This window comes from Saccharopolyspora taberi (assembly GCF_039534165.1).
Classification (GTDB): Bacteria; Actinomycetota; Actinomycetes; order Mycobacteriales; family Pseudonocardiaceae; genus Saccharopolyspora_D; species Saccharopolyspora_D taberi.
Window position 1 is genome coordinate 221,398 of record NZ_BAAAUX010000016.1, and the last position, 54,837, is coordinate 276,234.

Here is a 54,837-nt window from a genome sequence, read left to right on the forward strand (position 1 = left end):
CCGATGCGCGGGGTCTGCTCGCGCAGAACCGCGTCGAGCTGCTGCACGGCCCAGTGGTCGTAGGCGTTCTTGCCCCGCCCGGCCTCGCGCTCGGCGACCGCCTCCGGGGTGGGGGCGAGGACCACGACCAGCAGCGGCCGGTTGCGGATCTGCGCGACCGTCTCGGCCAGGTGCTCGCCGAGGAGCACGTCCTGGACGACCGCGGTGAACCCCGCGTCGAAGTAGGCGTCGGCGGTCCGCGCGGTCAGCTGGAGGCGCAGGCGCAGTTGCCGCACCGCCTCCTGCGACGGCTCGGCGGACATCTCCTCCCGGCCACCGATCACCATTCGGCGGAACACGTCACCGCGGACGTGCACCGATCGGGGCAGCCGCTCGGCCAGAGCCTGGGCGACGGTCGACTTGCCCGCGGCCTGGATGCCGGTGAGCAGCACGATCGCCGGACCGGGTGCGTTCATGGATCCTCGCTGTCGGTGGTCTCGGAGGCGCTGAGCATCGCACCCGAAGATCGTCGGTGTCATCCGGATTTCGCATTCGGTCACGCATAGCTATGTGTGCATGCTGCCTGGTCAGCGAACCGGAGGAAGGTGCTTCGCTCGCCCGGCGGTGTTTGAGTTCGACCGTTCGCGAGGACTATCGCTACCGCTGGTATTCGTCTTTGACGGGGAGGCACCATGGATCGCACCGAAGTTCCGGCCCAGGCCGGTGGATGCAGCTGCTGCGGAAGCTGCTCCGGGCCGTCCTGCGGCTGTTGTTCGAGCTGCCGCTGAGCGGCGGGGTCGCCTGTCCGGGGTGCTGCGGGATCACCCCGGGCAGGCCATGCCCTCGGCGGGTGCGACCCCGTCGACCAGGAACCTGCTGACCGCCGCGGTGGCGCAGCCGGAGCGGCCGACCGCGCCGTGGCCGGCGCCCAGCCAGCGCACCACAAGCCCGGACGGCAGCTGCTCGGCCATGTGCTCGCTGCCCAGCGCGGGCACCAGCACGTCGTGCGCGGTGCTGATCACCGGGATCGGCGGCAGGCCCGGGGTCGCGGGCACCGGCAGCTTCTGCTGCGGCACCGGCCACAGCCCGCACCAGACCAACCGCTGCGCGAACACACCGCCGAACAGCGGGAACTTGCCGCCCCAGTCCGCCGCGACCTCCGCGCTGCGCTGCGGCGGCACCCGCGTCGTCGTGTCGTTGCAGCTGGTGATCATGTCGCCGTCGAGCCGCGCCGGGGTGAGCGGATCCCCGCTGACCAGCGGGGCGACCCTGGCGGCCAGCGCGGTCCCGTCGCCCCGGACCGCGTCGGCCAGGTCCTGGGCCAGCCGCGGCCAGTCGGACCGGTCCTGCAGGCCCAGCAGCAGCGCGTGCACGACCTTGCCCGCCGGGACCGAGGTTCCGGCGGCGGGCAGCGGGGTCGTGCGGGTGCGCTCGACCAGGTCGGAGACCGCGCGCCGGGGATCCGGGCCCAGCGGGCAGCCGCGGCTGGCGCAGTCGGCGGCGAAGACGTCGAAGACCTGCTCGGCGCCCTGCGCCTGGGCCTCCTCGCCGCGGGTGGACTCCAGCTGCGGGTCGAGCGCGCCGTCGAGCACCATCCGGCCCACCGACTCGGGGTAGCGCTCGGCGAAGGTGGTCAGCAGCCGCGCGGCCTCGCCCCGGCCGATCGCGTGCAGCTTCGGCACTCCCAGCTCGATGCGCAGTTCCTCCAGGTCGGCGGCGGTGCGCCAGGTGTCGTAGGCCTGCAACCGCTCGTCCAGGTTGAGCAGGCACTGCTGGCTGGCGTCGCGGACCGAGTCGGTGAGCCGGTCCAGCACCGCGCGGTCGGTGGCGCGGGGGTCGAACCCGACGATCGCCTCCCGCTGCTCGGGCGGGATGCAGTCGGCGGGCTCGGACTCGCCGGTGCCGCGCCGGTCCAGCCCGATCACGTGGAAGGTGCGCAGCACCTCGGGCGGCAGCGTCAGCGCCATCCGGGCGGCGAAGGTCGTGCCGGGCTCACCGCCGACGTCCCCGACGACGACCAGCGGCACCGGGCCGGAACCGGCCTTGAGCAGCGCGGTGCGGGTGCTGCCGCGCATCGGGGCTTCCGGCGAGTCGAGCGTCGTGAGCAGCCGGCTGCAGGAGAACCTGACGTCGGCCGGGATCGGGGTGCCGAGCTCGGAGCCGGTCTGCTCGGTGCAGTCCTCCCAGGACAGCGCGTCCTGCGCGGGCGGGCCCAGCGGGGGCACCGGAGCGGGGCCCGGCGGCAGCGGCGCCGGGGCGACCTGCTGCTCGGCGTCGCGGTAGGCGACCGCCGGGCGCTGCGAGGGGCCGACCGAGCAGGCGGCGAGCAGCAGCACCAGCGGGAGCAGGAGAATCCCGGCCCGGTGGAGACGAGGCGGCACGGGGACTCCTTGTCGTGGACGCGCGGACGTGGGTCAGGATCGCATGATCGGCGTATGACCCCGGTGAGGGGTAAATCGGTTCTACCAATCCGCTCGCGCCCGGTAGCGTGCCGGGCATGGTGATGGCGCACATGGACGGGGCCGAGTCGCGCCGGCAACCGCTGGCCGGGCTGGAGCGGACCGCGTCCCGGGCGTTCGGAGCGGTCCCGCCGCCGGTGCTGGTGCTGCTGGGGATGGCCAGCCTCCAGGTCGGCGCGGCGTTCGCCAAGCAGATGTTCGCCGTCGCGGGCTCGCCCGGAGTGGTGACGCTGCGGCTGGCGTTCGCGGCACTGGTGCTGCTGGTGCTCTGGCGCCCGTCGCTGCGCATGGACCGCCGGACGCTGGCGGTGGTCCTCGGCTACGGCGTGGTCCTGGCCGGGATGAACATCAGCATCTACGCGGCGTTCGAGCGGATCCCGCTGGGCATCGCGGTCACCATCGAGTTCCTGGGGCCGCTGGCCGTGGCGCTGTTCGGCTCCCGGCGCAAGCTGGACGTGCTGTGGGCGCTGCTGGCCGGGACCGGGGTGCTGCTGCTGTCCCGCGCCGAAGGCGGGCTGGACTGGGTCGGCGTGGCCTGCGCGCTGCTGGCCGCGGTGCTGTGGGCGAGCTACATCCTGCTCGGCGCCAAGCTCGGCGAGCACACCTCCGGCGGGTCCGGGCTCGCGCTGGGCATGGCGTTCGGTGCGGTGGTGGCGCTGCCGTTCGGGGTGGCGGGAGCGGGCTCGGCGCTGCTCGACCCGGCAGTGCTCGCCGTCGGGTTGCTGGTCGCGCTGATGTCGTCGGTGATCCCGTACTCGCTCGACGTGGAGGCGCTGCGGCGGATCCCACCGCGCGTGTTCGGGGTGTTGATGAGCCTCGGGCCGGCCATCGCCGCGCTGGCCGGGCTGGTCGTGCTCGGCGAGGCGCTCGGGATCGCTCAGTGGGTCGCCGTCGGTTGCGTCGTGCTCGCTTCCGTCGGGGCTACCCGGGGGACGCGGTGACCCGGTCGCGGGGGGCGACCTCTGGACCGACGAGCACGGTCAACAACGCTCGTGATCAATGCACCTGGCTCGGCCGGATCGCGCGCAGGAGCGTGAGCAGCGTCTGGTTCTGCGGCGTGGGGATGCCGTGCCGCGCGGCGGCGCGCACCAACGCGCCGGTGATGTGCTCGTGCTCGGTCGGCAGGCCCGCGAGGCGGTCGTAGAGCATCGACGTGCCGTTCTCCGGGTCGCCGCCGCTGTTGTAGGCGTTGATCAGCTTGTCCGCATCGGCCTGCGTCAGCGTCGTGCCCTCGGCGCGGGCGACCTCGACCGCCTCGCCGAGCACGGCCGCGGCCAGCTCCGGCACGCCCGGCTCGTGCAGGACGTCCAGGCGGCGCAGGGTGAGCGCGGTGATCGGGTTCGCGGCGAGGTTCATCAGCATCTTGCGCCACGCCTCGGTGCGGAAATCCGCTGTCCGCGACACCTTGATCTCCGCCAGCAGTTCCGGGAACCGCTCACCGGGGCCCTCGGCCGGGACGATCATGGCGGCGGGGCTCCGGCGGACCACCTGCCCCGGCCGCACCCGCTCCGCGCTGACGTAGATCAGCGCAGGCAGCAGCGGCCCGCGCAGGTCCAGCCCGGACACCGACTCCTCGTGCTCGACGCCGTTCTGCACGAGCACGATCGGCGCCCGCCCGTTGTCGAGTCCGCGCAACCAGGGCGCCGCCGACGCGACGTCCTGCACCTTGGTGGTCAGCAGAATCCAGTCCACCTCCGGCGCGTCCTGTGGGTCGGTGACGATCGCGGCCGGTACCTCCGCACCGTCCACGACCAGCCGCTCGAACGGGGTCCGCACGCACACGCTGACCTCGTGACCCGCGGAATGCGCTGCCGCGGCCAGGATTCCGCCGATCGCTCCGCCGCCGATCACTGCGATTCGCTGCTTGTCCACGTCCGCGACAGTAGTGCGCGATCCGCCCGCTGTGGAGCGCTACCGGACCTCTCCGCTGAAGATCGAATCCAGGTCGTAGCGGGCCGGTTCGTCGAGCTGGTCGTACCGGCAGGACGAGGGCTCGCGGTCCGGCCGCCACCGGACGAACTGCGTGGTGTGGCGGAACCGCGAGGGCATCGCGCCCTCGGTGTGGTCGTAGGCGACCTCCACGACCAGCTCCGGCCGCAGCGGCTCCCACACCAGCTCACCGCTGCGCCACCGGGTCACGCCGCCGGGCAGCCGCCTGCCCTCGCCGGCGTCCGGGTCCAGCCACGGATGTCCCTCGGCGTCGAGCAGATCGGCCAGCGTCGTGGCCAGCTCGCGCCGCTTGGCCGCCGGGAACGCGCCGACCACGCCGACGTGGTGCAGCACGTCGTTGTCGTCGTAGAGCCCCAGCAGCAGCGAGCCGACGGCGGTGCCGGGTTCGGTGTTGGCGTGCCAGCGCAGTCCGGCGACCACGCAGTCGGCGGTCCGCGAGTGCTTGACCTTGAGCATGGTCCGCTTGCCCGGCTGGTAGGCGCCGCTGGTCGGTTTGCCGATCACGCCGTCGAGTCCGGCGCCCTCGAACACCCGCAGCCACTCCCGCGCGGTCGCCGGGTCGTCGGTGACCGGAGTGGTGTGCAGACCCTCGTGGTGCAGCGCCAGACCGGCGAGCAGTTCCCGCCGCACCGACAGCGGTTCGGCCGTCAGGTCGCGGTCGTCGAGCGCGAGCAGGTCGAAGGCGACGAACGTCGCCGGGGTCTGCTCGGCGAGCAGCCGCACCCGGCTCGCGGCGGGGTGGATGCGCTCGGTCAGCACGTCCCAGTCGAGCTTCTCGCCGTGCCCGTCGCGGCTGATGATCACCAGTTCGCCGTCCAGGACCAGCGGCCGGTCGATCGCGGCGGTGAGGTTGGCCAGGACCTCCGGGAAGTAGCGGTTGAGCGACTTGCCGGTCCGCGACTGGAGGAACCCCGGCTCGGCCGCGCCCGGATCGGCGAACACCAGGCAGCGGAAACCGTCCCACTTCGGCTCGAACAGCAGGTCGGAGCGGTCCGGGACGCCGTCGACCGGGCTGGCCAGCATCGGCTTCACCGGCGGGGTCAGCGGTAGCGCCATCGGCGTCCTCCTCGGTCACCGCACCCGCTGGCGGGGTGCGCGGTCGAGCTCCAGCCGGATCGCCGTCGGCAGGACCTCGGTCTCCAGCGCCGCTCGCGCGCGGGAGAGCACCTTGTCGTCGAGCTCCTCCCACACGTGACGCACATTAGTGCCTTCGTGCAGCGACAGCGTGAGCCTCAGGTTCGGGTTCTCCGCGTTCCCGGCCATCCGCGCCCGCGCCCGCTTGACCCCGGTCACCGTTTCGGCGTCCGCGCGGACCGCGTCGACCAGCGCCGACGACGCCACCGTCAGGTTCCCGTCCGGGCCGCTCTCCAACCGCATGTCCGGCCGGGACTCGGGGCGCAGCGCCCGGGCGGTCCACCACAGGCCGACGATCACCAGCACCAGCCCCAGCACGATCGCGATCACCATCGCGAGCTGCCGGTTCGCCTGCCACCACTGCACCAGCAGCGGATCCAGCACCGGCCGCCGCGCGCGGTAGACGCCCAGCCGGCCCGCGCCGACGACCAGCGCCAGCGCCCCGGCCAGCACGGCGGCGAAGCCGACGACGATGACGACGGCGCGTTCGAACCCCAGCCCGCGCCCGATCGAGGTGCTGCTCGGCCGGATCTCCGCCTTGCCGTTCAACGAGGTGGTCAACGCCGCTCCTTGGCCGCTCCCAGGGACACCGACACCTTCGGCGGTCGCTGCACCGGCAGCTCCCCGACGGTCTCCCGCACCGTGCTCGTGACCCGGTCCAGCAGGTCACCGGTCTGCCGGAACCGCGCGGTCGCCCGGACCCGCACCTTCCGGCGGTCGGCGGTGACGGTCGCACCCGCGACGCCGTCCTCGGCGCGCACGTGGTGGCCGACCAGCCGGGCCAGCGACCGCGGATCCGTGGTGACGGTGACCTCCGGCGCCGGGTCGTGCAACCGGATCTCCTTGCGCCCGGCGGAGAACCCGACCAGCAGCAGCACCAGCCCGACCACCCCAACGCCCGCCGCGGTCACCATGACCGCGGGCTGGTTCCACGCCAGCGAGTCGAGCGCCGACCGGACCGCGCCCCAGGGAACGAGCAGCCGGTCGCCGCGCGCCCAGGCCCACGCGGTCTCCACGGCCAGCAGCCCACCGGCCGCCGCGAGGGCCAGCCCGAGTACCGCGGTGATCAGCCGCACCAGCGCGCGCATCGGCTCACCCCACCCGCCGCGGCCGGGCCGCGGGCACCATCGCGGCCACCGTCACGTCCACGGTCCGGACCTGGCAGCCCGCGAGGCGGTCCAGCTCCGAGCCGACGCGCTCGCGCATCTCGCGCACCGTCGTCCGCACCGGGGAGGGGTAGTGCAGCACCACCTCCAGCCGGACCCGCAGCTCCTGGTCCGGTCCGGACAGCTGCGCGCTCGCGCCGTGCTCGCCCAGCCCGACCCCCGCGATCCGGCGGCGCACCCGGGCCCCGGCCGCGACCTCGTCGGCCGCGTGCTCGGCGATCTTGCGCAGCACGACGCGGCTGATGTCGAGCCCGCCGCGCTCGGCGGGATCGGGCAGCCGGCCGCCGTTCGCGTCCGCCTGGCTCACTTGTCGCGCCCCCGGCCGAAGATGTCGCCGATCTCCAGCTCGCCGTCGAGCACCCGCCCGACCACCAGCCCCAGCGCCCCCACCGCCAGTGCGATGAGGAATCCGGCGAAGCCGCCGACCGCGGCGGCTGTGCCGAGGATCAGACCCCCCAACAACCCAGTCTGCGTCGCAGTCATTTGTTCTTACCTTCCTGTGGTCGTTATGCGTGGGTGGTTGCTTGGCGGAACCTCAGACGCCGCCTCGCTGCGGGATCTTTTTCCCACGTATGTCCAATACGAGGGAAAAAGCTGTCCTCGCGAGGCGACGCCTGAGAACCCGCGGGTGGTTCTGTTGCGTTGGTGGGCTAAGCGGCTTCGCCGCTTGAGGGCGATGGTTGGTTTGGGCCATAACGCCTCCTGGGCTTCATCGAACCCTGGGGTGGCGGCGGAGGCGGTTGGCCAGGAGGCAGAGGCGGTTGGTCAGGCGGCGGAGGCGGGGGCGCTGCACGACGACGACCGGGGCGTCGTAGCGGGGGTCGTCCCGTTGCTCGTCCCGTTTCCGCTGGCGGGCGCGCAGGGCGGCGAGGCCGGTGGCGAAGACCTCCGGATCTCCGCCGCGGTCCGGGTGGTTGGCCCGCGCGAAGGCGCGGATCTCCGCCCTCGCCGCCGCGTCCCGCGCGGTCATCGGGCACCCGCCTGCTCGACGTCGACCACGGTGATGTCGACCGGTCCGGGAGCGCCCGCCCGCTCCGCCGCGGCCCGCAGCTCGGCGACGATCTCCGGCAGCGGCCGGTCCAGCCCCAGCACCACGCCGATCTCGGTGCCCTCGTCGCGGATCCGCACGCCGGTGACCCGCCTGCCGGGCAGGGGGGTCGCGATCACGCCGTGGGCGCCGCCGTCCAGCCGGAGCACGCTCGGGTGCCCCAGCGCGGCCGCGGCCACCCGGTCGGCCGCCTGCTGCTCGGTCATCGAACAGGTCACTCCACCCTGGACGTGGCGGTGCCGTTGCCGCCGCCCTCCTCGCCGTCCTCGGAGGGCAGGTGGATGTCGTTGACCGAGATGTTGACCTCGATGACCTCCAGCCCGGTCATCCGCTCCACCGCGGTGATCACGTTGCGCCGCACCGCGCGGGCGAGGTCCACGATGGACGCGCCGTACTCCACGACGATGTCCAGGTCGACCGCGGCCTGCTTCTCGCCGACCTCCACCTGCACGCCCGAGGTGGAGGAAGTGCCGCTGCCGCCGGGGATCCGCTCGCGGATCGCGCCGAAGGCCCGCGAGACCCCGCCGCCCATCGCGTGCACACCGGAGATCTCGCGCGCGGCGATCCCGGCGATCTTCTGCACCACCGAGGCCGCGATCGTGGTCTTGCCCTGCGAGGTCTCGTCGGCCAGACGGGCGGGCGAACCGCCCGCGCGGGACTCGGGAACCCGCTTGGACTCGGCGTTCTCGGACTGCGTCGAACCGGTTTGCGCTTGCGTCATGGGAAAATCCTTTCCGCACCTCCCGCCGCCGTGCCCGGCGGGTCTGTCAGAAGATCAGATGCGCACGGAGCCGGAGCTCTGTCGGCGCCGTGACCCAACTCACCTGTTCGAGTGACCCGGGCGTCTGCGCGCCGCGCCAGAACCCTAGGTTCTGCGCCGGTCGCCCGCTCGCCGGTCACCACCGCCTCAGCCCGGCGGCTCGACGTCGGCGATCCGGATCCACACCGCCGGGGCCGCCGCACCGAGCGCCTCGCGCAGCGCCGCGGTCAGCTCCCGCCGGATCCGCTCCGCCTCGACCGGGGCGGGCAGCCGGTAGCGGACCATCAGGTCCACCCGGACCTCGTCCACGTCGCCGGTGCACCCGCGCAGGTGAACGCCGGGGTGGCCGGTCAGGATCTCCAGGCACAGCCGCCGGGTCAGCAGCAGCACCGCCTGCGGCAGGATCCGCAGCGTGCCGCCGTCCTGGGCGAGCTCCACCGGCGTCGAACCCGATCCGGCGCGGATGCCGCGCACCGTCGTCAGCGCCCGCTCGACCAGCCCGTGCGGCGGCTCCACCGGGACCTCCGCCGCCCGCCGCACCGGTGCCCAGGCCGCGTCCAGCTCGGCCAGCTCGGCCTGGCAGTACCGGCATTCGCGGACGTGCGCGGCCAGCTCCGGCGGACCGCCGTCGGACTGGAGGGCCACCAGCTCGACGACGGTGCGACCGCAGGGCAACGTCGGGTCGGCGGAGGAGCGGTCAGTCATCGCGCATCTCCTTCAGCCTGGCCAGCAACGCCGCGCGGGCGCGGTGCAGCCGGGAGCGCAGTGCGGCGGCGTTGGTGTCGAGCACCTCGGCGATCTCGTCGTAACCCATCCCCTCGAACTCGTGCAGCACGAGCGGTACCCGCTGTGAGGGTTCCAGGGTCGCGATCGCCCGGTGCACCATCAGGGCCTCCTCGTTGCGGACCGCTTGGCCCTCCGGGTTGCGGTGGTCGGCGAACATCCCGCCGACGGCCTCGTCGGCGGTGTCGAGCGGCACCGTGGGCCTGCGGCGCCGGATCTGGGCCAGGGCCGCGTTGGTCACCACCCGGTACAGCCAGGTCGAGGGCGCCGCGTCGCCGCGGAACCGGGACAGCGATCGCCAGGCCGACACCCACGCGTCCTGGACCGCGTCCTCGGCCTCGGCGGAGTTGCCGAGGATCCGGACCGCGACCCGGTACATCGTCGTGGTGTGGCGGCGGACGAGTTCGTCGAACGCCGCCGGATCACCGCGCTGGGCGGCGGCGACCAGCGCCTGATCGGTCGCGGCAGTCACCCGGGCATTCTCGCGTAGCGCAGCATCAGCAGCGATTCCGCCCGCAGGACCGAGCGCAGCGCCATCCGCCGCGGGACGGCGGGCCCGGTCGCGGACGCGATCCGGCCCGCGTCGCCCGCGACCAGCAGCGGCGACAGCGTCAGGCACAGCTCGTCGACCAGGTCGGCCTCGACCAGCGAGCCGAACAGCGTCGGCCCGCCCTCGCAGCCGACGCGGCGCAGGCCGCGCGCGTCGAGCGCGTCGAGCGCCGCGCGCAGGTCCACCTGCCCGTCGCCGGTGACCACCACGTCGGCCCCTGCGTCGGCCAGCGCGGCGCGCCGGTCGGCGGGGGCCGCCTCGCAGGTCAGCACGATCGGCGGGACCAGCGTGTCGGTCAGCAGCGGCGAGTCCGGCGGCAGCGCGGCCGACCGGGTGACCAGCGCGATCGGCGGCACCTCGGACATCCCGCGCCGGGTCCGGCGCTCGCCGCGGACCTCGGTCCGCCTGACCCCGCGGTAGCCCTCGGTGATCGCGGTGCCGACGCCGACCAGGATCACGTCCGACAGGTCCCGGATCAGGCCCAGCAGCCGCTGGTCCTCGGGCGCGGACAGCCCGCGCGACCTGCCCTCCAGGGTCACCGCGCCGTCCAGGCTTGAGACGAAGTTCACCCGGACCCACGGGCGTTCCAGCGACTCCGGGTACTCGTAGGTGTCCTCCACCTCGGCGTTGACCTGCGGTGCGCCGTTCACCGGCCAGAGCCTGTCCACGGGGGCATCCCACCACGCCGGTTAGGCTCGGCGCATGAGCACCCCGCGGCTGGCCGACCGCCGTCCCGAACTGACTCCGGACGAGATGGTCGACGCGATGACCCCGCCGCCCCGGTTCGACGAGGTCCGCTTCGACACCTACATCCCGAACCCGGACGAACCCAGCCAGGCCGCGGCGGTCGAGGACTGCCGGGCGTTCGCCGAGCAGGTGACGGCCGCCTCCGACGGCGGCGGCTCGTGGCTGAAGTCGCTGTTCGGCGGGCGCAAGGCCCCGAAGGGCAAGCCCGGCCTGTACCTCGACGGCGGGTTCGGCGTCGGCAAGACGCACCTGCTGGCCTCGCTCTGGCACGCGGTGCCCGGCCCGAAGTCCTACGGCACGTTCGTGGAGCTGACGAACCTGGTCGGCGCGCTCGGCTTCGCCGAGACCGTGCGCAGGCTCTCGGCGCACCGGCTGCTGGCGATCGACGAGTTCGAGCTCGACGACCCCGGCGACACCATGCTGGTGACCCAGCTGATCGCCAAGCTCACCGAAGCCGGGGTGCACATCGCGGCGACCTCGAACACGCTGCCGGACAAGCTGGGGGAGGGCCGCTTCGCCGCCGCGGACTTCCTGCGCGAGATCCACGCGATGTCGTCCCGGTTCGCGGTGACCCGCGTCGACGGCCCGGACTACCGGCACCGCGGGCTGCCGGACCCGCCGGAGCCGATGGGCGAAGCGGAGCTGACCGAGCTGGCCGCGGCGACCGACGGCGCCACCCTCGACGACTTCGAGGAGCTGTGCGGTTTCCTGGCCCGGCTGCACCCGTCGAAGTACGGGCGGCTGGTCGACGGGGTCGGCGCGGTGCACCTGCGCGGGGTCAGCCCGGCGCCGAACCAGGACGTCGCGCTGCGGGTGGTCGCGCTGGCCGACCGGCTCTACGACCGGGCGATCCCGGTCCGGGTCTCCGGCGAGCCGCTGTCGGCGCTGTTCACCGAGGAGATGCTGCAGGGCGGCTACCGCAAGAAGTACCTGCGCGCGACCAGCCGCCTCACCGCGCTCTCCCGCGACCTCGCCAAGTCCTGACTGACCGACCGGTCAGCGATCTGACCGATCGGTTAGTGTCGCCCGAGGTTGATCCGGGAGGGCGGCGGACATGGGAACAACGAGGTGCTGCGTCGTCGGAGGCGGTCCGGCCGGCATGGTGCTCGGCCTGCTGCTGGCGAGGGCGGGGGTCGAGGTCACGGTGCTGGAGAAGCACCGCGACTTCCTCCGGGACTTCCGGGGTGACACGGTCCACCCGTCGACGCTGCGGTTGCTCGACGACCTAGGCCTGGGAGAGCGGTTCGCGGCGATCCCGCACAAGACGCTCGAACAGATGCGGATGCGCATCGGTGACAGCACGGTCGTGGCCGCTGACTTCCGCCGGATTCCCGGGCGGCACAAGCACATCGCGATGGTTCCGCAGTGGGACTTCCTCGACCTGCTGGCTTCGGCCGCGGCCGGCGAACCGTCGTTCACGCTGAAGATGTGCACCGAGGTCACCGGCGTGCGCATCGAGCGGGGGCGCGCGACCGGTGTGCGCTTCGTCGACGAGAACGGCGCGAGCGGTGAGCTGACCGCCGATCTCACCGTCGGCTGCGACGGCCGCGACTCGGTGGTCCGGCGCGCGGCGGGGCTGCGGCAGGACGCGTTCGACATCCCGATGGACGTCTGGCAGGTCCGCGTCCCGGTGGTCCCCGGCGGCGACCACGACGGCCGGGTGTTCGCCCGGTTCGCCGACGGCCAGGTCGCGGTCACGATGGACCGCGGCGAGTACTTCCAGACCTCCTACCTGATCCGCAAGGGCGACGACGCGCGCCTGCGCGGGCACGACGTCGGCTGGCTGCGCGGCAGGCTCGCCGAGCTGTTCGGCTGGGACGACGCGGTGCTCGCGGAGATCGGGTCGTGGGACGACGTGAAGCTGCTGGAGACCTCGATGGGCATGCTGCCCCGCTGGTACGCGGAAGGGTTGCTCTGCATCGGAGACGCCGCGCACACGATGTCGCCGGTCGGCGGGGTCGGGGTGAACCTGGCGGTCCAGGACGCCGCCGCGGCGGCGCGGATCCTGGCCGGGCCGCTGGGGCGCGGTGCCGTGACGACCCGCGAGCTGGCGCGGGTCCAGCGGCGGCGGAAGCTGCCCGCGGTGGTGGCGCAGCGGATGCAGGTCGGCGAGCACGAGATGCTGCTGCGCCCGGCGCTGGACGGCGAGCTCGGTGGCGTGCCGCTGCCGATGCGGATGCTCCAGCGGTTCCCGGTGCTGCGCGGGATCAGCGCGTACCTGGGAGCCGTCGGGGTCAGGCCGGAGCGGGCCCCGGCTTTCGCACGCCGTTGAGCACGAACACCTCCAGCTCGTCGGCCGCCGCGGCCAGGTCCAGGTCCGGATCGGCCAGCCACTGGCTGATCACCCCGTCGATGGCGCCGCCGACGGCCAGCGAGACGGTCTTGGTGTCGAACTCGCGCAGCACGCCCGCCCGCTGCCCGGTGGCCAGCAGCTCGGCGAGGGTCCGCCAGCGGTCGCCCGCGTCGTGCGAGCCGGGCGCCTTGAGCTTCGTGCCGCCCTTGTCGTCGAGCAGGACCTCGGTGATCAGCCGGATGTGGCGGCGGTTCTCGCCGCTGTAGGCGACCATCGCGCGGACGTAGGCCAGCACCGCGGCCAGCGGGTCGGCGGCCCGCTCGACGTGCTCGGTCAGGTACGAACCGAACTGCTCGAAGACGTGCGCGAGGGTGGCTTCGGCCAGCTTCTCCTTGGACCCGAAGTGGTACAGCACCGCGGCCTTGGAGATCCCGGCGGCCTCGGCGATCGCCGACAGCGAGGTGCCCGGGTAGCCGCGGGTGGAGATCAGCTCGATCGTGCGCTCCATGATCTGCTGCCGCCGCGCCTGCTCGGTGAACGTGGCCATGGCCGCTCCTCGCGATTCGGCGCAGATCGTGCTGACCCGCTCGTCCGATCCTATCCGCGCCGATTCCACCGCGAACGCGTGGTTCGTTCGGAGCAGTTCCGGAATCGGCGCGGTTCAGGAATCGACGAAAAGCGGTTCGCCGGAGTTTCCGGATCGGTACGATCTCGGCGTCTGTTGTCTGCGGGAGAGCAGGATCGGATGGACAACGAATACTGGCTTCGGTCTCATCCTGTGCTGAACGTGCTCCGGGCGCGGCGTGAACATCCTGACCTGCCCGGTCAACGGCGAGACGGCCACCGGATCGGTCTCGCGGTCGAAGGCGGCGGGATGCGCGGGGTGGTTTCCGCCGCGATGCTGGCGGCGCTGGAGGATCTGGGTCTGCCGTTCACCGCCTTCGACGCGATCTACGGCACCTCGTCGGGCTCGATCAACTGCGCGTACTACGTCGGCGGCAACACCTGGTATCCGCTGTCGATTTACTTCGACGACCTGAGCACCCGCGAGTTCGTCGACTTCCGGCGCGCGTTCACCGGCAACATCCTCAATCTCGACTACGTGGTCGACAGCGTGATAACCAAGGTGAAACCGCTGGACACCGGGGCCCTGATCGGCTCGGCCGTCCCACTGCACATCGCGGTCACCAACGTCGACGAGCGGCGCACGGAGTCGGTTCACGACTTCGCGTCCGACACCGAAGTGCTGTCCGCGCTGCGGGCCAGCATGTGGCTGCCGGTCGCCATCCGCGGTACGACCCGGTTCCGGGACTTCCGGGCGGTGGACGGAGGCGTGCTGACCCCGCACCCCTTCCAGCTCGCGCTGGACGACGGCTGCACGCACGTCCTGTCGTTGAGCACCCGGCCGATCCGCGAGCCCAGGAAGCGGTACGGCGCGTCGCAGTTCGTCAGCTACCGGCACCTGGAGAAGCTCCAGCCCGGCCTGGGGGACGGCTACCTGGCCGCTGTCCGCCGCTATCGCAGCGATCGGCAGCGCTTGCAGACCAGGATGCGGGAGCCCGGTGCGGCGCCGTACGTCCTCGACCTCGCGCCGCTTCCCCGGATGCCGGAGGTGAAGCGGCACGAGCTGCGGCTCGGCCCGCTGATCGCCGGTGCCCGGGGCGGTTACGAGCTGATGTGCTGCGCGATCGAGGGAATCGACCCCGCGCGGCTCAGGTCCGGCGGGATGCAGGCTGTTCCGCGATTCACCTTTGTGAGAAGGGAATATGGCTCCAGACCGCACAGCCTCCCGCGTCCGGGAACTTCTGCGCGAGTGCAGGCGATTACCCGAACACCGCGGGAAAGCAACGGTTCTGTCGAAGTGGACGGCTGACGACTGGCGGATCGCGTTCGCCGAACTGCCGCTGGACGCCAGCACGTTCCAGGACCGGTTCGAGGTGGATCTCGACGAGCTGATCTCGGAACTGCGCGACTGGCGGCGGAAGGCAGGCGGGCAGGCGGGCAGTCTCGGCGGCGACATCGGGCTGCTGATGCTCACGCTGATCTGCCTGCGCTTCTCCGCGAGCAGCCGGTCGGGTGCCGACCACGAACACGACTGCTCCGAGGACTGCGAACCGCTGGTCGCCGATCCAGACGTGCAGCAAGCCATTTGCCGCCTTTACGCGCCCGGCAACTTCCCGTCCGACCTGCCGAACCTCGGCGATCGGGACCAGCAGGCGATCGCCAAGCACGAATGGGCGATGGTCGACCCCGGCAGCCTCCGCTTCCACCGCCACGGCACCACCTCTTTCATCCTTTCCGGGGATACCGGACTCAGCCACGGGCGCCGGGCGAAGTTCGCCCTGAAATGCCTGATCTACCCGTACCTGCGGATTCCGGCGATCGCCCGTGCCACCGTCGGCTACCGGGCGGCCTACGGCAGGACCGGCGACGCCGAGCACATGGTCGGGGTGTGGGCCAGCGGCGACAGCTGGATCCTGATGGACTTCGTCGACGGCGAGCAGCTGGACGCCTACCTGGAACGCAGGCTGGGGCGGGAGAAACCGGGGCTCGGGCTGAAGCTGGGCGTGCTCGAAGAGCTGGGTTCCGCGTTGCTGTCCGCGCTGGAGGAGCTCGAGCAGCACGGCGTCCAGCACGGGGACCTGTCGATGTCCAACATCCTGGTCGTCACCCGCGGCGACCGGGTGATCTTCCGGCTGATCGACATCGGTCCGAACTACCTGCACACCCAGCCGATTCCCGGCGCGGGCGGTGCCGACCGCCAGTACGTGGCACCGGAGGTCCGTTCCCACGGGGCCGACCTGCAGCGCGCCGACCTGTACTCGCTGGGCCGGCTCCTGATCAACTTCGCCGGCGCGTCCGGCCCGCCGGCCGGAATCGTGCCGGACGACTTCTACTCCGAGGCGCCGCTGCTGGCCAGGTTCGTCGAGGACCTGGTCGACAGCGATCCGGCCCGGCGCCTGGTGCTGTTCGAGGCGCGCGCGGGCGAGCCGATCTACCCCCGGCTCAAGCGGGCCTTCACCAGGGAGGTGGCGGCGGTCCGCGCCATCCGCAAGGCGAGCCTGACGCACTCCCGCTCGCCCTGGTACATGCACCTGCGCGAGCTGGTCCGTCCGCTGTCGGGAGTGCCCGCCCAGCAACGCAGGCTGTGGAAGTTCCGCCAGGAGCACGGTTCCGGTGACGAGCACGCCCGCTCGGAGATGGGCCACCTGCGCAGGCTGCACTTCTGGACGATGACCAACGCGACCCTGTTCTACCTGTCGGCTTCCGTGATCGTCATGTGGTGGCTGCGCGATCTCGGCCTGAGCTGGGACACGCGGGTGATCTCGTTGCTGCAGGTGGTGACCGGCTCCAGCAGGGACCGGCTCCCGCTGGTGGACGACATCCGCGCGGCCGACTACCCGATACCCGACGCCTGGGGCAGCCTGCCCGCCAGGATCGTCGCCCTGAGCTTCGCGTTCGCCGCGGTGAAGTACTACCAGAACATCTTCGCGGGTCTCACCCCGCTGGTCGCCTCCCGCGCCGACCCCGCTGTCCGCCGTCCGGCGGTGATCGCCGAGTTCGCCGTCCGCGCGATGACGGTGATCCCTCCGGTCCTCACCCTGACGCCGACGCTGGTGCAGCGGGACTGGTGGCCGATCTGCACCGCGCTGGGGATCACGGCCACCTTCCTGTGCAACCTCGCGTGCGTCCACTTCACCCGGGCCGCGACGGCGTGCGCGGTCACCGCCGGGCTGACGACAGTGCCCAGGGAGGCGGGAAATCCGGACCGGCCGGACGTCGCCGGTGTCCGGGAACTCGGCGACTGGACCGGCTCGGCGGCCTTCTACGGCGTGGCGTGCTGGACGATCGGCCTGCTGATCTTCACAACGGTCCTGCGCGACACCCTCGTCTACGCGCTGGCGGTGACGGCGATCAACGTCATCCTGTTCTACGTCCTCCGGTGCGGCGTGAACGCGCGGTACATCCGGGCGGGCCTGGTCCGGTCCTGCCTGGCAGCCGAGCGCCTCGGACGGCTCAACGAGCGGCGAACGCAGGGAGAGCAGCAGGCACGCGCGATCGAACCGGCCAGGCCGTAGCCGTGCGGAGCGGTCCGGTGCGGGAGGAACGCACCCGCACCGGACCGGTCCGGGCTCAGCGGCCGAGGACCTCGGCCACGGCGTCGATGCCGGTGTCCAGGTCCTCCCGGCTGATCACCAGCGGCGGAGCGATCCGCAGCGTGGTGTCCTGCGTCTCCTTGCACAGCACCCCGCGCTCGGCCAGCGCGACGCTGGCCTCCCGGCCGCTCGGCCCACCGGGCGCGATCTCCACGCCCGCCCACAGCCCGCGCCCGCGGACCTCGCTCACGCCGTGCCCGACGAGCTCACCCAGCCGCGCGTGCAGGTGCGCGCCCAGCTCGCGGGACCGCTGCTGGAACTCGCCGGTGCGCAGCAGCCGGATCACCGCGCGGGCCACGGCGCAGGCCAGCGGGTTGCCGCCGAAGGTCGACCCGTGCTCGCCGGGCCGCAGCACGCCCAGCACCTCGCGCCTGCCGACCACCGCCGACACCGGCAGGATGCCGCCGCCGAGCGCCTTGCCCAGGGTGTAGAGGTCGGCGCGGACGCCGGTGTGGTCGCTGGCCAGCAGGTCGCCGGTGCGGGCGAGGCCGGACTGGATCTCGTCGGCGATCAGCAGCACGCCGTTGTCGTCGCAGATCCGGCGCAGGCGCGGCAGGTAGTCCGCGGGCGGGACGACGACCCCGGCCTCGCCCTGGATCGGCTCCACCAGCACCGCCGCGGTCCGGTCGGTGACCGCGGCCTCGACCGCGTCGGCGTCGCCGTAGCCGGTGACGGTGAAGCCAGGGGTGAACGGGCCGAACTCGTTGCGGGCGATCGGGTCGGTGGAGAACGACACGATCGTGGTGGTGCGGCCGTGGAAGTTCGACCCGGCCACCACGATCTCCGCCCGGTCCTCGGGCACCCCCTTGACCTGGTAGGCCCACTTGCGCGCGACCTTGATCGCGGACTCGACGGCCTCGGCGCCGGAGTTCATCGGCAGCACCACGTCGGTCCCGGTCAGCTCGGCCAGCTCGGCGCAGAACGGGCCGAACTGGTCGTGGTGGAACGCGCGGCTGGTCAGCGTGATGCGGCCCAGCTGCTCGGTGGCCGCGGCGACCAGCTCGGGGTGGCGGTGGCCGAAGTTCAGCGCCGAGTAGCCGGCCAGGAAGTCGAGGTAGCGGCGACCGTCCACATCGGTCATCCAGGCACCCTCGCCGTCGGCGAGCACGACCGGGAGCGGGTGGTAGTTGTGCGCGCTGTACTGCTCGGCGAGGTCCAGGTACGCCTCGGTGGTGGTGGGGGCTGGGCGGGATGGAGCAGCAGTCATAGCCATAGATTATGTGCCGGATGTCGTCTGATTCAGCCGCAGGACGTTGCTTGTTCACGTGCTTCGTTGCATGGTTGCGGTCAAATCCGAAGAATCGTTGTCTTCTCGGGCTCGGCGCGCACGGTTTTGGAATCCTGGTCGGGACGTGACCGGCTCCGCGAGGACACTGGAGGCTGCGTGAGCGACACTTGCCATCCGCTCGCGGCTGCCGACCGGGTGCGGGTGCCCCGCAAGACACTGGACGCTGCGTGAGCCACACTTGCCATCCGCTCGCGGCTGCCGACCGGGTGCGGGTGCCCCGCAAGACACTGGAGGCTGCATGCCGTTCAACGGCGAGTACCGGATGTACGTCGGCGCCTACACGGGGTCGGAGTCGCGGGCCTACGGGATCAGGCTCGCGGAGGTGACCGCCTCCGGCGCGGTCCGCTGCACCGACTCCGTCGCGGCCACCGCCGACCCGTCGTTCCTCGCGCTGTCGCCCGACGGCGGGACGCTGTTCGCGGTCAACGAGATCGCCGACGGCCGGGTGGTCTCCTTCGCGGTCGGCGCGGACGGGACGCTGGCGGAGGTCAACTCGCAGCCGACGCTGGGCCAGGCGCCCTGCCACCTCAGCGTCCACCCCTCCGGCCGGTTCCTGTTCACCGCGAACTACGTCTCCGGCAACGTCGTGGTGCACCCGATCGCCGAAGGCGGCGTGCTGCGGGCGCCCTGCCACGTCGTCCAGCACAGCGGCAGCGGACCGGACCGGGACCGCCAGGAAGGCCCGCACGCGCACCAGGTGGTAGCCGATCCCGGAGGCAGGCACGTGCTGGCGGTCGACCTGGGCGCGGACTCGGTCCAGGTCTACGACTTCGACCAGGAGACCGGGCACCTCGCGCTGCGGGAAGCGGCGTCCATGCGCGCCGGGTCGGGGCCGCGCCACCTCGCGTTCCACCCGTCGGGCACCCGGTTCTACCTGCTCAACGAGCTGGCCTCGACGATGACCGAGATCGGCTACGACCCGGTGTCGGGCGCGATGGAGCCGGGCCGGACGCTGTCGATGCTGCCGCCGGACTTCGCCGGGCAGAACCTGGCGGCCGAGGTCGTGGTCTCGCCGGACGGCCGGTTCGTCTACGGCTCCAACCGGGGCCACGACAGCATCGCGGTCTTCGGGTGCGAGGACGGTTTCCGGTTGCTGGACGTCCGGCCCGCCGGGGTCGCCGGGCCGCGGCACATCGCGCTGTCGCCGGACGGCCGGATCCTGTTCGCCGCCGGGCAGGACAGCGCCACGGTCCAGGCGTTCGCGGTCGGGGAGTCCGGCGACCTGACCCCGGCAGGCGAACCGGTGCCCACCCCGGAACCGGTGTGCCTGCTGCCGGTCGGCTGACCGTCCGCCGAGGTCAGAGCAGGCTTGTGTCGTAGCGGCCGTGGCCGTACTGGGCCAGGGCCGCGCGGACCCGCTTGGCCTCCTGCCGCCGGGTCCACCAGCCACCGGTCGCGCCGATCGGGAACACCCGGGCACCGCCGTGGTAGCCGCTGGTCCGGTGCCACGCGCTCGACCGGGGCGCGGGGACGCCATCCACCAGCCAGACCGCGACCGCCTGCTTCTTGCCGGAGCCGACCACGGCGACCCGGCGCACGTGCGACCACGGGATCTCCCGGGCCAGGCCCAGCCGCGAGACCCGGATGCCGTCCCCGTTGATCTTGAGCCGCAGCCTGGGCATCAGCACCCGGGCCGCCGACCAGACCGCGCTGATCCCCAGCAGCAGCATGCCCAGCCGGTACACCTGGTACGGGTCGCCGGACAGGGAGGCCTGGCTGGCGAGCTCGTGCGCGCCGAGCATCAGCAGCACGATCACGAGTCCGGACACGAACGCGCCGACCCGGCCGCCGGTGTGGAACACCGGTCCCGGCTGGTCCTTGCGGACCTGGGGCGCGGCGGGGGACTGCGAGGTCTGCCGCGGTCGGGCGGGCACGATCTGGCCGCGCTGCTGCGCGGGCGCAGGGGCCGGGGCGGCCGGTGCAGGAGCGGCGGGTGCTGGAGTGGCTGGCGCAGGAGCGGCCGGTGCTGGCGTGGCCGGGGCTTGGGCCTGGGGAGCGACGGGCGTCGGAGCCGGTGCCTGGGCGACCGGCGGAGCGGGCTGGGCCTGCGTGTAGCCGCGGGTCGCGGGCTTGGGCGCGGGCGGCTCGGCGACCGCGGTCCGCTGGAGCTCGGTGGCCGCCTCTGTGATCACCGCCGTGATCTCCGACGGCAGCCACTGGCTGCCCTCCGGGCTGGCCTCGCCGATCCGGTCCAGCAGCTCCCGCGGACCCGGCCGCGCGGCCGGGTCCTTGGCCAGGCACGCCGCCAGCAGCGGGCGCAGCCCCTGCGGTACGGCCGACAGGTCGGGCTCGTCGTGCACGACGCGGTAGAGCATGGCCGCGGTGTTCTCATTGCCGAACGGCCCGGCGCCGGTCGCGGCGAACACCAGCACCGCGCCGAGGGAGAACACGTCGCTGGGCGGGCCGACCTCCTCGCCCGAGGTCTGCTCGGGGGAGAAGAACCCCGGCGTGCCCATGAACATCCCGGTCGCGGTCAGCGCGCTGCCGGTCATGGCCCGCGAGATGCCGAAGTCGATCACGCGCGGGCCGTCCGGGCCCAGCAGGATGTTGGCCGGTTTCAGGTCGCGGTGCACCAGGCCCGCGCGGTGGATGCCGCCCAGCGCCTCGGCGAGCCCGGCGGCCAGGCCGCGGACCGAGCGCTCGGGCAGCGGGCCGTGCTCGGCGACCGCCTTGTGCAGCGTCGGGCCGGGCACGTACTCGGTCGCCAGCCAGGGCTGCTCGGCCTCGGTGTCGGCGTCGACGACGGTGGCCGTCCAGAACCCGCCGACCGAGCGGACCATCGCCACCTCGCGGCGGAACCGCTCCCGGAACTCGGCGTCGTCGGCCAGGTCGGCCCGGATCACCTTGACCGCGACGACCCGGCCGCCCCGCGAGCGCCCCAGGTAGACCGATCCCATCGCTCCTCTGCCGATCCTGGCGAGCATCCGGTAGTCGCCGATCCGGGTGGGCTCGCTGGTCAGCAGCGGCTGCACGGCTGGTCCTCTCGGTGGCTGCGGGCGGTCGCCCACGAGCTTACGGATGTCGTCCGGGCGGCGTGGGCCGGTCGGGTCAGGTGTTCCCGCCACCGGTGACGGCTTCGATGCGGTCGAGGTTGCTCTCGCCCCATTCGCCGAGCGGGGTCATCGCCTCCACGAGCGAGTGGCCGAACTCGGTCAGCGAGTACTCCACCTTGGGCGGCACCTCGTAGTACATCTCGCGGTGCACCAGGCCCGTGGACTCCATCTCGCGGAGCGAGAGGGTCAGCATCCGCTCGCTGATACCGGGCACCGTCCGCCGGAGTTCGCCGAACCGCAGGGTGTCGAAGTGCAGCGCCCAGAGGATCAGCGCCTTCCACTTGCCGCCCATGAGATCGACGGCGGCGTCCAGCCCGCAGCCGTACTTGCGCTTGTTCACCCGGACTCCCTTGCTGACAAATTGTTCAGTACCCGAGGGAAATGTGGGTACTTGATCAATTGTAGGCGGCGGTACCAGCATGAAAAGGCGCTCGGGGAAACCGGAATCGCGCATTCGAGAAATCGGACTCTGACTGGAGCACGACAATGACAGCCAATCCCGCCGCGGTGACCGTCATCGGTCTCGGCGCCATGGGCACCGCGCTCGCCCGGGCGTTCCTGGACGCCGGCCACCCGACGACGGTGTGGAACCGCAGCGCGGCCAAGGCCGCACCCCTGGTCGCCGGTGGCGCGGCGCACGCGGCGGAGGTCGCGGACGCGGTCGCGGCGAGCCCGCTGGTCGTCGCCTGCCTGACCACCTACGACGCGACGCGCGAAGCGTTGGCACCGGCCTCCTGCGACGGCCGCACCCTGGTCACCCTGAACAGCGGAACCCCCGCAGGCGCCCGCGCGATGGCGGACTGGGCGGCCGAGCGCGGCGCCCGGTTCCTGGACGGCGCGGTCAAGAACGTCCCCGAGGCGGTCGGGAAGCCGGACACCCTGCTCTACTACGCGGGCGACCGGGCCGTCTTCGACGAGCACCGGGCGACGCTGGAGGTGCTCGGCGGCGACACCCAGCACCTCGGCACCGATCCCGACCTCGCCGCGCTGTACGAGTACGCCGTCGGCGGCACCCTGCTGCCCGCCCTCCTCGGCTTCTTCCAGGGCGCCGCGCTGGTCACCGGACGCGGGCTGCCCGCGAGCTCGCTCGTCGGGCACACGGCGAAGTGGCTGGAGATGATCGCCTCCGTCCTGCCGCGGATGGCCGAGGAGATCGACACCGGGAACTACCGCGAGCCGTCCTCGTCGCTGGGGTTGTTCCACGAAGGCATCGCCTACGACCACGAGGTCGGCGCGGAGAGCGGCATCGACGTCTCCTGGCACGCGCCGATGCACGACCTGCTGCGGCGCGCCGTCGCCGAGGGCTACCGCGACCAGAGCATCTCCGCGCTCGTCGAACTGCTCCGGCGGCCCGCGCGCTGACCGGCGGCTGTCGGGGGCCGCGGCCATGCTGGAACGGCCGCGAGACCACCACGAAGTTCGAGGAGCAACCATGTTCAGCACCACCCGGCCCGGTTCGCCGAACTGGATCGACCTGGGCACACCCGACACCGACGCCGCTGCGGAGTTCTACCGGGAGGTGTTCGGCTGGCAGGTGCGGTCGGCGGGCCCCGGCGCGGGCGGCTACGGCTTCTTCCTGCTGGACGGGAAGATGGTCGGCGCGGTCGGTCCGCTCACCGAGGAGGGCGCCACCTCGTCGTGGACGGTGCACTTCCACACCTCCGACGCCGACGCCACCGCGAAGGCGGTCGAGCAGGCGGGCGGTTCGGTCCGGATGGCCCCGGACGACGTGTTCGACCAGGGCAGGCTGGCTGCCTTCACCGACCCGACCGGCGCGGAGTTCGCCGTCTGGCAGCCCGGCGCCCACCGCGGCCTGGAGGTCGTCGGAGCCGAGAACTCGTTGCTGTGGACCGAGCTCTACACACCCGACGCGGCGAAGGCAGGCGACTTCTACCGCGCGGTGTTCGGCTGGAACGTGCAGGACGCCCCGATCCCCGGTGTCAGCTACGGCATCGTCTCGGCGGCCGGGGCCGGTCCCGACGACGGCCACGGCGGGATCATGCAGCTGCCCGAGGAGAACCTGGCCGCGGGCAGCGGACCGGAGTGGCACCCCTACATCGCCGTCGCCGACGTCGACGCGACGCTGGCCACCGCCGCGGGCAGCGGCGCCACCGTGCTGATCCCGGCCGACAGCGCCCCCGGTGTCGGCAGGCTGGCGATGTTCCTCGACCCGTTCGGCGCGCAGGTCGCCGTGATCACGCCCGACCCCAGCTGACCGGAAACCGCCGGGAGACCGCGGTCTCCCGGCGTGCGGGCAACGATCTGGTAATCGGTTACTTGGCTTCGTTCCAACCCTTTCGAGGCCCCGGTGTAGTGGGTATGATCCGGCGGACCGCGAGCCGGAACTACACGATCGACGCCGATCGAGGGGAGCCAGCCGTGACGACCGGAACCGACTCCGCACCGGCGGTGGCGCTGCGCGGCGTGGGCAAGCGATTCCCCGGTGTCGTCGCGGTCTCCGATGTGGACCTCGACGTCGCCGCCGGGGAGGTGCACGTCTTCGCCGGCGAGAACGGCGCGGGCAAGTCGACCCTGATGAAGATCATCGCGCAGGTCGAGCCGCCCAGCTCCGGGCACGTCGAGCTGGCCGGGCGGCCGGTGTCCTACCAGGGGCCGGGATCGGCGCGCAGGCTCGGGATCTCGATGGTGCACCAGGAGTTCGCGCTGGCACCGGACCTGTCGGTGGCCGAGAACCTGTTCATCGGCCACGAACCCGGCGGGTTCGGCTGGATCTCGCGCGGCCGGGAGCGCCGGGACGCCGCCGAGCTGCTGGGCCGGGTCGGGCTGACCGTCGACCCGGGCCGCCGGGTGGGGCTGCTGTCCACTGCGGAGCAGCAGCGGGTGGAGCTGGCCAAGGCGCTGGCGGTGCGCGCGAAGGTGCTCATCCTCGACGAGCCGACCGCGTCGCTGACCGAGCGCGAGACCGAGGAACTGTTCGGCATCGTCCGGGAACTCACCGCGCAGGGCATCGCCGTCCTCTACATCTCGCACCGGCTCGACGAGATCTTCGAGATCGGCGACCGGGTCACGGTGATGCGCGACGGCGCGGTGGTGGCGACCCACCCGGTGTCCGAACTCGACGAAGCCCGGCTGGTGCAGCTGATGGTCGGCCGCGACGTCGGGAACCTCTACCCGCGCACCCACTCGGCGCCCGGCGAGGTGCGGCTGCGCGTCGACGGGATCACCCGCGACGACGTCGTGCGGGACGTGTCCTTCGAGGTGCGGGCGGGCGAGATCGTCGGGCTCGCCGGGCTCGTGGGCGCCGGGCGCACCGAGCTGGCGCGTGCGGTTTTCGGCGCCGAACCACCGGATTCCGGCAGCGTCTGGCTGGACGGTAAACGATTGCGCATCCGGGGTCCGTCGGACGCGATCGCCGCGGGCATCGGCTACCTCACCGAGAGCCGCAAGTCGGATGGTCTTGCCCTGCAACTGGGGGTGGACAAGAACATCACGATGGCGAAGCTGCCGATGCGGGCCGGCCTGATCGACCTCGGGGCGGAGCGCCGGATCGCCGAGCGCGACCGGGACGCCCTGCGGATCAGGGTGCCGCGGGTCGGCAGGCCGGTGCAGACGCTGTCCGGCGGCAACCAGCAGAAGGTGGTGCTGGCCCGCTGGCTGGAGACCGGTGCGGAGGTGCTGTTCTTCGACGAACCCGGCCGCGGCATGGACGTCGGGGCCAAGTCGGAGATGTTCCAGCAGATGGACGCGCTGGCCGCCGAGGGCAAGGCGGTCGTGTTCATCTCCAGCTATCTGCCCGAACTGCTGAACATGTGCGACCGGATCCTGGTCATGCGGGCGGGGCGGATCACCGGCGAGGTTCCCCGGGCCGAGTTCTCCGAGGAACGGGTGGTCGCGCTCGCGACCGGTGCAGGCACGACACCGAGGGAAGACCATGAGTGAGCAGACCAACGACCGCGGCGTGCTCGGCGGGCTGCTGGACCGCGCTTCCGGCGCGGTGTCGCAGGTCGCGGCGGCAGGCGCGCTGATCGTCGTGTTCGTCGTCCTGTCCATCGTGGCGCCGTCGTTCCTGACCGCCGACAACCTGTTCAACCTGGGGTCGCAGACCTCGGTGAACGCGGTGATGGCGGTCGGCGTGACGCTGGTGATCATCACCGGCGGCATCGACCTGTCGGTCGGGTCGGTGGCCGCGCTGTCCGGTGTGATCGGCGTGATGCTGATGGCCAACTACGGGTTCAACCCGTTGCTGGGCATCCTCGGCGGGCTGGTGATCGGCGCGGTCGCCGGGCTGATCAACGGCCTGCTGGTGTCGGTGGTCGGGCTACCGCCGTTCATCGCGACGCTGGGCATGCTCAGCGTCGGCCGCGGGCTGGTGCTGATCGTGACCGGCGCGGTCGCGGTGTTCGGCGCCCCGGAGTCGTTCCGGCTGCTCGGCCAGGGCGTGATCAACTCGATCCCGATCCCGATCGTGCTGATCGTGCTGGTCGCCGTTGCAGGGCACCTGGTGCTGACCCGGACCAGGCTGGGCCGCTACGCCTACGTCATGGGGTCCAACATGGAGGCCGCGCGGCTTTCCGGGGTCCCGGTCAAGAAGCACACCACCGCCGTTTACGTGCTTTCCGGTGCACTGGCCGGGCTCGGCGGGATGATCGCGGCCTCGCGCATCAACTCCGGGCAGCCCAACTTCGGCGAGGGCCTGGAACTCGACGTGATCGCCGCGGTCGTGATCGGCGGAGCGAGCCTGTTCGGCGGGCGCGGCACCGTGCTGGGCTCGCTGATCGGCGCCTTCCTCGTCGCCGTCATCCGCAACGGCGCGGTGCAGCTCGACATCGGCACCTTCTACCAGAACGTGCTGATCGGCGTGATCATCTGGCTCGCCGTGTGGTGGGACCGCTACCAGCGGCGCAAGCTCGCCGGCGACGCCGGCGGCTGACGGGCAGGAGGCCGCGCGGGTTCACGCGGCCGACCGGGTGCGGGTGTCCCGCACAGGCACAGGAGGCGGCGTGGACGACACTGCTCTTCCCGTTCGCGCCGCCGACCGGGTGCGGGTGTCCCGCATGAACACAGGAGGCGGCTATGAACGGGGTTTCAACGGCGAAACTGCTGGCTGGTGTCGCGGTGGTGGCGGCGCTGTCCACGACGGCGTGCTCGGTCGAGGTGCGCCAGCAGTCCGGGGACAACGCGGGTCAGAGCGGCCCGGTCAAGATCGCGGTGGTGCCCAAGGCGATCGGCTTCGACTTCTGGGAGCAGGTGCGCGTCGGCGCGGAGTGCGCGGCGTCCAAGCAGCCCGAGGTGGACGTGCAGTGGGACGGCGTGACCGCCGAGAGCGACGTCAGCGGTCAGCAGAGCCTGCTGCAGGACATGCTGTCCAAGGGCGACGTCAACGGCCTGGTCTACGCCGCGACCGACGCCAAGGCGCTGGCCGACATCACCAGGACCGCCACCCAGCAGGGCACGACGGTGGTCAACATGGACTCCGGCACGAACCCGCAGCCGCCGGAGGTCCCGGTCTTCGCGACCAACAACGTCGCCGCCGCCGAGCAGGGGACCGACCTGCTGGCGAAGGAACTCGGCGGCGCGGGCAAGGTCGCCTTCATCGAGTTCCAGCCCGGCACCAGCACCAACGAGACCCGCGGCCAGGGCTTCAAGAACGGGCTCGCGCGCAATCCGGGTCTGCAGCTGGTCGCCCAGCAGTCCAGTGACAGCGACTACAACACCGCGCTGCAGGTCACCCAGGACATCCTGACCGCCAACCCGGACCTCAACGGCATCTACGCGGCCAACGAGCCGAGCGTGCTGGGCGCGGCCGAGGCCGTGCGGCAGGCGGGCAAGGCGGGCCAGGTCAAGATCATCGGGTGGGACACCTCGGACGGCCAGATCCAGGCCCTGCAGGAGGGCGTGATCACCGGTCTGATCGCGCAGAACCCGTTCAAGATGGGCTACTCGGCCGTCGAGGCCGCGGTCGGCAGGATCCGCGGCGGGCAGCAGCCGCCGGTGGACACCGACACCGGTTCGATGCTGATCACCAAGGAGAACCTGAACAGCCCGGAGATCCAGAAGCTGCTGAACCCGAGCTGCGAGAACCCGCCGCAGTGATCCTCGACGCCCGGGGTTCCCGGCGCCTGCCTGCCCGCCGAGCGCGTTTCTAGGCCAGGGCGGACCGCCGCGCGTGCTCCTCCAGCGCGTCGGCGGCGGCGACCGCTCCGCCTCCGGACGTCACGGCGCGGCGCATCGCGTCGAGGTTCCGGCGGATCCCGGGGTCGGTGGCCACGTGGTCGACGGCCGCGCGGATCTCCTCCGGCGCCGGATCGGTCAGCACCCGGCCCAGCCCCAGCTCCTCGACCCGCCGCGCGTTCGCGCGCTGCTCGGGCACCTGGGGCGCGGCCACCAGCGGAACCCCGGCGGCCAGCGACTCCATGGTGGACCCCATGCCGCAGTGGCTGACGAAGGCGTCGGCCCGTTCGAGCACCGCCAGCTGCGGGAAGTGCGGCCGGACATCCACATTGGACGGAATCGGGCCCAGTTCGGCGCGGTCGACGCGGTGCCCCGCCGACAGCGCCACGTCCCAGCGGCCGTCGGCGAAGGCTTCCAGGCACATCCGGAAGAAGTCGGGCCGCGCGTTGTACGCGGTGCCCAGCGAGACGAACACCAGCGGGCGCCCGGTTTCCGGCGGACGCCACGACCCGGCGTCCTCCCGGCGCGGCGACGGTCCGACGAACCGGTACCGCTCGTCGAAGGTCTCCCCGCCGGGCTGGAACTCCTTCGGCACGTACACGATGTTGAGCGGTGCCGGGACCTCGTTCATCGTGTCCGGCAGCTCGCCGAGCCCGTTGGCCGCGGCGAAGTCGGCCATCGCCCGCTGCGCCGCGACCAGCCGCGGATCGGCGAAGTCGAACGAGTCCGAGGTGAAGATGTCGGCCACCGGCTGGTCCGGGTGCCCGGCCAGGTTGGGGATGACCGCGACGGCGGGGGCCGCGAACAGGTCGGCCACCAGCCGGCCGTACGGGTTGATCGGGTCGAAGCACAGCAGGTCCGGCCGGTCGGCGCCGAAGTGCGCGCGCAACACCGGGAGTTCGAGGCGGAACCAGTCGAGTGCCTGCTCCAGGATCGAGGCCAGGGCCTGCGCGTCGAACTCGGCCCAGTCGCCCGGGCTCTCCGGCGCGGCGGAGGGGAGCGGGACCGGATCGGCCCCGGCGGCGCGGACCAGGTCGGCCAGCTCGCGGCCGACGGCGTAGCTGACCCGGTGCCCGCGCCGCACCAGCTCGGACACCAGCGGCAGCTCGGGGTTGACGTGCCCGGGGGCGGTGGGGGTGTAGAAGCCGACGTGCATGACCGTCCGTTTCTCGGGAGGAACAGGGTCCGCTTTCCCTTATACGGAGATCCGGCCGAACGCGCCCATGCTGGAGAGGCCTCGCCCCGGGCGGGCCGCCGGGGTAGAACGTTGCGGTGTCCACTGTGATCGTCAGCCCGGTGGTGCAGGAAATCCTGGACCTGATCGGGATCTTCGCCTTCGCGCTGTCCGGCGCCCTGCTCGCGGTGCGCAAACGCTTCGACGCGGTGGGGATCGCCGTGCTCGCGGAGGTGACCGCGCTGGGCGGCGGGGTGCTGCGGGACGTGGTCATCGGCGCGGTCCCACCGGTCGCGTTCACCGACATGGGGTACTTCGTGACCCCGCTCGTCGCCGCCGCGCTGGTGTTCTTCTGGCATCCGAGGCTGGCCCGGATCAACCGGTTCGTGCTGGTCTTCGACGCCTTCGGCCTCGGCGTCTTCTGCGTGGCGGGCACGATCAAGGCGCTCAACCACGGCATGCACCCGCTGCCGGCGATGGCCCTCGGCGTGATGACCGCGATCGGCGGAGGAGCGCTGCGCGACGTGCTGTCCATGGAGGTCCCGGCGTTGCTGCACCCGGCCAGCGAGATCTACGCCGTCCCGGCGCTGCTGGGCAGCTCCCTGGCAGCCGGGCTCGCCGCGCTGCACCTGCTCAACCCGGTCACCAGCGCGCTCGCCGCGCTGATCGCGGTCGTGGTGCGGTTGCTGGCGCTGCGCTACGGCTGGCGTGCGCCCCTGGCGCCGGGGACCGAGTAGCTCAGCGGCGCTCCCGCAGGAAGGCCAGCGCCTCGTCGGCGTGCGCGGTCATCCGGAACTCGCTGCGGATCACCCGCAGCACCTCGCGGTCGGTTCCGATGACGAAGGTGTGCCGCTTGACCGGCAGCGGTCCGAACCGGCGCTTGACGCCGAAGGAGCGGGCGACCTGGCCGTCGAAGTCGGACAGCAGCGGGAACCCGAAGGAGTTGGTCTCGGCGAACCGGCGCTGCTTGGCCACCGGGTCGGTGCTGATCCCCACCGGGTTCGCGCCGACCTCGGCGAACTCACCGGCCAGATCGCGGAAGTGGCAGGTCTCGGCGGTGCAGCCGGGGGTCATCGCGGCCGGGTAGAAGAACAGCACCACCGGGCCGTCGGAGCACAGCTCGGAGAGCTTGCGCTCGGTTCCGTGCTGGTCCGGCAGAACGAAGTCCTCGGCCACGTCGCCTGATCGCATGGAGATCTCCTTCGCGGTGTCTTGCCGGATCGTATGCCCGACGACCGTGAGCGGGATACGCGTTTGCGGTTTGCCGCCCAGGATCCGGGGGTAACCGAGCGTTCGTATGGGAGTGCGGGGGGAGCGTCGGCGGCTGTCGTTGCGACGACGGGCGGCTTTCGGGCTGTGCCTGCCGGTGGCCGTGGTCGCGGGCGTGCTGGGGTTGTTCGAGGCCAGCGCGGTGAAGGTCGAAGAGGTCAGGGCTCCGGTCGCCGCACCCGCGGCACCACCCGAGCACCGCGCCGCGGCGGCGGCCGGGGCGATCGACGACTGGGCGTCCGACCAGGACAGCGGCGTGTTCGCGATGGCGGTTCTGGACCGGCGCACCGGCGAGTACGCCGAGAGCGGCGGCGCGCGGACGACCCTGTACTCGGCCTCGCTGTCCAAGCTCGTCGTCGCGGTCGACGTGCTGGACCGGTCAGGCCGGATCGGCGAGCCCGACCTGGACCTGGTCCGGCGGGCGCTGGGCCCCAGCGAGGACGAGGCGATGAACGCGCTGTGGGAGCGCTTCGACGGTCCGGGGGCGATCGGCCGGGTGGCCGGTGCGCTGGGGCTGTCCGACACCCGGCCGCCCGCGGACCCGGCGCGCTGGGGCGAGACGCTGACCTCGGCCCGGGACGTGGTCCGGCTGTTCGAGCACGTGCTGACCGGGATGGACCCCGCCGACCGCGACTTCGTGATGACCGCGCTGCACGACGCCCCGGCCACCGGTGGCGGTGGTTTCGACCAGCGGTACGGACTCGGCGCGGTGCCCTCGTCGGGGGTCAAGTCCGCGTGGATGTGCTGCCAGCAGGCGCGGACCACCCTGCACAGCGCCGGGGTCACCGACTCGTCGCACCGGTTCGTCGTGGCGCTGCTGTCGTCGCAGCCCGCCGTCGGGTACGGGCCGGCCCGGGAGAAGCTGACCGAGGCCGCCACTGTCCTGCGCGCGGGACTCGACAACTAAGGCGTCCGTCCGCCAACCCAGCCATCGTCTTCAAGCGGCGCAAGCCGCTTAGCCCACCCAAGCAACCGGCACCGCCGCGGGTTCTCAGGCGTCGTCTCGCGAGGACAGCTTTTTCCGTCGTATTGGCATACGTCGGAAAAAGATCCCGCAGCGAGGCGGCGCCTGAGGTTCCGCCACCCGCACCGCCAAGCAAGCCCTTCGCAACACGACACCTCAGACCAACCGGTCGAGGAAGAGGCGTAGCTCGGAGAGGTCCAATGCGTCGGCGGGTTCCCGCTCGACGTGCATCGCGATGATCCGGGTCCGCGCGGGCTCGACGCGGCCGACCACCGCCGACAGCGCGCTGTCGAGCACGTCCTCCACCAGCTCCGGCGCCAGCCCGGCCAGCACCGGGTGGAAGAACTGCACGACGACGGCCCCGAGGTCCGGGAAGTGCTCCACCGCCACCCGCGCCCCGCTCATCTCGATCGTCAGGTCGCCGACGACGCAGGTCATGGTGGCCGGGTCGGCGACCGGCAGGGACAGGCCGCTGTACTCCCAGTGCTCGTCGTCGGCGGGCGCGCCGTCGAGCACGGTGTGCGCGATGTCGTCGGCCCTCGGGGTGGCGCCGGTGATGCTCAGCGCGTGCGCGGCCTGGAGTCCGGGCCGCAGCGAGAACCGGAGATCGGGGTGCAGCGCGCCGAGCCGGTCGCGCAGCGGTTCCACGAACTCCTGCGCGCGGTCGGCGCGGATGGCCTCCGCCAACGGCTCCCGGATGCGGTTCCACCAGCTCCAGAACTCCGTGATCGCCTCCGGGCCCGGCATCCGCTCGGCTTCGGCCATAGTTCACCCCACCACACCGACCGGTACCGGTGGGCCGGTATGACGAACTTCCGCCGGTCAAAACCGGACAGGTTGGATCACGGGAAGGTAACGGTTCTTCAGCTGAACGGGTTCAGATCCTAGCTTGGGCCGCGTGAGCCGAGTCACAGGTGTCCGGGCGCTCGCCGCGGTCGTGCTCGTGCTGCTCACCGCGTGCGCGCCGCCGCCTCCGGAGCCGACGCTCACCTACTGGGCGAGCAACCAGGGTTCCAGCGCCGAGCAGGACCTGGAGATCCTGCGCCCGGAGCTGGCGAAGTTCACCGCGCGCACCGGGATCCGGGTCGAGGTCGAGGTGGTCTCCTGGGCCGACCTGCTCAACCGCATCCTCGGCGCGTCGACCTCCGGGGTCGGCCCGGACGTGGTCAACCTGGGCAACTCCTGGGCCGCCTCGCTCCAGGCCACCGGCGGGTTCGTCACCTTCGACGACGCGCTGATGCGGCGGCTCGGCGGCCGGGACCGGTTCGTCGCCAGCAGCATGACTTCGACCGGCATGCCCGGCAGGCCACCGTCGTCGGTCCCGCTCTACGGGCTCTCCTACGGGCTGTTCTACAACAAGCGCATGTTCGCCGAGGCCGGGATCACCGAACCCCCGCGCACCTGGGCGGAGTTCGTCGACGTCGCGGCCAGGCTGACCGATCCCGCGCGGGACCGCTGGGGCCTGACCCTCGCGGGCGCCAGCTACACCGAGAACGCGCACTTCGCGTTCATCTTCGGCCGCCAGCACGGCATCCACTTCGTCGACGAGCGCGGCCACGCCACCTTCACCTCCCCGCAGGCGGTCGACGCGGTCCAGCGCTACGTCGACCTGATGGCGGGCCACCGGGTGGTCAGCACCGACGACGCCGAGACCGGGACGACCTCGGAGGCCGTCTCGGCGTTCGTCAACGGCCGGGCCGCGATGCTGCTGGCGCAGAACAGCGCCCGCGCCGCGATGCGCTCCGGCGACCTGCCCGACGACGCCTACGGCGTGGTCCCGATGCCGGTGCCGGATTCGCTGCCACCGGGCGGAGTTCCGGTGCGCAGCCACGTCGCGGGCACCAACGTCGCCGTCTTCGAGGACAGCCCGCGCCGCGAGGACGCGCTCCGGCTGGTCGAGTTCCTTACCAGCGCGGAGGAACAGCGGATCCTGAGCCAGGCCTACGGCACGCTCCCGGTCGTCGAGGACGCCTACGACGACCCGGCTTCGCGGGCGCCGGTGGACCGGACGTTCGCCGAGGTGCTGGCCGAGGATTCCGAGCCCATGCCGATGATCCCGACCGAGAGCCGGTTCGAGACCACGGTCGGCGCCGCGATCCGGGACCTGTTCGCGCGGGCCGCGACCGGGAACCCGGTGCACCGCGAGGACGTGCGGGAAGCGCTGGCCGACGCGGAGCAGAAGATGAACGGCAGCGGTGGGCCGCGATGACCGGCTCCCGGTTCGTCCCCTACTTCCTGCTCGCGCCCGCGCTGCTGTTCGAACTGCTGGTGCACCTGGTGCCGATGCTCGGCGGGCTGTGGATGAGCGTGCTGGAGCTCAACCAGTTCTTCCTCCGGGACTGGCTGAACGCACCGAGCGCCGGGCTGGACAACTACCGCTTCGCGGTCGACTTCAACGGCGCCGTCGGCGCGGAACTGCTGCGCTCCTTCGGCGTCACGGCCGCGTTCTCGCTGATCACGGTCACCACGTCCTGGGCGCTCGGGCTGTTCGCGGCGACGCTGCTGCAACGGAGCTTCCCCGGCCGCGGGGTGCTGCGGGCGCTGTTCCTGGTGCCGTACGCGCTCCCGGTCTACACGGCGGTGATGATCTGGAAGTTCATGCTCGACCGCGGCGACGGCATGGTGAACACCGTCCTCGGCACCGAGACCTTCTGGTTGCTGGGCGACAACGCCTTCGCCAGCCTCGTCGTCACCGGGGTCTGGCGGCTGTGGCCGTTCGCGTTCCTCGCGCTGATGGCGGGCATGCAGTCGATCCCCGAGGACGTCTACGACGCCGCGGCGGTGGACGGCGCGGGGATCTGGCAGCGGTTCCGGACCATCACCGTCCCGATGCTGCGGCCGGTGACCCAGGTGCTGCTGCTGGTGCTGTTCCTGTGGACGTTCAACGACTTCAACGTGCCGTACACGCTGTTCGACCAGTCGGTGCCGTCGGCGGCGAACCTGGTGTCGATCCACGTGTACCAGAACTCGTTCCTCACCTGGAACTTCGGCCTGGGATCGGCGATGTCGACGTTGCTGCTGCTGTTCCTGCTGGTCGTCACCACCGGCTACCTGGCCGTGACCTCGCGGAGGCGCCGTGCGTGAGCCGACCTGGTTCCGGCTGCTGCGGGTCGCCGGGCTGACCGCGCTGGTGCTGTTCACCGGCCTGCCGCTGTACGTGATGGTGACCTCGGCGATCAAACCGCTCGAAGACGTCCGGGACACCTTCCAGTGGTGGCCGTCGGTGGTGACCTTCCAGCCGTTCGTCGACATGTGGTCGACGGTCGCGCTGGCGGACTACTTCGTGAACAGCACGATCGTCGCCGCGGGTGCGGCTTCGGCGTCGGTGCTCATCGCGCTGTTCGCCGCGTACGCGATCAGCCGCTACCGCTTCCGCGGCCGGGACCTGTTCCGGATCACCGTGCTGTCGACGCAGATGTTCCCCGGGATCCTGTTCCTGCTGCCGCTGTACCTCATCTACGCCGCGATCGGCCAGGCGACCGGGATCCTGCTCCAGGGCAGCCACCTCGGGCTCGTCATCACCTACCTGACGTTCTCGCTGCCGTTCTCGATCTGGATGCTGGTCGGCTACTTCGACTCCATCCCGGTGGAACTCGACGAGGCCGCCCGCATCGACGGCGCGGGGCCGCTGACCGTGCTGTGGCGGGTCGTGATTCCGGCTGCCAGGCCGGGAATCGCCGCGGTCAGCGTCTACGCCTTCATGACCGCGTGGGGCGAGACCCTGTTCGCCTCGATCATGACCGACTCGGACTCGCGCACGCTGGCGGTCGGGCTCCGGGAGTACTCCACCGAATCCTCGGTCTACTGGAACGAGGTCATGGCGGCGTCGCTGGTGGTCAGCGTCCCGGTCGTGGCCGGATTCCTGTTGTTGCAGCGATATCTGGTGCAGGGACTCACCGCGGGGGCGGTGAAGTAGGGAGGTCCGATGCGGCGCAACTCCGCCAAGCTCGTCGTCGGCGGCGAACCGGTCGTCTGGCTGGGAGCGAACTTCTGGTCGCGCGCGGGCGGGCCGCTGATGTGGCGCGGCTACGACCCCGGCGTGGTCCGCTCCGAGCTGCGGGTGCTCGCCGAGCACGGGCTGCGGCAGACCCGGTCCTTCTTCTACTGGCCCGACTTCATGCCCGAACCCGACCGCATCGACGAGGAGAAGGTCGCGCACTTCGCGGATTTCCTCGACGCGCACGTGGAAACCGGCATGTCGTCCATCCCGACCTTCATCGTCGGCCACATGTCCGGCGCGAACTGGGATCCGCCGTGGCGCGGTGGCCGCGACCTGTACGCCGACGTGTGGATGGTCGGCCGCCAGGCGTGGTTCGTGCAGCGGATGAGCGAGCGCTTCGCCGAGCACCCGGCGGTCGCCGCGTGGTTGATCAGCAACGAGATGCCGATCTACGGCAGGCTGCGGCACGAACCCGCGGCACCGGCCGAGCACGTCGCGAGCTGGGCGCAGCTGATGGTGCAGGCGGTGCGGGCCGGGGGAGCGCGGCAGCCGGTGTCGCTGGGCGACGGCGCGTGGGGCATCGAGGTCACCGGCGTGGACAACGGTTTCTCGGTGCGGGAAACCGGCGCGCTGGTCGACTTCACGGGGCCGCACGTCTACCGCATCGACGACGATCCGGTGCGCCAGCACCTCAACGCCGCGTTCATCTGCGAACTCTCGGCGGTGGCGGGGAAACCGGTGGTGCTGGAGGAGTTCGGGCTCTCCAGCGACATGGTGTCGGCGCGCAACGCCGGCCACTACTACCGGCAGACCCTGCACACCTCGTTGCTGGCCGGGGCCACCGGGTGGCTGGCGTGGAACAACACCGACTACGACGACCTGGTGGCGCAGGAGCCGTACTCGCACCACCCGTTCGAAATGCACTTCGGCATCACGGACAGCTCCGGAGCGCCCAAAACCCCGCTGCTGGAACTGAATTCCTTCGCGCAGGTGTTGTCTGATGTGGACTTCCCGCGCTGCCGGCGGACCGACGCGTCGGCGGGCCTGGTGGTCAGCGAGTACCTGGAGCGCGGCTATCCGTACAGCCAGGACGACGACCGGCCGCTGATCTTCCGATCCCTGCAACAGGGTTATGTCGCCGCGCGGGAGGCTGATCTGCCGGTCGGTTTCATCAGGGAGCGGGACGGGATCGACGACTGCGCGCTGTACCTGCTTCCATGCGTGAAGCAGTTGAAAGGGCCGACCTGGCAGGAACTGCGTCAGCGCGTCCGCGATGGCGCGGTGCTTTACCTGTCGTATTGCGCGGGCGAGGTTTCGCACCACAGGAGTTCGTGGCTGCCCTACCTGGACGAGACGTTCGGGATCGAGAAGCAGTTGTCGTACGGACTGGTCGACTCCGTCGAGGACAACGAGGTCGAGTTCACCTTCGTCGAGGATTTCGGCGGCATCGCGGCAGGAGAAGTGCTGCGCTTCCGCGTCGGCGGCAACGAGCACAGCCGTGCCCACCTCCCGGTTGAGCCGCGTGGCGCGGAAGTGGTGGCCACCGATGCCCGGGGAAGACCGGCGCTGCTTCGCCACACCTCCGGGAGCGGTCAGGCGGTGCTGTGCACGTATCCGGTCGAGCACTTCGCTGCGACGAACGCGCGGGTGAATCCCGAGGACACGTACCGGATCTATGCGGCTTTGGCCGAGGTCGCGGGGATTTCCCGTCCGGTGACCGTTGCCGATCCGGCCGTGTTCGCCGACGTCCTGGAGCACGAATCGGGCAGGCGTTTTGCTTGGCTGGTCGGGCAGAATCCCGAGCCGGTCACCGTGGTTCCTACGGTTTCGGGAGTTCTGCGCGAGTTGGACGGAAATCCGGTGGAAGAAGTGGAGTTGCCGCCGTTCGGGGTGCGGGTTCTCGAACTTCGCTGACGGCCCGAATCATCGGCGTGGGCAAGGATTTTCGGCCCGCCCCGGCTCGGGGTGGGAGCGGAGTCGCCGGGGCGGGTCATCCGGCCACCCGGAGAACGGGGAGGAAGGCGACCGGCGCGAGGAACGTATCAGCGTGAATATTCGTCTGTCATTCATCGTTCGGGTGATGTCGGTGTGCCGCCGCATTCCGGTCCGGCAGACTTGCCGCAGCAGTGGGAAAAGCAGAGGGGAGATCGCCGCATGACCGGCCCCACGATCCGCCGCAGGCAGCTCGGCCGGGAACTGCGCAGGCTCCGGGCCGAGGCGGGCAGGTCCTCGCGCGAGGTCGCCGAGTGGCTGGAGGTGTCGCAGGCGACGGTGTCCAAAGTGGAGAACGGGAAGCAGGCGCCGAAGGTCGCGCACGTCCGGCTGCTGACCCAGCTCTACGGCGTGCGGTCGCCGGAGTCGGAGGCGATCCTGCGGCTGGCCCGCGAGGCCAACCAGCGCGGCTGGTGGACCGCCTACGGGGACTCGGTCCCGGACTGGTTCCGCGACTACGTCGGTCTGGAGACCGATGCGAGCGAGTTGCGCACCTACGACCCGGAGCTCGTCCACGGCCTGCTCCAGACGCCCGGCTACATCAAGGCGGTGACGGTCGCGTTCCACGAGGAGCGCTCGGACTTCGACGTCGAGCGCTACGTCGACCAGCGCCAGGCCAGGCAGGACCGCCTCACCGGCGGCGACCCGCCGACGCTGGTGTCGGTCGTCGGTGAGGGCGCGCTGCGCAGGCAGGTCGGCGGCACGAGGGTGATGCGCGGGCAGTTGGAGCACCTGATCGAGATGAGCAGGCTCCCGCACGTCACGCTCCAGGTGCTGCCGTTCCGCGCGGGCGCGCACCCGGCGATGGTCTCCCCGTTCACCCTGCTCGGCTTCGAGGAGGACCCGGACATGGACGCGGTGTACCTGGAGAACAACGTGGGCGCGACGTACCTGGACCGCCCGCGCGACATCAGCGCCTACACCGAGGTCTTCGACCGGGTGCGCAAGCACGCGTGCACGCCGAAGAAGACGAAGGACTTCCTGACCGGCCTGGTGAAAGAGCTGTGACGACGGGAGGAACGCGGCCGATGCGATGGCGCAGGCCCTCGCGCAGCGGGGGGAACGGCGGTCAGTGCGTGGAGGTGGCGCTGACCCCGGACGCCGTCGGGGTGCGGGACAGCAAGGACCCGGCCGGCGGGACGCTGCGCGTCCGGCCGGAGGCCTGGGCCGGTTTCGTCGCCGCCATCCGGGCGGGGCGGTTCGGGCGGTGAGGATCACGACGCCGGGTAGGCCGAACTGAGGTGCACGACCCGCGCGACGGCCAGAACGACGAGGACGGCCGGGAGCAGCAGCCACTTCCAGCTCAACCACTTCAACAAGAGCGGAACCAGGTCGACGAGCACAGTGATGACGCCGAGGACCGCCACCACGAACGCCATGCCGGTGATCGCCGCGAGCCCGGAATGGTCCCAGTCTCCCTGCGGGGGCTGGTAGGCGATGACGAGCAGGAACGCCAGGACTGCGCACCAGGCCGACTGGAGCGACGCGCAGATCACCACCATCACTCGCCGCCCACGCGCGGGGCGGGCCTGTTCGCTCACCGGTTGGTGAGGCAGCGGATTCGGTGACGTCATCTCCCCAGGGCATCCTCGATCGCGGATGGCCTGCAGCTGGGCGGACACGGCGGAATCTCCCGAATCCGGGCCGTGTTCGGGCTTCGGCCCGGTGCCGGGTGTCCGCAATCCCGGCATGGTCCCCCCAGACTGCGTTGCGCGAGCAGGCTAGACGGCCCGGAATCTCCGCCGAGCCGGCTTCGTCGTTGATCACTCGGTCGGCCCAGGTGCAGAGCGGGTCGGCGTCACGCGGGCTGCGCTGAGCGTGGCCGCGCGGCAGCGTCGTGACGCGTCGGCGCCTTGGTTCCGATGACCAGCCCAAACACCCACCATCCCGCCCCGTGGGCGCCGCCCCGGCGCGGCGGGGCGCTCGTGACCGCCGCCCGGGCCGTGGGGTAATCTGAAAATACTTCGGGGTCAGGGATCGGACGTGGGGGGTTCGATGCCGAGGGGTCAGGCGAGGGTCGTGCCTGGCCCCGTTTCGGCGTTCAGGGCCTGTTTTCGGCGTTCAGGACCGGTTTCCACGGTGGCGTAGCGCACGGTCTACCGGTCGGTAACCCTTCTTTTTGGCATGATCTGCCGCACCGGGCGAGCCCGCCCGTGGAGTCCGAGCGGAAGGATCGGTGTGGTGACGAAGATCGAACGCCTGGGTGTGGTCGGTGCCGGGTTGATGGGGTCCGGCATCGCCGAGGTGAGCGCGCTGGCCGGGCTCGACGTGATCGTCGTCGAGGTCACCGACGAGGCCGCCCGCGCGGGCCGCTCCCGGCTGTGGAAGTCGCTCAACCGCGCGGTGGACAAGGGCAAGATCACCGAGGCGGACCGCGACCAGGCCCAGTCCCGGCTGCACTTCACCACCACCGTCGCCGACCTCGACGACCGCCAGCTGGTGATCGAGGCGATCGCGGAGAACGCCGAGCTCAAGACCAAGCTGTTCACCGACCTGGACGAGATCGTCACCGACCCGGACGCGATCCTGGCCTCCAACACCTCCTCGATCCCGATCGCCCAGCTCGCCGCCGCCACCGGCAGGCCGGACAAGGTCATCGGCATCCACTTCTTCAACCCGGTCCCGGTGCTCAAGCTCGTCGAGCTCGTCCCTTCGCTGCTGACCAGTGAGGACACCGTCGAGCGTGCGTCGGCCTTCGCCACCGAGCAGCTGGGCAAGCAGACGATCCGGGCCACCGACCGCTCCGGCTTCGTGGTCAACGCCCTGCTCGTGCCCTACCTGCTCTCCGCCATCCGGATGTACGAGGGCGGCCACGCCAGCGCCGAGGACATCGACAACGGCATGGTCCTGGGCTGCGCCCACCCGATGGGTCCGCTGGCGCTGTCGGACCTGGTCGGCCTCGACACCCTCAAGGCCATCGCCGACTCGATGTACGACGAGTACGCCGAACCGCTCTACGCCGCTCCGCCGCTGCTCAAGCGGATGGTCGAAGCCGGGCTCAAGGGCAAGAAGTCCGGCCGCGGCTTCTACGACTACAGCTGACCGATCTCCTCGACGACCCGGCGCGGCCGGTCCTCCATCAGGAAGTGGCCCGCGCCGGGCACCGTCACCAGCTCCGCGCCCGGGATGTCGGCGGCCAGCCGCCGGGCGTAGGACAGCGGCTGCCACCGGTCGTCCTCGCCCCACAGGATCCGTACCGGCATCCGCAGCGTCCGCAGCAGCGGCGCGACCCGTTCGGTCGGTGCCGAGTCGTAGTGGCGGACCTGGTGCTCGAAGAACGACGCCCGCCCGAGGGGAGTCCGGTGCGGGGCGAGGTAGGCGTCGAGGACCTCGGCGGACATCGGCTCGGTGACCGTCATGGCCAGCTGGCCCGTCAGCATCCGCTCGAACTCCGCCTGCGGCATGGCCGCGTGCTCGGCCAGGTGGTCGCGGATGATCCGCCGCCAGGTCTCCGACGGCCACGAGTCGTAGCTGACCGAGTCGATCAGCATCAGCTTCGCGACCCGCTCGGGGTGCCGCGTGGCGAAGATCTGGCCGATCGCGCCGCCGATGTCGTGCGCGACCAGCGTGCAGCGCTCGATCCCGAGCTGCGCCAGCAGTTCGCCGAGCAGCCCCGCCTGCGCGGTCACCGACGTGTCCCTGCCGACCGGCCGTTCCGACGCGCCGAACCCGAGCAGGTCGTAGGCGAGCACGCCCCGCCCGCTCGCTTCGAGGTCCGGGATCACGTTGCGCCATATGAACGAATGCGACGGCGTGCCGTGCAGCAGGACCAGCGTGTCGTCGCCCGGCGTGTACCGGTAGGCCAGCCGGGCACCGGCCACGATCGCGTCGCCGGTCAGCACGGCGTCACCACCAGCTTGCCGAAGAACGCCTTGGCCGCGAAGTCCTCCTGCGCGCGGCGCAGTTCGCGCAGCGGATACGTGCCCGCCAGCAGCGGCCTGAGCTCGCCCGCGGTGATGTGGCCGACCAGCTGCGCGAAGTCCTCGTGCGTGCCGAAGGACGAGCCGATCAGCCGCAGCTGCCGCAGGTAGACCGTCCGCAGATCGGTTTCCACGACGGGCCCGGCGATCCCGCCCGCGACCACGTAACGGCCGAGCGGGGCCAGCCTCCGCAGCAGGGCCGGGAAGTGCGGTCCCGCGACCACGTCCGCGACGACGTCGACCTCGCCGACCCTGTCGATCGAGCCGCGGTCGACGGCGTCGTGCGCACCGAGCTCCAGCGCCTGCGACCGCTTGGCCGCGCTGGTGATCGCGATGACCTCCGCGCCGCGGGCGGTCGCGAGCTGGATCAGCGCCGACCCGACTCCGCCGGACGCTCCGGTGACCGCGATCCGTTCTCCCGCCCGCACTTCCGCCCGGTTGAGCATGCGCATCGCGGTGGCGTAGGCGGTGGGGAAGGTGGCCAGTTCCGCGTCGCCGAGCGCGCTGTCGATCGCGTGGGCGTTCTGTGCGGGCACGGTCACGTACTCGGCGAACCCGCCGTCGCGTTCGCTGCCGAGGTAGTCCGTGGTCACCAGTTCCAGCTCGCCGCCGGTGTAGAGCATCGGATCGACGATCACCCGCTCGCCCAGCCGGGATTCCGGCACTCCGGCACCGACCTCGTCCACGCGGCCGACGACGTCGGCGCCCTGGACGCGCGGGAACCGGAGCGGTTCGCGGCGCCAGCCCGCGCTGGCGGCCGGGTCGTCCGGCGAGCCGTAGGCGCCTTCGCGGGTCCAGACGTCGGTGTTGTTGATCGCGGTCGCGGCCACCCGCACGCGCACCTCACCCGCCCCGGCGTGCGGATCGGGCACGTCCTCGCGGTACTCCAGCTTCTCCGGGCCGCCGAACCCGGTGAGCAGCACTGCGCGCATCACGTCCTCCTTAGGTATACCGACCGGTGTGGTTACTTCAGCACTCGTTCCGATGCGATGTCAACCCACCGGTCGGTATAGTGATGGCATGCAGAAGCTGACGCCCGCCGGACGGCGCGTGCTCGACGTGGCGGCCGAGCTGTTCTACCGGCAGGGGATCCACGCGGTCGGGGTCGAGGCCATCGCGGCCGGAGCGGGGGTCACCAAGAAGACCCTCTACGCCTGCTTCGGCTCCAAGGACCAGCTGGTCACGGCGTACCTGACCGAACGCGACCAGCGCTGGCGGGACTGGCTGGCCGAGTGGGGCGGCGACAGCGCCACCGATCGGCTCCTCGGCACGTTCGACGCGTTGGCGGCGTGGATGGACCGCGAGGACTTCCGGGGCTGCGCGTTCGTCAACGCCCTCGCGGAACTGCCGTCGGCCGACCACCCGGCGCATGCCGTGGTGGTGGGGCAGAAGCACTGGATGCGCGACTACTTCGCCGATCTCGCGCGCGAGGCCGGGGTCGCCGATCCCGAGGACTTCGCGAAGAGCGCGCTGCTGCTCTACGAAGGTGTCACCGTCGCCGCTTCCGCGGGTATCGACGGTGCTGCGGCACAGGCGCGCAAGGCAGCGGCGGCACTGCTGGGATGACTGCGCAACGGCTTTCCTGGCCAGTCGTGTCACCGGCCCATGGCTCGGTCTTCCTGCGCGAGTTCGTCGACGAGGACAGGTCGCTGGCCCTCGAACTGGGCGCGGACCCGTACGAGGGCCGGCTGGCCGTGCGACGGCGGGTTACTCGGTCGCTCCCGCGCATCGGGGCAGGGGCGTGGCGAGTGCGGCGCTCAAGGCGATGACCTCGTTCGCGTGGTCGATCGCCGAACTGCACCGGATCGAGCTGTACGTCGAGCCGAGGAACCGCGCTTCGTGTCGCGTTGCCGAGACCGCTGGTTACGAGCGCGAGGGCCTGCTTCGCAGCCACCAGGAGATCGGTGGCATCCGGCGCGACATGCTGCTCTACGCGGCGATCCGGCGAACCGCCTAGTAATTGCACGCGCGTTCTATTTCAAGCGCGCTAGGCTGGGGCGTCCAGCACTCCGGGAGGTTCGGCGATGTCCCTGTCCGACGACGCGGCCGAAGCGCGCGCGCAGGGCTGGCGCGCCCTGGCCGCGCTGCACGCGCGGATCGATGTCCGGATCGAACGCGCGCTGCAGTCCGAGCACGACCTCAGCGTCAGCGAGTTCACCGTGCTCGACGTGTTGTCCCGGCAGGACGGCTGGCACATGCGGATGCAGCAGCTGGCCAACGCGGTCGTGCTCAGCCAGAGCGCGACCACCCGGCTGGTGACCAGGCTGGAGAAGGTGGGCCTGCTGCGCCGCTACCTGTGCGAGGACGACCGCAGGGGCATCTACACCGAGGTCAGCGAGGCGGGACAGCAGCTGCTCGCGCGCGCCCGGCCCACCCACGACACGGCCCTGCGCGAAGCGCTGGACGAGTCCGCCGAGGTTCCCGAGCTGGCGCCGCTGGTGCGGGCGCTGGAGACACTGGAGTCCGTCGTCTAGTTGTCGCAGGCCAAGACGCTGCGGAATTCCGTTTGACTCTCACATCGATGTGAAACTCTAGCGTCTCGGGCATGAGCAAGAGCTTCGCCTCGCTCGCCGCCTTGTTCGCGAGCGTCTTCGTGGTCGGCACGTCGGAATACCTGGTCGCAGGCATGCTGCCCGAGGTCGGTTCTGATCTTCAGGTGACACAGGGCACCGCCGGGCAGACGGTCACCGCCTACGCGCTCGGGGTGGTGATCGGCGGTCCCGTGGTGACCATGGCGACCGCGCGGCTGCCTCGCAAGGGTCTGGCGCTCGGTCTGATGCTGCTGTTTGCCGCCGGTAGCGCGCTCAGCGCGCTGGCCCCCACGTTCGGGATGCTGCTGGCCGGGCGGGTGATCTCGTCGCTCAGCCACGCCGCTTTCCTGGCGCTGGCGCTGGTGATGGCCACGAGCGTGGTGCCCGAGCAGAGGACCGGCTCGGCCATTGCCGCCGTGGCCTCCGGATTCACCGTGGCCACGTTGCTCGGGGTGCCATTGGGTTCGCTGCTGGGGCATGCCGCTGGGTGGCGCGCCCCGTTCGCGGTGCTCACCGCGCTCACCCTGGCCGCCGTCGCCTTGCTGGCGCTGGTGCTGCCCAGGCAGCAGGCGCCGACTACGAGCTTGCGCGACGAGTTGCGGGTGGTGACCCGCAAGCCGGTGCTGCTGGCCATCGCCACCACCGCGGTCGGTTTCTCCGGCGTCGCCGTCGTGTTCACCTACATCGCACCGCTGCTCACTCGGGTCGCCGGCTTCGCTCCGGCCGCCGTCTCCGCCCTGCTGCTCGCCTACGGCGCCGGCAGTTTCCTGGGCAACCTGGCCGCGGGCAAGCTGACCGACAAGTCCATGTCCGCGACCGTGCGCGGCGTGTTCGGCGGCCTGACCGGCGTACTGGTGACCATGCCGTTCGCCGCCGCCTGGCAGCCCACCGCCGTCTTTGCCGTCCTCGTCCTGGGCCTGCTCGCCACCGCCACCATCGCCCCGCTGCAGGGCCTGATCCTGCGCCACGCCGGGGCGGCCCCGAACCTGGCGGTCTCGGTCAACGTCGGCGCGTTCAACCTCGGCGCCGCCGTCGGCTCCGCGCTCGGCGGGCTCCTCGTGGCCGCGGGCGCGCTGAGGTGGACCGGACTGGCCGGGGCCGTGCTGAGCCTGACCGGCCTGGCCCTGACCTACCTGGCTCTGCCCCGCACCCGTACCGCCTCAAGTACCGACAGCGCCGCGGTCTCCACCGCCGCTTGAATCACCAACCCCCTCCCCCGGAAGGTCTTCTCCTGACCATGCATGCCGTCCGGATCGACCGCCACGGCGGCCCCGACGTCCTGACCGTCCGCGAGATCGCTGAACCCACCCTCGCCGCTGGCGAAGTCCTCATCCACACCACGGCCAGCAGCCTCAACCCGGTGGACTGGAAAACCCGCGCCTGGCAGGTCGGCCCGCCGCTGCCTGCCACGCTCGGCTGGGACCTCTCCGGCCGCATCGTCGCCAGCACCGACCCGGCCCACGAAGTGGGCAAGCCGGTGATCGCCATGTCCGCGCAGATCGCCACCGGCCGTGGTACCTGGGCCGAGCACGTGGCCCTGCCCGGCCACCTGGTGACCGCCGCGCCGACCACGGTGCCGTTGGCCGACGCGGCGGCCCTGCCCCTGGCCGGGGTGACCGCCCTGCAGGCCCTGCGCACCGCCGAGTTGACCGCCGGGGAGCGGATCCTGGTCATCGGCGCGGCAGGGGCGGTCGGTGGCCTGGCCGTCCAGCTCGCCCGTCGGACCGGCGCTCACGCTGACGCCCTGGTCTCCCGGCCCGGACACGAACACGCCGCCCGGGAGCTCGGCGCGCAGCAGGTCTGGCACCGCCGCGACGACCTGCCCCACGGCCGCTATCCGGTGATCCTCGACACGGCCGGCATCGACGCAGCCGCCGCCCTCGCCCCCGGGCGCTACGTCTCCATCGCCGACCACCCCCTGCCCGACGTGCCCGGCGCCCGCAAGAGCTACGTCCAGGAGAACGCCACCGACCTCGCGCATCTCGCCAGGCTCGTCGACACCGGCGAACTACGTCTGCGGATCGCCGCCCGCTACCCGTACACCGACATCCGCGCCGCCCACGAGCGCTTCGAAGCCGGCGGCCTGCTCGGCAAGATCCTCATCACCTTCTGAAGCGCATCCCGATGCTGACTAGTCCTGGGAAATGGTGGCGCGCAGCGCGTCGACGGCGTGCTGCCGGTGCTCGGTCAGCCGCAGGATGACCTCCGGGGCGTCCCGCCTGGCCGCCGCGTCCACGATCACCTGGTGCTCGTGGTGCACGCGCGTGCGGTTGACGTCGGAGTTGTAGTACACCGCGCGGTAGGCGTCGGTGGCGTCCCACAGCGTCCGCACCACGCGCAGCAGGCGCGGCATCCGCGCCGGTTCCAGGAGGGCGAAGTGGAACCGGCGGTTCGCCCCGATCATCGCGACCAGGTCACCGCCCGCGGAGGCCTCCTCGACGTCCCGCCGCGCGTCGTCGATCCGCTCCAGGTCGGCGGCGGTGAGCTGGTCGACGGCGACCCGGGCGGCCTCCGACTCCAGCAGCTCCCGCATCCGGTACACCTCCAGCAGGTCGCTCAGCGACAGCTCCGCCACCGAGTAGCCGCGGTGCGGCTGGTAGACGACCTGGCCCTCGGCCTCCAGCGTCTTGAGCGCCTCCCGCAGCGGCACCCGGCTGACGCCGAGCCGCTGCGCGATGGTGTCCTGCCGGATCGGCTGCGCCGGCGCGAGTTCGCCGGCCACGATGGCCTTGCGCAGCTCTTCGAGCACGAACTCCTGGGTGGTGGGTGGGCGTCGCATCGCACTCCAGAGCGGCCGGGGAGGTGAATCGATCTTACGGGTGACCGGCAGCAGTGCCTCCGCTTTTCCCGGTTGACCCGTCGATCGACAACTGTATATTGGATCCAACTTCGTGCCGTCGCAAGCCCGAACCCTGTCCAGCAGCCCGAACCCTGTCCAGCGGAGGTGGTCGGTCGTGGAGCGTTGCCTGCCGATGGACGGCGTCGTCGTGGCCGACTTCAGCCGGGTGCTCGCCGGCCCGTACGCGACCATGCTGCTGGCCGACCTCGGCGCGACCGTCATCAAGGTGGAGCGGCCGGGCACCGGTGACGACACCCGCAGCTGGGGTCCGCCGTGGACCGAGCACAGCTCGTCCTACTTCGAGTCGGTGAACCGGGGCAAGCGCAGCATCGCGCTCGACCTCGCCGATCCCGCCGACCGGGAAGCGGCCAGGGAGCTCGTGCGCCGCGCCGACGTCCTGGTGGAGAACTTCCGGCCGGGTTCGCTGGCCCGCCACGGCCTGGACTACGACAGCGCGCAGGCGCTCAACCCGCGGCTGGTCTACGCGTCGATCTCGGGTTTCGGCAGCGGCGCGGGCGCCGATCTCCCCGGCTACGACTTCGTCGTGCAGGCCCTCGGCGGGCTGATGAGCATCACCGGCGATCCGGACGGTCCGCCCACCAAGGTCGGCGTCGCGCTGGTCGACGTGCTCACCGGCAAGGACGCCGCGCTGGGGATCATGGCGGCGCTGCGCCAGCGGGAGACCACCGGCCGCGGCCAGCACGTCGAGGTCAACCTGCTGTCCAGCCTGCTGGGCTCGCTGGTCAACCAGCTCAGCGGGCTGCTGGCCACCGGCGTCGCCCCGGAGCGCATGGGCAACCGGCACCCCAGCATCGCGCCCTACGAGACCCTGCGCTGCGAGGACGCGTTCCTGGCCGTCGCGATCGGCAACGACGTGCAGTTCCGCAGGCTCACCGAAACCCTCGGCCTGGTCGGCATGGCCGACGATCCGCGCTACGCCACCAACGCCCAGCGCGTCGCCAACCGCACGAGCATGGCCGAACGGCTGGAGAACGTGCTCGGCGCGCGCACGGCCGCGGACTGGCAGGACCGGTTGCAGCGGGCGGGGATCGCCTGCGGCCAGGTCAACGACCTCTCCCGCGCCGTGCACTACGCGGAGTCGCTGGGGCTGCGCCCGATGGTCGACCCCGGCGACGGCGCGATCATGCAGGCGCGGATGCCGATCGACTTCTCCGACTCGGCCAGCGCGAAGCCGTCCCCGCCGCCACGGCTCGGCGAGCACGGCGACCGGATCCGCGCCTGGCTGTCCGATCCGGACGCGGGCGCCCCACCCGCCTGACAGCACCGTCCCGCACCACCGCCAGAACCCGGTCAAGGAGGACCACCCGATGAGCACCAGCGGTTCCCGCCCCGCCTTCGATCCCCGCGACCCGCTGGGCATCGACGACGAGCTCAGCGCCGAGCAGCTCGCGATCCGCGACAGCGTCCGCGCGCTGTGCCGCGACCACGTCCTGCCGCACGTCGCGGAGTGGTTCGAGCGCGGCGAATTCCCCCGGGCCAGGGAACTGGCGCGGGAGCTCGGCAAGCTCGGCGTGCTGGGCATGCACCTGGAGGGCTACGGCTGCGCCGGGATGTCGGCGGTCGACTACGGCCTGGCCTGCGAGGAGCTGGAAGCCTGCGACTCGGGGCTGCGCTCGCTGGTGTCGGTGCAGGGCTCGCTGGCGATGTTCGCGATCTGGCGCTGGGGTTCGGAGGAGCACAAGCAGCAGTGGCTGCCGCGGATGGCTGCGGGCGAGGCGATCGGCTGCTTCGGCCTGACCGAGCCCGACCACGGTTCGGACCCGGCGTCGATGCGCACCGCGGCCCGCCGCGACGGCTCGGACTGGGTGCTCAACGGGCGCAAGATGTGGATCACCAACGGCAGCATCGCCGACGTCGCGGTCGTGTGGGCGCAGACCGACGACGGCGTGCGCGGTTTCGTCGTCCCCACCGACGCCCCCGGCTTCTCCGCGCCGGAGATCAAGCAGAAGCTCTCGCTGCGCGCGTCGGTCACCAGCGAGCTCGTCCTCGACGACGTCCGGCTTCCGGCCGAGGCCGAGCTGCCCGGCGCGCAGGGGCTGCGGGGTCCGCTGAGCTGCCTGAACGAGGCGCGCTACGGCATCGTCTGGGGCGCGACCGGCGCGGCCCGCGCCTGCCTGGAGGCGGCGCTGGACTACGCCGGGAGCCGCGAGCAGTTCGGCAGGCCGATCGCCGGGTTCCAGCTCACCCAGGGCAAGCTGGCCGACATGGCGGTGCGGGTGCAGAACGGCCGCCTGCTCGCGATGCACCTCGGCAAGCGCAAGGACGCCGGGAAGCTGCTGCCGCAGCAGGTGAGCTTCGGCAAGCTCGACAACGTGCGCGGAGCGCTGGAGGTCGCGCGGACCGCGCGCACCATCCTGGGTGCGAACGGGATTTCCCTGGAGTACCCGGTGATCCGGCACATGACGAACCTGGAGTCGGTGCTGACCTACGAGGGCACCAGCGAGATGCACGCGCTGACCATCGGACAGGCGATGACCGGGCTGTCCGCCTTCCGGGGCTGAGCGGCGGGCGCCCCGGTGGTCCACAGTGGACGGATGCGGCCGGGGCGCTGCTCCGGATAGACGGCGAGCCGGGCGCTACTCCGGAAATAGCCGTCGGGGTGCTTCTCCGGAAATAGCGGCTCATCGTCAAGTTCTGGTTGACGATTCGTTTCTTTTCGGAGTCGAAGCAATGCGGTTTGGCGTGCAAAGGCGGGAAAGCCGCGCCGTCTGACCGCATCGCACGCTATCTCACCTGGATCGGCGGTTGTTTCGCGGCCCTGCCGGTGTCATATTTCCCCTGCTCAAGCGAGTGTTCTTCATGTTCCCTGGTTGCCCGGTTCCACCCCGGGCACCTCTGCATGAGGGGAAATTCCATGAACCGAGTTCGAGCTCCTTGGCGCCGACGTCCGGTCGGCATCGCCCTTTCCGCGGTCGCCGGAGTCGTGCTGGCCACCGCGACCGCGCTCCCGGCACAGGCCGAGGGCCAGATCCGCGACTCCGGCGGCGGGGAGATCATCCCCGGCAGCTATCTCGTCGTCCTCTCCGACGCTCCGCACATCCAGTCCGCCGACGTGCCGTCGATCGCGACGAACCTGCTTTCCCGGTTCACCGGGCAGCTGGACCGCACGTTCCGCTCCGCTCTGCGCGGTTTCTCGGCCACGATGGACGAGCGGGAGGCCCGCAGGCTGGCCGCTGATCCGGCGGTCGCCTACGTCGAGGCCAACAAACGGGTGCACGCCTCCGGCACCCAGCCGAACCCGCCCTCCTGGGGCCTGGACCGCATCGACCAGCGCAACCTGCCGCTGGACCGGACCTACAACTACAGCACCACCGCCGACAACGTCTCCGCCTACGTCATCGACACCGGTGTGCGCATCACCCACCAGACCTTCGGCGGGCGGGCCAAGCACGGCTTCGACGCGGTCGACAACGACAACGACGCGACCGACTGCAACGGGCACGGCACGCACGTCGCGGGCACCATCGGCGGTTCCGAGTACGGCGTGGCCAAGGGCGTGACCGTCCACGGCGTCCGGGTCCTGGACTGCCGCGGCAGCGGCACCACCGCCGGGGTCGTCGCGGGCATCGACTGGGTGACCGCGAACGCGCAGAAGCCCGCGGTGGCGAACATGAGCCTCGGCGGCGGCGCCAGCAGCACGCTGGACCAGGCGGTGCGCAACTCCGTCGCCTCCGGGGTGACCTACGCGGTCGCCGCGGGCAACGGCGACATGTTCGGCAACCCGCAGGACGCCTGCAACTCGTCCCCGGCCCGCACCCGCGAGGCGATCACCGTCGGCGCCACCGACAACACCGACACCCGGGCCAGCTTCTCGAACTACGGGACCTGCCTGGACCTCTTCGCCCCGGGCGTGGACATCACCTCGTCCTGGCACAGCGGCGACACCGCCACCAACACCATCAGCGGCACCTCGATGGCGACCCCGCACGTAGCGGGCGCGGCGGCGCTGTACCTGGCCGCCAACCCGTCGGCGACCCCGGCGCAGGTCAGCTCCGGGCTGGTCGCCGCGTCCACCCCGGGCGCGGTCAAGGACCCGAGGATCGGCTCGCCGAACCAGCTGCTCTACACCGGTTCCGGAGGCACACAGCCGCCCACCGGCTGCGCTCCGGCCAGCAGCTCCGCCGCGGTGCCGATCCCGGACGCGGGCCCGGCGGTGCTCTCCCCGGTCACCGTCTCCGACTGCGCGGGCCAGGCCCGCGCGGACCTGGCCGTCCAGGTCGACATCACCCACACCTACCGCGGCGACCTGGTCATCGACCTGATCTCGCCCAGCGGCCGGTCGTGGAACCTCAAGCAGGCCGACGGCTGGGACTACGCCGCCGACGTGCACGAGACCTACACCGTCGACGCCTCGGCGGAGACGGCCAACGGCACCTGGCAGCTCCGGGTGCGCGACGTCTACGCCCAGGACACCGGCACGCTCGACAGCTGGACCCTGAACGCCTGACCGGGGCGACGGTCTCGCGCGGGGTGGCCGGAAGGGCGGCCCCGCGCGAAACCGGTTCACCAGACGGTGAAACCGCCGTCGGCGACGAGGTTGCTGCCGGTGACGAAGCTGCTCGCGTCGGACGCGAGGAACACCGCAACCGGGCCGAGTTCGCGGGGTTCGGCGACCCGGCCCATCGGGGTCTGCGCGATCCAGGTGCTGTACCACTCCGGCTGGGTCGTCTCGACCGACCGGAGCAGCTCGGTCCCGGTGTAGCCGGGCGAGATCGAGTTGACCCGGACCCCGCGCCCGGCCCATTCCCCGGCCAGCGACTTGGTCAGCATGATCACCCCGGCCTTGGAGGCGTTGTAGGACGCCTGCGGCTGCGGGTGGTTGGAGATCAGCCCGGACATCGACGCGATGTTGATGATCGACCCCGAGCCCTGCGCCAGCATCGCCTTGCCCGCCTCGCGGCAGCACCAGAACACCGCGTCGAGGTTGAGCCCCAGCACGGACCGCCACGATTCGTCCGGCATGGACTCCGCGGGCTCGTTGCGCACCATCCCGGCGTTGTGCACCGAGACGTCGAGGTGGCCGTGGTCGGCGACGATCCGGCCGACCACGTCGGCGACCGCCCGCGAGTCGGTGACGTCCAGGGCGCGGAACTCGCCCCCGACCTCGTCGGCGGCGCGCTTGCCGGTCTCCGGGTTGATCTCGCCGATCACCACGTGCGCCCCGGCCGAGCTCAGCGACCTGGCCAGTTCCAGGCCGATTCCCTGGCCACCGCCGGTGACCAGCGCGACCCTGCCCTGGAGGGAGAAGACCTCGGTTCCCATCGGCTGCCCTGCCTTCCGAGAGACGGATCAGTGCCCGCTCAACGTAGCGGCGGCGGGATGATCCGGTGCACCCAGTCGCTGGCACGTTCATACGCGCAGGCGAGTCGCAGCAGCGGCCATTCGGCGTGGTTGCGCCCGATGAGCTGCACGCCGGTCGGCAGCCCGGCGGCGTTGAAACCGGCGGGCAGGTTCAGCACCGGGTGGCCGGACAGCGTCCACGGCGCGGTGGTTTCCATCCACCGGTGGTAGGTGTCCATCGCGCGCCCGCCGACCTCGTCCGGCCAGCGCTTGGCCGCGTCGAACGGGAAGACCTGGGTGCTCGGGGCGAGCAGGAAGTCGTAGTCGTCGAACAACGCCGCCACCTGCGCGTGCCAGCTGTCGCGGCCCTCGCACGCCGCGGCCACGTCGGACATGCCCATCCGCAGGTAGCCCTCGACCTCGAACCGCGCCTCGGGCTTGAGCAGTTCGCGCCGCGCCGGATCGCGGTAGTGCTCGGTCAGCGACTCGCCCAGCATCCAGTGCCGCCACAGCAGGAAGGTCTGCCAGGCCCGCTCGACCGGCAGTTCGCGCTCGACCGGTTCGACGACGCAACCGATCTCCTCGAACACCGCGAACGACGACTCGCAGACGTCGAGCACACCGGGTTCGGTCGGCAGGTAGCCGCCGAAGTCGCCGACCCACCCGATGCGCGGGGAGCCGGCGTGGTGCTCCAGCGCGCCGGTGAACAGCGCCGGGTCCTGCTCCGCGCTGAGCGGGGCGCGCTCGTCCGGACCGGCCATAGTGGACAGGAGCATGGCCAGGTCGCGCACGGTCCTGGCCATCGGGCCCGGTACCGAGGGGTTGCTGACGAACCCGGGCTCGGGAATCCGGCCGAAGCTCGGGCGCAGGCCGAGGACGTGGCAGAACGCCGCCGGATTGCGCAGCGAGCCCATGAAGTCGGTGCCGTCGGCCACCGGCAGCATCCGCAGCGACAGCGCCGCCGCGGCACCGCCGCTGCTGCCGCCCGCGCCGCGCGCCGGGTCGAACGGGTTGACGGTGGTGCCGAAGACCGGGTTGAAGGTGTGCGAGCCCAGCCCGAACTCCGGCACGTTGGTCTTGCCGATGACGATCGCGCCCGCCGACCGCATCCGCTCGACGACCAGGCCGTCGGACTCGGCGACCTGCCCGGCCAGGATTGGCGACCCCTTGGTGGTGGGGAAGCCCGCGGCGTCGGTGAGGTCCTTGACCGCGATCGGGAACCCGTGCATCCAGCCCGCGTACTCGCCGCGGTCGAGGGCCTCGTCGCGCTGCTTGGCCTGGTCGAGCAGCCCTTCGTCGTCGGCCCGGGAGACGATCGCGTCGACCAGCGGGTTGAACCGGTCGATGTGCTCCAGGTAGGTGCGCATCACCTCGACGCAGGAGACCTCCCGGCGGCGGATCAGCCAGGAGAGCTCGACCGCGTCGAGCAGCACCAGATCGGGAATCCGGGAAGAAGGAAGACCGGCACCGGGTGCGAGGACCACGATCTTGACAGTGGCCCGGTGCCGGGTCGCCGTCAAGCGGCATTCGGGGGCGAAATCTCCGACGAGGTGTCGGTCACGTCCTCGTTGCCCCTCGAACGGGCGGCGGTCGAGCCTGGTGGGGACCAGGTTCCCACTGAGGAGGACCGATGGGCCACGCTCTTCTTCTGGCTCGTCGGGCCGACCGGGTGCGGGTGTCCCGCAGGGCACAGAGGAGGACCGATGTCGGTCGCGGACCGCACCTGGCAGGTGCTCGGTTCGGTGATCGCCGTGGTCGGCGTCGGGACCTGCCCGGTGTTCCTGTTCGGCGGGCTCGCCGTGCAGCTGCAGCAGGAGTTCCGGTTCGGAGCCGCGCTGCTCGGGGTCGCCGCCGCGGGATTCTTCAGCGTGGCCGCGCTGTCCTCGCGGGCGATGGGCTGGGTCGTCGAGCGGATCGGACACCGGGCCGGGCTGCGGCTTGCGGCCTGCGCGAGCTCGCTGTGCCTGTTCGGACTCGCCGCTGCCGACAGCACCGGCTGGTTCCTGGCGCTGCTCTGGCTGTCGGGCGTGCCGAACTCGCTGGGCCAGCCCGCCGCGAACGTCCTGATCGTCGAAGGCGTGCCCGTGCACCGGCGCGGACTCGGCTTCGCGGTCAAGCAGTCCGCGATCCCGGTCGCGACGATGCTGGCGGGGATCTCGGTGCCGCTGGTGGCGCTGACCATCGGCTGGCGCTGGGTCTTCGCCTTCGCCGGGCTGCTCGGTCTCGCCGCCGCGCTCACCGTGCCGTCGATCGGACAGGCGCGGCGCCCGGCCGGCGGTGGACGCGCGGACGGCCGGAACGCGGGTCTGCCGATGCTGTTGCTTTTCGCGGTCGGTGGCGGGCTCGGGTCCGCCGCGGCGAACTCGCTCGGCGCGTTCGTCACGACCGCCGCCGTCGACGTGGGTTTCAGCCCCGGGTCGGCGGGGCTCGTGCTCTCGCTGGGATCGGTCTTCGGGCTGAGCACCCGGCTGCTGTCCGGGATCGCGTCCGACCGCTGGAACCCGGACCTGGTGCGGGTGATCACCGGGATGCTGGTCGCGGGCTCGCTCGGGTACGCGCTGCTGGCGCTGGAGATCCCGCCGCTGTTCCTGCTCGGCGTGGTGGTGGGTTTCGGCGCGGGCTGGGCGTGGCCGGGTCTGCTGAACCTCGCGGTCGCCCGGACCGCTCCGGACCGGGTCGCCGGCGCCACGTCGATCAGCCAGGCCGGCGTGTTCCTCGGCGGCGGCCTGGGCCCGCTGCTGTTCGGCCTGCTGGCCGAGTTCGCGGGCCTGCCGGGCGCGTGGCTGGCCGCCTCCGCCGCGGCCCTGCTAGCCGCGGGCCTGCTCCTGCTGGTCCGCCGCTGAGCGGGGTCAGCCGAGCTTGCGGGCCAGACCGCCGTAGAGGATCCGGTACCGCGGCCGGGCGGCGGCCTGGTCCGGGTCGGGGCGCCAGTCGGTCAGGTAGCTGGTGCCGGGCGGCAGGACCTCGAAGTCGCCGAACAGCTCGTCGATCCACTGCGGGCTGCGCGCGATCAGCGGATCGGTGGTCTCGGCGTAGAAGGACTCCAACGTGCCCGCCGCGCCCGGGTCGTAGTCGCCGGTGATGTGCGAGACGGCCAGGTGGCTGCCGGGGACGACCGCCTTGCGGTAGCGCTCGACCAGCGCCGCCGGGGTGTCGCCGTCCGGCACGAAGTGCAGCATCGCCGACATCAGCACCGCCGTCGGCTGGTCGAGGTCGAGCAGCCCGGTGGCCGCGGGGGAGCGCAGGACCGACTCCGGATCCCGGCAGTCGGCCTCGATGATCGCCGCCCGCGGTTCGTCGGCCAGCAGCGGGCGGCTGTGCGCGACGGTCAGCGGCTCGTTGTCGACGTAGAGGACGCGGAAGTCGCGGGTGCGGCGGCGGGCGATCTCGTGCACGTGGCCGATGGTC

At 71.7% G+C, this 54,837-nt stretch carries 57 protein-coding genes (2 of these 57 cut by a window edge); 29 read left to right on the plus strand and 28 right to left on the minus strand.

Going from position 1 to position 54,837, the window contains the following annotated elements; translation table 11 throughout:
• Together ABD691_RS19895 and ABD691_RS19900 are read right to left on the minus strand one after the other, a co-directional pair.
• On the minus strand, positions 1–455 hold the 5' portion of the coding sequence (locus tag ABD691_RS19895; protein WP_344681859.1) for an AAA family ATPase. It extends 91 nt beyond the left edge of the window; only the first 455 of its 546 coding nucleotides appear in the window; its start codon is at positions 453–455; the stop codon falls past the left edge of the window.
• Positions 456–800: 345 nt separating this feature from the next.
• A complete protein-coding gene (locus ABD691_RS19900) occupies positions 801–2,360 on the minus strand; it encodes an alpha/beta hydrolase (RefSeq protein WP_344681861.1) in 1,560 nt (519 codons plus the stop codon).
• Between the two features lie 116 nt (positions 2,361–2,476).
• On the opposite strand from ABD691_RS19900, the gene ABD691_RS19905 reads away from it, so the two are divergent.
• On the plus strand, positions 2,477–3,379 hold the full coding sequence (locus ABD691_RS19905) for an EamA family transporter (RefSeq protein ID WP_344681863.1): 903 nt from the start codon (positions 2,477–2,479) through the stop codon (positions 3,377–3,379).
• Positions 3,380–3,434: 55 nt separating this feature from the next.
• Here ABD691_RS19905 and ABD691_RS19910 read toward each other — a convergent pair whose 3' ends face one another.
• The 12 genes from ABD691_RS19910 to ABD691_RS19965 form a co-directional block, all read right to left on the minus strand.
• Entirely contained in the window at positions 3,435–4,310 is an 876-nt protein-coding gene (locus ABD691_RS19910; RefSeq protein WP_344681865.1) for a 2-dehydropantoate 2-reductase, read from the minus strand.
• Between the two features lie 39 nt (positions 4,311–4,349).
• Complete coding sequence (locus tag ABD691_RS19915) at positions 4,350–5,444, minus strand: ATP-dependent DNA ligase (protein ID WP_344681867.1); 1,095 nt, start codon at positions 5,442–5,444, stop codon at positions 4,350–4,352.
• A gap of 15 nt (positions 5,445–5,459) precedes the next feature.
• The gene (gene amaP, locus ABD691_RS19920; RefSeq protein ID WP_344681869.1) at positions 5,460–6,083 is read right to left on the minus strand and encodes an alkaline shock response membrane anchor protein AmaP; all 624 of its coding nucleotides are present in this window, start codon (positions 6,081–6,083) and stop codon (positions 5,460–5,462) included.
• A complete protein-coding gene (locus tag ABD691_RS19925; protein ID WP_344681871.1) occupies positions 6,080–6,610 on the minus strand; it encodes a DUF6286 domain-containing protein in 531 nt (176 codons plus the stop codon). The genes amaP and ABD691_RS19925 overlap by 4 nt, the downstream gene beginning before the upstream one ends.
• A 4-nt stretch (positions 6,611–6,614) precedes the next feature.
• Positions 6,615–6,995 carry an Asp23/Gls24 family envelope stress response protein gene (locus tag ABD691_RS19930; RefSeq protein WP_344681873.1) on the minus strand — a complete coding sequence of 127 codons (381 nt, stop codon included), beginning with the start codon at positions 6,993–6,995 and terminating at the stop codon, positions 6,615–6,617.
• Entirely contained in the window at positions 6,992–7,171 is a 180-nt protein-coding gene (locus ABD691_RS19935) for a hypothetical protein (protein ID WP_344681875.1), read from the minus strand. The genes ABD691_RS19930 and ABD691_RS19935 overlap by 4 nt, the downstream gene beginning before the upstream one ends.
• 226 nt (positions 7,172–7,397) lie before the next feature.
• Positions 7,398–7,658 carry a hypothetical protein gene (locus ABD691_RS19940; RefSeq protein WP_344681877.1) on the minus strand — a complete coding sequence of 87 codons (261 nt, stop codon included), beginning with the start codon at positions 7,656–7,658 and terminating at the stop codon, positions 7,398–7,400.
• Positions 7,655–7,942, minus strand: coding sequence for a hypothetical protein (locus tag ABD691_RS19945; protein ID WP_344681879.1), 288 nt, complete (start codon positions 7,940–7,942; stop codon positions 7,655–7,657). Before ABD691_RS19945 ends, ABD691_RS19940 begins: the two co-directional genes overlap by 4 nt.
• An 8-nt stretch (positions 7,943–7,950) precedes the next feature.
• Positions 7,951–8,457, minus strand: coding sequence for an Asp23/Gls24 family envelope stress response protein (locus ABD691_RS19950; protein ID WP_344681881.1), 507 nt, complete (start codon positions 8,455–8,457; stop codon positions 7,951–7,953).
• A gap of 186 nt (positions 8,458–8,643) precedes the next feature.
• A complete protein-coding gene (locus ABD691_RS19955) occupies positions 8,644–9,201 on the minus strand; it encodes an anti-sigma factor (RefSeq protein WP_344681882.1) in 558 nt (185 codons plus the stop codon).
• The gene (locus tag ABD691_RS19960; RefSeq protein WP_344681884.1) at positions 9,194–9,751 is read right to left on the minus strand and encodes an RNA polymerase sigma factor; all 558 of its coding nucleotides are present in this window, start codon (positions 9,749–9,751) and stop codon (positions 9,194–9,196) included. The genes ABD691_RS19955 and ABD691_RS19960 overlap by 8 nt, the downstream gene beginning before the upstream one ends.
• Positions 9,748–10,479 (minus strand): pyrimidine reductase family protein, encoded by a 732-nt coding sequence (locus tag ABD691_RS19965; protein WP_344681885.1) that lies wholly within the window; start codon positions 10,477–10,479, stop codon positions 9,748–9,750. The genes ABD691_RS19960 and ABD691_RS19965 overlap by 4 nt, the downstream gene beginning before the upstream one ends.
• 52 nt (positions 10,480–10,531) lie before the next feature.
• On the opposite strand from ABD691_RS19965, the gene zapE reads away from it, so the two are divergent.
• Together zapE and ABD691_RS19975 are read left to right on the plus strand one after the other, a co-directional pair.
• Positions 10,532–11,560: a cell division protein ZapE gene (gene zapE, locus ABD691_RS19970; RefSeq protein WP_344681887.1), complete on the plus strand. Its 1,029-nt coding sequence runs from the start codon at positions 10,532–10,534 to the stop codon at positions 11,558–11,560.
• A gap of 70 nt (positions 11,561–11,630) precedes the next feature.
• On the plus strand, positions 11,631–12,848 hold the full coding sequence (locus ABD691_RS19975; protein WP_344681889.1) for an FAD-dependent oxidoreductase: 1,218 nt from the start codon (positions 11,631–11,633) through the stop codon (positions 12,846–12,848).
• On the opposite strand, the gene ABD691_RS19980 is transcribed toward ABD691_RS19975, so the two are convergent.
• Positions 12,811–13,416, minus strand: a complete 606-nt coding sequence (locus ABD691_RS19980) for a TetR/AcrR family transcriptional regulator (protein WP_344681892.1) — start codon at positions 13,414–13,416, stop codon at positions 12,811–12,813. The two genes, ABD691_RS19975 and ABD691_RS19980, sit on opposite strands and share 38 nt — an antisense overlap.
• A 198-nt stretch (positions 13,417–13,614) precedes the next feature.
• Here ABD691_RS19980 and ABD691_RS19985 point away from each other — a divergent pair, with 198 nt between their 5' ends.
• Together ABD691_RS19985 and ABD691_RS19990 are read left to right on the plus strand one after the other, a co-directional pair.
• Positions 13,615–14,742: a patatin-like phospholipase family protein gene (locus tag ABD691_RS19985; RefSeq protein ID WP_344681894.1), complete on the plus strand. Its 1,128-nt coding sequence runs from the start codon at positions 13,615–13,617 to the stop codon at positions 14,740–14,742.
• A complete protein-coding gene (locus tag ABD691_RS19990) occupies positions 14,636–16,948 on the plus strand; it encodes a protein kinase domain-containing protein (RefSeq protein ID WP_344681896.1) in 2,313 nt (770 codons plus the stop codon). Before ABD691_RS19985 ends, ABD691_RS19990 begins: the two co-directional genes overlap by 107 nt.
• Positions 16,949–17,003: 55 nt before the next feature.
• Here ABD691_RS19990 and rocD read toward each other — a convergent pair whose 3' ends face one another.
• On the minus strand, positions 17,004–18,233 hold the full coding sequence (gene rocD, locus ABD691_RS19995; protein WP_425565124.1) for an ornithine--oxo-acid transaminase: 1,230 nt from the start codon (positions 18,231–18,233) through the stop codon (positions 17,004–17,006).
• Positions 18,234–18,552: 319 nt separating this feature from the next.
• Here rocD and ABD691_RS20000 point away from each other — a divergent pair, with 319 nt between their 5' ends.
• Entirely contained in the window at positions 18,553–19,599 is a 1,047-nt protein-coding gene (locus ABD691_RS20000; protein WP_344681899.1) for a lactonase family protein, read from the plus strand.
• A 13-nt stretch (positions 19,600–19,612) separates the two neighbouring features.
• On the opposite strand, the gene ABD691_RS20005 is transcribed toward ABD691_RS20000, so the two are convergent.
• Both ABD691_RS20005 and ABD691_RS20010 read right to left on the minus strand, forming a co-directional pair.
• Positions 19,613–21,286 (minus strand): serine/threonine-protein kinase, encoded by a 1,674-nt coding sequence (locus tag ABD691_RS20005; RefSeq protein ID WP_344681900.1) that lies wholly within the window; start codon positions 21,284–21,286, stop codon positions 19,613–19,615.
• A 76-nt stretch (positions 21,287–21,362) separates the two neighbouring features.
• Positions 21,363–21,659, minus strand: a complete 297-nt coding sequence (locus ABD691_RS20010; protein WP_344682342.1) for a winged helix-turn-helix transcriptional regulator — start codon at positions 21,657–21,659, stop codon at positions 21,363–21,365.
• A 194-nt stretch (positions 21,660–21,853) separates the two neighbouring features.
• Between ABD691_RS20010 and ABD691_RS20015 the strand changes: the two genes are divergently transcribed.
• From ABD691_RS20015 to ABD691_RS20035, 5 genes are all read left to right on the plus strand, one after another.
• Positions 21,854–22,729: an NAD(P)-dependent oxidoreductase gene (locus ABD691_RS20015; RefSeq protein WP_344681901.1), complete on the plus strand. Its 876-nt coding sequence runs from the start codon at positions 21,854–21,856 to the stop codon at positions 22,727–22,729.
• Between the two features lie 70 nt (positions 22,730–22,799).
• Positions 22,800–23,582, plus strand: coding sequence for a VOC family protein (locus tag ABD691_RS20020; RefSeq protein ID WP_344681902.1), 783 nt, complete (start codon positions 22,800–22,802; stop codon positions 23,580–23,582).
• A 164-nt stretch (positions 23,583–23,746) separates the two neighbouring features.
• A complete protein-coding gene (locus ABD691_RS20025) occupies positions 23,747–25,267 on the plus strand; it encodes a sugar ABC transporter ATP-binding protein (RefSeq protein ID WP_344681904.1) in 1,521 nt (506 codons plus the stop codon).
• Complete coding sequence (locus tag ABD691_RS20030; RefSeq protein ID WP_344681905.1) at positions 25,260–26,258, plus strand: ABC transporter permease; 999 nt, start codon at positions 25,260–25,262, stop codon at positions 26,256–26,258. The genes ABD691_RS20025 and ABD691_RS20030 overlap by 8 nt, the downstream gene beginning before the upstream one ends.
• Before the next feature lie 143 nt (positions 26,259–26,401).
• The gene (locus tag ABD691_RS20035) at positions 26,402–27,421 is read left to right on the plus strand and encodes a sugar ABC transporter substrate-binding protein (RefSeq protein WP_344681907.1); all 1,020 of its coding nucleotides are present in this window, start codon (positions 26,402–26,404) and stop codon (positions 27,419–27,421) included.
• A gap of 49 nt (positions 27,422–27,470) precedes the next feature.
• On the opposite strand, the gene ABD691_RS20040 is transcribed toward ABD691_RS20035, so the two are convergent.
• Complete coding sequence (locus ABD691_RS20040) at positions 27,471–28,655, minus strand: macrolide family glycosyltransferase (RefSeq protein ID WP_344681909.1); 1,185 nt, start codon at positions 28,653–28,655, stop codon at positions 27,471–27,473.
• 116 nt (positions 28,656–28,771) lie between these two features.
• Here ABD691_RS20040 and ABD691_RS20045 point away from each other — a divergent pair, with 116 nt between their 5' ends.
• Positions 28,772–29,410, plus strand: coding sequence for a trimeric intracellular cation channel family protein (locus ABD691_RS20045; protein WP_344681911.1), 639 nt, complete (start codon positions 28,772–28,774; stop codon positions 29,408–29,410).
• Between the two features lies 1 nt (position 29,411).
• On the opposite strand, the gene ABD691_RS20050 is transcribed toward ABD691_RS20045, so the two are convergent.
• Positions 29,412–29,864, minus strand: coding sequence for a peroxiredoxin (locus ABD691_RS20050; protein WP_344681912.1), 453 nt, complete (start codon positions 29,862–29,864; stop codon positions 29,412–29,414).
• A 112-nt stretch (positions 29,865–29,976) separates the two neighbouring features.
• Here ABD691_RS20050 and ABD691_RS20055 point away from each other — a divergent pair, with 112 nt between their 5' ends.
• The gene (locus tag ABD691_RS20055) at positions 29,977–30,849 is read left to right on the plus strand and encodes a serine hydrolase (protein ID WP_344681915.1); all 873 of its coding nucleotides are present in this window, start codon (positions 29,977–29,979) and stop codon (positions 30,847–30,849) included.
• 213 nt (positions 30,850–31,062) lie between these two features.
• On the opposite strand, the gene ABD691_RS20060 is transcribed toward ABD691_RS20055, so the two are convergent.
• Positions 31,063–31,671 carry a hypothetical protein gene (locus tag ABD691_RS20060; protein WP_344681917.1) on the minus strand — a complete coding sequence of 203 codons (609 nt, stop codon included), beginning with the start codon at positions 31,669–31,671 and terminating at the stop codon, positions 31,063–31,065.
• A gap of 133 nt (positions 31,672–31,804) precedes the next feature.
• Between ABD691_RS20060 and ABD691_RS20065 the strand changes: the two genes are divergently transcribed.
• From ABD691_RS20065 to ABD691_RS20090, 6 genes are all read left to right on the plus strand, one after another.
• Positions 31,805–33,115 (plus strand): ABC transporter substrate-binding protein, encoded by a 1,311-nt coding sequence (locus ABD691_RS20065; protein WP_344681919.1) that lies wholly within the window; start codon positions 31,805–31,807, stop codon positions 33,113–33,115.
• On the plus strand, positions 33,112–33,990 hold the full coding sequence (locus tag ABD691_RS20070) for a carbohydrate ABC transporter permease (RefSeq protein ID WP_344681921.1): 879 nt from the start codon (positions 33,112–33,114) through the stop codon (positions 33,988–33,990). Before ABD691_RS20065 ends, ABD691_RS20070 begins: the two co-directional genes overlap by 4 nt.
• Positions 33,983–34,822: a carbohydrate ABC transporter permease gene (locus ABD691_RS20075; protein WP_344681922.1), complete on the plus strand. Its 840-nt coding sequence runs from the start codon at positions 33,983–33,985 to the stop codon at positions 34,820–34,822. Before ABD691_RS20070 ends, ABD691_RS20075 begins: the two co-directional genes overlap by 8 nt.
• A 9-nt stretch (positions 34,823–34,831) precedes the next feature.
• On the plus strand, positions 34,832–36,760 hold the full coding sequence (locus tag ABD691_RS20080) for a beta-galactosidase trimerization domain-containing protein (RefSeq protein ID WP_344681923.1): 1,929 nt from the start codon (positions 34,832–34,834) through the stop codon (positions 36,758–36,760).
• A 240-nt stretch (positions 36,761–37,000) separates the two neighbouring features.
• Complete coding sequence (locus ABD691_RS20085; protein WP_344681925.1) at positions 37,001–37,846, plus strand: helix-turn-helix domain-containing protein; 846 nt, start codon at positions 37,001–37,003, stop codon at positions 37,844–37,846.
• 20 nt (positions 37,847–37,866) lie between these two features.
• Positions 37,867–38,049 (plus strand): DUF397 domain-containing protein, encoded by a 183-nt coding sequence (locus tag ABD691_RS20090; protein ID WP_344681927.1) that lies wholly within the window; start codon positions 37,867–37,869, stop codon positions 38,047–38,049.
• A gap of 3 nt (positions 38,050–38,052) precedes the next feature.
• Here ABD691_RS20090 and ABD691_RS20095 read toward each other — a convergent pair whose 3' ends face one another.
• A complete protein-coding gene (locus ABD691_RS20095) occupies positions 38,053–38,379 on the minus strand; it encodes a hypothetical protein (protein ID WP_344681929.1) in 327 nt (108 codons plus the stop codon).
• A gap of 640 nt (positions 38,380–39,019) precedes the next feature.
• On the opposite strand from ABD691_RS20095, the gene ABD691_RS20100 reads away from it, so the two are divergent.
• On the plus strand, positions 39,020–39,880 hold the full coding sequence (locus ABD691_RS20100; RefSeq protein WP_344681931.1) for a 3-hydroxybutyryl-CoA dehydrogenase: 861 nt from the start codon (positions 39,020–39,022) through the stop codon (positions 39,878–39,880).
• Here ABD691_RS20100 and ABD691_RS20105 read toward each other — a convergent pair.
• Together ABD691_RS20105 and ABD691_RS20110 are read right to left on the minus strand one after the other, a co-directional pair.
• Positions 39,871–40,680, minus strand: coding sequence for an alpha/beta fold hydrolase (locus tag ABD691_RS20105; RefSeq protein ID WP_344681933.1), 810 nt, complete (start codon positions 40,678–40,680; stop codon positions 39,871–39,873). The genes ABD691_RS20100 and ABD691_RS20105 overlap by 10 nt on opposite strands.
• Positions 40,674–41,690, minus strand: coding sequence for an alcohol dehydrogenase family protein (locus ABD691_RS20110; protein ID WP_344681935.1), 1,017 nt, complete (start codon positions 41,688–41,690; stop codon positions 40,674–40,676). Before ABD691_RS20110 ends, ABD691_RS20105 begins: the two co-directional genes overlap by 7 nt.
• Before the next feature lie 88 nt (positions 41,691–41,778).
• Here ABD691_RS20110 and ABD691_RS20115 point away from each other — a divergent pair, with 88 nt between their 5' ends.
• From ABD691_RS20115 to ABD691_RS20135, 5 genes are all read left to right on the plus strand, one after another.
• Positions 41,779–42,324, plus strand: a complete 546-nt coding sequence (locus ABD691_RS20115) for a TetR/AcrR family transcriptional regulator (protein WP_344681937.1) — start codon at positions 41,779–41,781, stop codon at positions 42,322–42,324.
• The gene (locus ABD691_RS33765; RefSeq protein ID WP_425565125.1) at positions 42,278–42,715 is read left to right on the plus strand and encodes a GNAT family N-acetyltransferase; all 438 of its coding nucleotides are present in this window, start codon (positions 42,278–42,280) and stop codon (positions 42,713–42,715) included. The genes ABD691_RS20115 and ABD691_RS33765 overlap by 47 nt, the downstream gene beginning before the upstream one ends.
• A gap of 67 nt (positions 42,716–42,782) precedes the next feature.
• Positions 42,783–43,232, plus strand: a complete 450-nt coding sequence (locus ABD691_RS20125; protein WP_344681941.1) for a MarR family winged helix-turn-helix transcriptional regulator — start codon at positions 42,783–42,785, stop codon at positions 43,230–43,232.
• Positions 43,233–43,303: 71 nt separating this feature from the next.
• Positions 43,304–44,488, plus strand: coding sequence for an MFS transporter (locus ABD691_RS20130; protein WP_344681943.1), 1,185 nt, complete (start codon positions 43,304–43,306; stop codon positions 44,486–44,488).
• A gap of 38 nt (positions 44,489–44,526) precedes the next feature.
• Positions 44,527–45,402: an NADP-dependent oxidoreductase gene (locus ABD691_RS20135; protein WP_344681944.1), complete on the plus strand. Its 876-nt coding sequence runs from the start codon at positions 44,527–44,529 to the stop codon at positions 45,400–45,402.
• An 18-nt stretch (positions 45,403–45,420) separates the two neighbouring features.
• Here ABD691_RS20135 and ABD691_RS20140 read toward each other — a convergent pair whose 3' ends face one another.
• Positions 45,421–46,068: a GntR family transcriptional regulator gene (locus tag ABD691_RS20140; protein WP_344681945.1), complete on the minus strand. Its 648-nt coding sequence runs from the start codon at positions 46,066–46,068 to the stop codon at positions 45,421–45,423.
• A gap of 175 nt (positions 46,069–46,243) precedes the next feature.
• Here ABD691_RS20140 and ABD691_RS20145 point away from each other — a divergent pair, with 175 nt between their 5' ends.
• The 3 genes from ABD691_RS20145 (at position 46,244) to ABD691_RS20155 (ending at position 50,596) form a co-directional block, all read left to right on the plus strand.
• Positions 46,244–47,407: a CaiB/BaiF CoA transferase family protein gene (locus ABD691_RS20145; protein WP_344681946.1), complete on the plus strand. Its 1,164-nt coding sequence runs from the start codon at positions 46,244–46,246 to the stop codon at positions 47,405–47,407.
• 49 nt (positions 47,408–47,456) lie between these two features.
• Positions 47,457–48,650: an acyl-CoA dehydrogenase family protein gene (locus tag ABD691_RS20150; RefSeq protein WP_344681947.1), complete on the plus strand. Its 1,194-nt coding sequence runs from the start codon at positions 47,457–47,459 to the stop codon at positions 48,648–48,650.
• Between the two features lie 353 nt (positions 48,651–49,003).
• Entirely contained in the window at positions 49,004–50,596 is a 1,593-nt protein-coding gene (locus ABD691_RS20155) for a S8 family peptidase (RefSeq protein WP_344681948.1), read from the plus strand.
• 56 nt (positions 50,597–50,652) lie between these two features.
• Here the strand turns inward: ABD691_RS20155 and ABD691_RS20160 are convergent, their stop codons facing one another.
• On the minus strand, positions 50,653–51,411 hold the full coding sequence (locus ABD691_RS20160; RefSeq protein WP_344681949.1) for an SDR family NAD(P)-dependent oxidoreductase: 759 nt from the start codon (positions 51,409–51,411) through the stop codon (positions 50,653–50,655).
• A gap of 38 nt (positions 51,412–51,449) precedes the next feature.
• The gene (locus ABD691_RS20165) at positions 51,450–52,913 is read right to left on the minus strand and encodes an amidase (protein WP_344681950.1); all 1,464 of its coding nucleotides are present in this window, start codon (positions 52,911–52,913) and stop codon (positions 51,450–51,452) included.
• Positions 52,914–53,132: 219 nt separating this feature from the next.
• On the opposite strand from ABD691_RS20165, the gene ABD691_RS20170 reads away from it, so the two are divergent.
• Entirely contained in the window at positions 53,133–54,272 is a 1,140-nt protein-coding gene (locus ABD691_RS20170; RefSeq protein ID WP_344681951.1) for an MFS transporter, read from the plus strand.
• 6 nt (positions 54,273–54,278) lie between these two features.
• Here the strand turns inward: ABD691_RS20170 and ABD691_RS20175 are convergent, their stop codons facing one another.
• Positions 54,279–54,837, minus strand: partial view of an SAM-dependent methyltransferase gene (locus ABD691_RS20175; protein WP_344681952.1) — the 3' portion only. The gene runs 251 nt beyond the window's last position; 559 of the gene's 810 nt are visible here — the last part of the coding sequence; its start codon lies beyond the right edge, outside the window; its stop codon occupies positions 54,279–54,281.

What these genes read in the sequence shown, in the direction of transcription:
- ABD691_RS19905 (WP_344681863.1), top strand. Translation starts at nt 2,477, where the DNA reads ATGGTGATGGCGCACATGGACGGGGCCGAGTCGCGCCGGCAACCGCTG.
- ABD691_RS19915 (WP_344681867.1), bottom strand. Translation starts at nt 5,444, where the DNA reads ATGGCGCTACCGCTGACCCCGCCGGTGAAGCCGATGCTGGCCAGCCCG.
- ABD691_RS19925 (WP_344681871.1), bottom strand. Translation starts at nt 6,610, where the DNA reads ATGCGCGCGCTGGTGCGGCTGATCACCGCGGTACTCGGGCTGGCCCTC.
- ABD691_RS19935 (WP_344681875.1), bottom strand. Translation starts at nt 7,171, where the DNA reads ATGACTGCGACGCAGACTGGGTTGTTGGGGGGTCTGATCCTCGGCACA.
- ABD691_RS19940 (WP_344681877.1), bottom strand. Translation starts at nt 7,658, where the DNA reads ATGACCGCGCGGGACGCGGCGGCGAGGGCGGAGATCCGCGCCTTCGCG.
- ABD691_RS19945 (WP_344681879.1), bottom strand. Translation starts at nt 7,942, where the DNA reads ATGACCGAGCAGCAGGCGGCCGACCGGGTGGCCGCGGCCGCGCTGGGG.
- ABD691_RS19950 (WP_344681881.1), bottom strand. Translation starts at nt 8,457, where the DNA reads ATGACGCAAGCGCAAACCGGTTCGACGCAGTCCGAGAACGCCGAGTCC.
- ABD691_RS19955 (WP_344681882.1), bottom strand. Translation starts at nt 9,201, where the DNA reads ATGACTGACCGCTCCTCCGCCGACCCGACGTTGCCCTGCGGTCGCACC.
- zapE (WP_344681887.1), top strand. Translation starts at nt 10,532, where the DNA reads ATGAGCACCCCGCGGCTGGCCGACCGCCGTCCCGAACTGACTCCGGAC.
- ABD691_RS19975 (WP_344681889.1), top strand. Translation starts at nt 11,631, where the DNA reads ATGGGAACAACGAGGTGCTGCGTCGTCGGAGGCGGTCCGGCCGGCATG.
- ABD691_RS19980 (WP_344681892.1), bottom strand. Translation starts at nt 13,416, where the DNA reads ATGGCCACGTTCACCGAGCAGGCGCGGCGGCAGCAGATCATGGAGCGC.
- ABD691_RS19985 (WP_344681894.1), top strand. Translation starts at nt 13,615, where the DNA reads ATGGACAACGAATACTGGCTTCGGTCTCATCCTGTGCTGAACGTGCTC.
- ABD691_RS19990 (WP_344681896.1), top strand. Translation starts at nt 14,636, where the DNA reads ATGGCTCCAGACCGCACAGCCTCCCGCGTCCGGGAACTTCTGCGCGAG.
- rocD (WP_425565124.1), bottom strand. Translation starts at nt 18,233, where the DNA reads ATGACTGCTGCTCCATCCCGCCCAGCCCCCACCACCACCGAGGCGTAC.
- ABD691_RS20000 (WP_344681899.1), top strand. Translation starts at nt 18,553, where the DNA reads ATGCCGTTCAACGGCGAGTACCGGATGTACGTCGGCGCCTACACGGGG.
- ABD691_RS20010 (WP_344682342.1), bottom strand. Translation starts at nt 21,659, where the DNA reads ATGGGCGGCAAGTGGAAGGCGCTGATCCTCTGGGCGCTGCACTTCGAC.
- ABD691_RS20015 (WP_344681901.1), top strand. Translation starts at nt 21,854, where the DNA reads ATGACAGCCAATCCCGCCGCGGTGACCGTCATCGGTCTCGGCGCCATG.
- ABD691_RS20020 (WP_344681902.1), top strand. Translation starts at nt 22,800, where the DNA reads ATGTTCAGCACCACCCGGCCCGGTTCGCCGAACTGGATCGACCTGGGC.
- ABD691_RS20030 (WP_344681905.1), top strand. Translation starts at nt 25,260, where the DNA reads ATGAGTGAGCAGACCAACGACCGCGGCGTGCTCGGCGGGCTGCTGGAC.
- ABD691_RS20035 (WP_344681907.1), top strand. Translation starts at nt 26,402, where the DNA reads ATGAACGGGGTTTCAACGGCGAAACTGCTGGCTGGTGTCGCGGTGGTG.
- ABD691_RS20040 (WP_344681909.1), bottom strand. Translation starts at nt 28,655, where the DNA reads ATGCACGTCGGCTTCTACACCCCCACCGCCCCCGGGCACGTCAACCCC.
- ABD691_RS20050 (WP_344681912.1), bottom strand. Translation starts at nt 29,864, where the DNA reads ATGCGATCAGGCGACGTGGCCGAGGACTTCGTTCTGCCGGACCAGCAC.
- ABD691_RS20060 (WP_344681917.1), bottom strand. Translation starts at nt 31,671, where the DNA reads ATGGCCGAAGCCGAGCGGATGCCGGGCCCGGAGGCGATCACGGAGTTC.
- ABD691_RS20070 (WP_344681921.1), top strand. Translation starts at nt 33,112, where the DNA reads ATGACCGGCTCCCGGTTCGTCCCCTACTTCCTGCTCGCGCCCGCGCTG.
- ABD691_RS20080 (WP_344681923.1), top strand. Translation starts at nt 34,832, where the DNA reads ATGCGGCGCAACTCCGCCAAGCTCGTCGTCGGCGGCGAACCGGTCGTC.
- ABD691_RS20085 (WP_344681925.1), top strand. Translation starts at nt 37,001, where the DNA reads ATGACCGGCCCCACGATCCGCCGCAGGCAGCTCGGCCGGGAACTGCGC.
- ABD691_RS20090 (WP_344681927.1), top strand. Translation starts at nt 37,867, where the DNA reads ATGCGATGGCGCAGGCCCTCGCGCAGCGGGGGGAACGGCGGTCAGTGC.
- ABD691_RS20110 (WP_344681935.1), bottom strand. Translation starts at nt 41,690, where the DNA reads ATGCGCGCAGTGCTGCTCACCGGGTTCGGCGGCCCGGAGAAGCTGGAG.
- ABD691_RS20115 (WP_344681937.1), top strand. Translation starts at nt 41,779, where the DNA reads ATGCAGAAGCTGACGCCCGCCGGACGGCGCGTGCTCGACGTGGCGGCC.
- ABD691_RS20125 (WP_344681941.1), top strand. Translation starts at nt 42,783, where the DNA reads ATGTCCCTGTCCGACGACGCGGCCGAAGCGCGCGCGCAGGGCTGGCGC.
- ABD691_RS20130 (WP_344681943.1), top strand. Translation starts at nt 43,304, where the DNA reads ATGAGCAAGAGCTTCGCCTCGCTCGCCGCCTTGTTCGCGAGCGTCTTC.
- ABD691_RS20135 (WP_344681944.1), top strand. Translation starts at nt 44,527, where the DNA reads ATGCATGCCGTCCGGATCGACCGCCACGGCGGCCCCGACGTCCTGACC.
- ABD691_RS20140 (WP_344681945.1), bottom strand. Translation starts at nt 46,068, where the DNA reads ATGCGACGCCCACCCACCACCCAGGAGTTCGTGCTCGAAGAGCTGCGC.
- ABD691_RS20150 (WP_344681947.1), top strand. Translation starts at nt 47,457, where the DNA reads ATGAGCACCAGCGGTTCCCGCCCCGCCTTCGATCCCCGCGACCCGCTG.
- ABD691_RS20155 (WP_344681948.1), top strand. Translation starts at nt 49,004, where the DNA reads ATGAACCGAGTTCGAGCTCCTTGGCGCCGACGTCCGGTCGGCATCGCC.
- ABD691_RS20160 (WP_344681949.1), bottom strand. Translation starts at nt 51,411, where the DNA reads ATGGGAACCGAGGTCTTCTCCCTCCAGGGCAGGGTCGCGCTGGTCACC.
- ABD691_RS20170 (WP_344681951.1), top strand. Translation starts at nt 53,133, where the DNA reads ATGTCGGTCGCGGACCGCACCTGGCAGGTGCTCGGTTCGGTGATCGCC.